The following is a 56,545-nucleotide window of genomic DNA, read 5'->3' on the forward strand; positions in this document are numbered from 1 at the left end:
AGACTGGTAAGCCGCGGGGAAGGTCGCCTCGAATCCGTGCCCCGGAAGGTCGACCGCGAGCGAGCGGTGCCCGAGTAGGGCGAGCTCGGCCTGCAGTGGCGCGAACGAGAACGAATTCGCGAAGGCACCATGAACGAAGACGAATGTGAACAGACTTTGCATGCTCAACCTCCTGGAGGACGGTCTGGGGACAAGATCGAGGGCTTAAAAGGGGTTGCGATACGTCTGTCCACGGTCTCGGCGGTGGTGCTCCCCGGCCGGACGCATCAGGCTCCCGGAAGAGGGTGCGGCGGTTTCGAGGTCGTCGACCGTCCCGGACATGAGGGTCCGGATGTGCGCGGTGATGTGATCGGCGGGCCAGTCCCACCAGGCCAGCGCGAGGAGGCGCGCCACGTCCTTCTCCTCGTAGCGGGTGCGCAGGAGCCGGGCCGGGTTGCCGCCGACGATCCCGTAGTCCGGCACGTTCTTGGTGACCACGGAGCCGCTGCCGATGATCGCGCCGTGGCCGATCCGGACGCCGGGCAGGACGGTCGTCCCGTGGCCGAACCAGACGTCGTTGCCGACGACCGTGTCGCCCCGGTTCGGCAGCCCCGCGAGCAGGTCGAAGTGGTCGGCCCAGGAGCCGCCCAGGGTCGGGAAGGGGAAGGTGGAGGGGCCGTCCATGCGGTGGTTGGCGCCGTTCATCAGGAAGCGCACCCCCGTGCCGAGCGCGCAGAACCTGCCGATGATCAGCTTCTCCGGGCCGTAGTGGTACAGCACGTTGCGGGTCTCGAAGGCGGTGGCGTCGTCCGGGTCGTCGTAGTAGGAGTACTCCCCCACCTCGATCAGCGCCGATGTCACCAGCGGCCTGAGCTGCACCACCCTCGGCTGGCCGGGCATCGGGTGGAGCACGGTCGGGTCTGCGGGTACGAGCATGGCAGGCATCCTCACCGTGCGGGAGTGGTTGATTGGGTCTCGGTCGACGGCTGGTCAAGTGGCAGCGGGTGGGAACGCGCGGATCCGAACCACGCGCGAAGAGCCCGGTGTAGGGCCGGGAGGAGGGTGTCGGAGGACTCGCCGACAGGTGCGGCCCAGGCGATGTGGGCGTCCGGACGGATCAGAAGGGCGTCGGCCGGCCGGTCGGCGGTCTCTGCCCGGTGGATGTCGATGCGGTGACCCCATGCGTCGGCGGTATCGCACAGGTCATCACGGCCCGCGAGATCGATGAACAGGGGGCGTGCCGGGCGCATGAGTTCCGCGATGCTGGTGCTGCCCCGGCCGGTGTGCAGCGCGAGGTCGGGTGCGAAGGCCCCGGTCAGGGCGTGCTCGGTGTCGTCGGGCTGTGGGGTGCGAATGTCGGACCCGGCGACCATGGCTCCGATGCGGCGCAGCGACGCCTCGTTGCTGAGCAATTCCTGGAACACCTGGCGAAGCGCCTCCGCGGCAGGGTCGTGTCCGCGGCGCAGGGCCGCCTGCGCGCGGGTGTGCAGCAGCGTCCGTGCCGCTGCGGCGCGCCGTTCGCCGTCATAGGTGTCCAACAGGCCGGGCGGCGCCCAGCCCTGGACTTCGGCGGCCAGTTTCCACGCGAGGTTGACCGCGTCGAGCATGCCGGCGTTGAGTGCGACACCGGTGGCGGGGAACTGGTGGGCTGCGTCGCCCGCCAGCAGGACGCGACCTTGGCGGTAGCTGTCGGCCTGCCGGTCCTGGAACTGGTAGCGCGACAGGCGAAGCGGCTCCCCCAGGGGCAGCTCCGCCCCGAGCACGCGGCGGATGCTGTCCTGGAGGTCGGCCAGGGTCATCGGCGTGTCGTCCGCGTAGGTGGTGTCTTCGTTCTCGGTGGTGGAGATCAGCATCACCTCGGGCGTGAGCCAGCCGAATCCGAACACGCCGTGGTCGGTACGCGTGAAACCTGTACGCAGCCTGCCGAAAGCGGGCACGTCGAGGTCGCCGTTCTCGTGTTGTGAGGCCCCCGTGGCCAAGGCGACCTGGCTCAGACGGTTGACCTCGGGGCAGATGTTTCCCGGGAACCGAATGCCCGCCATGTCCCGCACACGGCTGCGCGAGCCGTCACAGGCGACCAGGTACGGGGCTCGCACCCGGTACGTCCCGTCCGCGCAGCGCACTTCCGCGGAAACCTTCTCCCGGTCCTGGCTGATACCGACGACCTCGTGCCCGCGGCGCACACGGGAACCGAGCTCGGCGGCACGTGCTTCGAGCAGCCGCTCCAGCCGTGGCTGCGGAATCTGGACGGCGTGCATCGGCGCATCCGTGAGCCGAGTGAAGTCCAGATGCACGTTCCCGAACGGGAAGCGAGGGGCGGGGTGCGGGTCGGTACTGACCGCTTGCAGGTCGCCCAGTACGCCCCGGTAGCGCAGCAGGTCCAGGATCTGTCCACCCAGGCCGTTCGCCCGCGGTGTCTCGCGCAGTTGCTGTTGCCGCTCCAGGATCAGGGGCCGCACGCCGGCGGTCCGCAGCTCGTTGGCCAGCATCAGGCCCGTGGGACCTGCGCCCACGATGATCACGTCAGCGTCCACGCACTCTCCTCCAGTCAGAACGGCACGTGCCGTGCTGTTCGTTGAAAGCGTGCCCAGATCGTTGAGTCTTGTCAAGAACGGCACGTGCCGTGCCGCTAGCATGGGAACATGACTACTGCCCGACGCAACGGCCCCGCCCTGACCGAAGCCATCATGCGAACCACTCTGGAACTGGGACAGGAACTCGGCTACGCGAAGCTCAGCATCGAAGCCATCGCCGCCCGAGCCTGCGTCGGCAAGCACACCGTCTACCGCCGATGGCCTTCGAAGGGCGCCCTTCTGCTCGACTCGCTGCTGTCGCTCAGCGAGTCGGCCCTGGACTACCCCCACACGGACGATGTCGTGGCAGACCTGCGCCAGCAGATCTACGAGGCCATCGACCTCCTGGCCGGACCCACCTTCCGGCCGCTCTTCCAGGCCCTGGTCGGAGAAGCCCAGCACGACCCGGGTGTAGCCGCCGCGCTCAACGAACGATTCATCGGCCCACAGGCGAAGAAGACCGTGGCGCGCCTGGAGGCAGCACAGGATGAGGGCCAGCTTTCACCCGACTTCGACCTGGACCTGGCGATGTCCCTGCTCTCCGGCCCGCTGTATTTCCGCCTGCTGATTACACACGAACCACTGACTCGCTCATACGTTGACCGGATCCTCGACGCCCTTTTCGCAGGGATGGCAAAGCGACAATGAGCCGGGCGGACTGCGGGGCGCCTGGCCGCAGTCGCGGGCCGTCGTTGTTCCCGTACACGCCGACCAGGCCCCGAGACGTAGCTCCAGCAGAACGAGGGCGGCGACGCCCACCCTGTCCCCCCCTCTACCCATGGCCGCTGAAGCGGCAGCGCCCACTACGGGTACTCGACGTCGAAGGCCACCTGGCCCGTATCGCCCCGGGCGTCACATTCCAGGTACAACAGCCGTAAGCGCACCCTGCAGGAGAATGAGCGCCAGGACAGCGAAAGTGGTGGCGGTGACCAGACTCATCGTCGTCGCCGCGCGGCGCCCACTGGCCAGCCCTTGGCCCAGCCGGCCGGCGAACAAGCCGATCAGACAGTCCCAGACCAGTCCCATGACGAGGAAGATCAGCCCGAGAGTGAGCAGCTGAGCCCACAGAGGGCCGTTCCCGGTGCTCGTGAAGCGGGGCAGAAAGGCCGCGAAGAACAGCAGAGTCTTCGGGTTGAGCATATTGGTGAGGGCGGCTCGGCGCAGCACCTGGCCTTCGGAGGGTGTCCTCGTCGCGGCGGTCTGCGGCTTCCTTGCCGACCGTGCGGTGGTCACAGCCAGCCATCCGAGGTAGAGCCCGCCGGCCAGCTCCATCACATGCTGAGCGGCGGGGATCGAGCGGAGCAGAGCGGCCAGCCCGAGTGCGGCTGCTGTCACGTGCGCGATCATCCCCAGGGCCATTCCGGTGGCCGAGAGCAGGCCGGCTCGTGGGCCGCGTGCCAGTGCTGTGGCCACGATGAACGCGGAATCGGGCCCGGGAGCGACGGTGATGATCGCAACTGCCGCCAGATAGGCCGGGAGCAGTGTGAGGTCTGGCATGGCTACCTCCTCGCTCGAACGCCACCATCACATGTAACGCCTTAGCAGATGGAAGCACGTTACACCTTCTGCCTGGGTTGCCGCAACGCTCAACTGCCGCTCTACGCGTTACTCTTGTGATATGCCAGTCACCTTCACCGAGCTCCCGCTGGCGGCACTGACGGAACTCGTCAACGCGTGGGGCACGCTGCCGCGTGAAGCGGCCGGCCGCAGAAACGCCCCGTCCCGGCCTGAAAATCTCGCCACAGACCTCGGCCTGCCGACGGGCGTCGAAGCCGAGCTGACGCCCAAGGAACTCACCCGGGCTGCTGACCTCCTGCACCAGATCTTTTCCGCCCAGAACACGGAAGCGTGCGCGCAACGGCTGACCCACCTGCTCGTCGACGTTGGCGCCTGCCCCGCCGTTGAGGCCACCGCCCACGACTCGCTGAGTGCCGTATGGCGCGTCGATGGCCCCGAACAGGCCCTCCTCGCGGCATCGGCGCTCACCCTGCGCCAGTACGTCACCGCCCACGGGACCGAGCGCATCGGCATCTGCACCGGTGATCACTGCGCCGACGTCTACATCGATCGCTCACCAGGCGGCCGGCGCCGCTTCTGCTCGGTCACCTGCCAAAACCGCACACGCGTGGCCACGTTCCGCAGACGCAAAGCAGCCGGCACCGGCTGAGCCGAGCCCAGTCAGGCGAAGAGCACGTCGGGCGCGCAGGGTGTCGACATACGTACCTCCGCGATCCTGCCGTGGCAGATCGTGAGGTCGCCCGGCCGTACTGGTCGGAGACAGCGCCCGAGGCGCATCCGGCCGAAACTCCGGGTTGAGACCGTGTCCTACATGATCAGTTTGAGGAGTCGTTTGTAGCAGCAGAGAGTGCCGCGAGTCCGAGAAGCGCCTGCCGGTTCGGCGTGATGCGAGGTCATCGGGTGCCGATCTTGCGACGCCCAGGCCGCCGTCGGTCGTACGGTCACGAGGATGCACAGTGATGAAAACAGGTCGAGGCTGCCGTCGGCGACGCCCACCAGGATCTCGGCCGTCGGCAGCAGCCGGGCGCCCGTGCTGATACCGGGATGCGCCTCGGCCAGCGCGGCGAACAAGGTGAGCGCGGTCTCGTAGCCGGTGCTCGCGCTGTGGCCGAAGGACACGCTGCCGCTCTCCCCCGCGGCGAAGCCCCTCACGTCCCGCTACAGCCGGTCCGCCTCCTCGCGGAGCGTCGACCCGCGGTCCATCAGCAGCCGGCCGGCCTCGCTGGGCTCCACGGATTGAGTGGTGCGGTCGAGAAGACGTACACCCAACTCCTGTCCTGACCGCCGTATCTGGCGGCTGAGGGCCGGCTGGGCGATGAGTAGGCGTTCCGCGGCCCGGGTGCAATTCCGCTCCTTGGCAACGGTGAGGAAGTAGCGAAGACGACGAAGATCTGTCGTGACACGCACCTGAGCTGACCTGCACTTATATCGGTTCGTTCTGGGCCTGTTGCGAACAGGTCTTTCCCTGCTGCGGTGAAAGGTTCCTAGTGTTCGAGACGTCGGAAAGATGACATCTCGAACGCGAAGAAGGGCCTCACCATGAACCAGCAGGACGTCACCGCAGCCAGCAAGGCAGTCGTTCAGGCGTACATGGACACCCTGATGACGGGAGACATGGATGCACTGCGCGGCTTCTTCACGCCGGAGACCACCTGGACGCTGGCCGGTGATCTCCCGGTTTCGGGCACCTGGACCGGCCCCGAGGAGATCCTCGGTGAGTTCGTCCCGATGATGGTGGCCCGGCTGGTGCCGGAGTCGATGGAGCTCGAGTTCGAGGGACTGATCGGCGAGGGCGAGCGGGTCCTCGCCGAATGGAACACCCGGGCCCTGGCGCGGACGGGCGGCCGCTACGACCAGCACTGCGTGGCAGTCTTCACGATCCGGGAAGGCCGGATCACCTCGGTGCGCGAGTACTTCGACACCCTCCACGCCAAGACCGTTGTCTTCGCCTGACCGCCTCCCCAAAACACCCTGAATCCCCAGAACTCTCTTCCATAGGAGCTGTGAACCATGAAGGCCATGCTGCCCGGATCCGCCACCGACACAGACAAGCCAGTCGTCCTCGGCGAGGTCCCCGAACCCGAGCCCGCCGCAGACGAGGCCGTCGTCGCGGTGGAGGCGTACTCCGTCAACCGCGGCGAGACCTTCCAGCTCGACGGCGGCCTTGATCGCCGCTGGGCAGGATGGCGCCCCGGCAAGGACGTCGCCGGCACCGTCATGCAGGCGGCAGCCGACGGCACCGGCCCCACAGCGGGCACCCGAGTCGTGGCTCATCCCCCCGCCTACGGCTGGGCCGAGCGCGTCACCGTACCCACCGCAAGCCTGGCCGAACTGCCCGAAAACGTCGACGCCGTGACCGCAGCGGCCCTCCCCCTCGCCGGGATCACCGCCCTGCGCCTGCTGCGCGCCGCCGGCCCCCTGGCCGGCCGCCGCGTCCTGCTCACCGGTGCCAGCGGCGGGGTCGGCCACTACCTGACCGAGCTGGCCACCGCCTCCGGTGCCGATCTGACCGCCGTCACCGCGACCGCCGAGCGCGGCGCACGCCTGCTGCAACTCGGGGCCACCGAACTGGTCACCTCGGTGGAAGAGGCGGCGGGCCCATACCAGGTGGTCTTCGAGTCGGTCGGCGGCGCCAGTCTGCCCGCGGCGCTGGCCCAACTGGCTCCGGGCGGACAGCTGGTGTGGTTCGGACAAGCGAGCCGCGAGCCCGTCACCCTCGACTTCTTCGACTTCTTCAAGGGCTCGAACCAGGCTCACATCACGCACTTCGACTACACGACATCCGATGCGACCTACGGCCAGGACCTCGCCGCCCTGGTCCGACTGGTGGCCACCGGCCGTCTGCACCCCGAGATCGGCACTGTCCGCGACTGGGCACATACCGCAGACGTCATCGCGGACCTGCGCGGCCGCGCCATCCGCGGCAACGCCGTCCTGACCATCAGCTGACCCACACGCAAGGTTCGCCGACCTCATCGACCACACCGCACCCCACAGCCATCCCGAGGCGATCCTCATGACCAACACCATCCTGACCGCACTTAGAAGTCCTAACAAAGGCGTTTCACGTGCCGGTGTGTGATGAGACAGGTGGCGAGGCCGAGGAAAGCTTCGTGGATGTCGTCTCGTCGTTCCCATCTGATGCGGAGGCGTCGGAAACCGTGGGATGTCGAGAACGAGTTGTGGGCGGTGATCGAGCCTCTGCTGCCGAAGGTCGAGCCTCGATTCCGACATCCGGGGCGGAAGCGGCATCCGGACCGGCAGGTCTTCCAGGGCATCCTGTTCGTGCTGCACACCGGGTTCGTGGCAGCGGTCGTCATTGCGGGCTTGGCGTGGGTGGGTCGTCAGGGCGACGGGATACGGATGGCGAGCAGTGCGACGTCGTCGTCGTTGTCGGCCGGACGGGCGCGCCGCAGCAGCTCGTCGGCGAATGTGTCCAGGGGCCGGTGGGCGAGGGACGCAGCGTGCCGGCGCAGGTTTTCCATCCCGGTGTCCAGGGGGTGGGTGCGGGACTCGATCAGGCCGTCGGTGTAGAGGATGAGGGTGGCGTCGGGGGGCAGGATGATGTGCGCATCCGTTCGGGCCTGCTTCATGGTGGTACCCAGGAGCAGACCACGGGCCTCGTCCAGGTACCGGGTCAGGCCGTTGTGGTCGACGAGGAGAGGAGACGGGTGGCCGGCGCTGGTCCATCGCAGATGCCACTGCCCGTCGGCGTCCGGCTTGAGCCGCCCGAGGATCATGGTGGCCATGCGGACGTCGGTGATGTGGGGCAGGGCTTGGTCGAGCTCCTCGACGATGCGGTGCGGCGGCCGGTCCTCGGACCAGGCGAACGCGCGCAGCATGTTGCGTACTTGGGCCATGCCCGCCGCGGCCTCGAGGTCGTGTCCGACCACGTCGCCGATGACCAGGGCCGTGTCGCCGGACTGCAGCGGGAAGGCGTCGTACCAGTCTCCGCCGATATGCGACGCGTCGGGCGCAGCCAGGTAGCGAGCGGTCATCGCGACGCCCGGCAGGTGGGGCAGCTGAGGCAGGAGGTAGCGCTGCATGGTCTGGGCGACCTGGGCCTGGCGTTGGAAGTGCCGTCCGTTTTCCAGGGCGAGGCCGACGCGTCGGGCGATGTCTTCCAACAGGGTGAGGTCGTCCGCGGTGAAGTCCTGGTCGCTCGGGTCCGAGCGTCCCAGGGTGAGGGCGCCCACGACCTCCCGGGGACCGCGGATGGGGGCGATGGCGGCTGTTCTGATCCCCGTGGCCTGGAACAGCCTGCGCTGCTCCACGGCGATGCCGGTGTCCGGGGTTCCTTGGTAGGTTTCCGGCCCGGCCAGGTTGGAGGCGACACCGCGCAGGGCCCGGGACAGTGGCATGAGCGAATCCTCGGACACCCGCGGCATGGGGCCCTGGAGGTCCTCGCGTCTGACGAGCTTTCCCCCCTCGGCCTGGACCACCAGATGCCGTGCGACCTCGTCGGCCTCCATGACCAGGTCGATCACGGCCCAGTCCGCGAGACGCGGCAGCATCAGGGCGACCACTCGGTGGAGTGCTTCGTCGACATCGATATTGGAGATCAACTGAGCCGTGGTGTCGGCGAGCAGGGCCAGTCGCTCCAGCGGCGGCAAGGAAGCGGGTGCAGCGAAGCCCGCCTCGATCTGGTCCGTACGGTCGGACATGGCCGCCCCTTTGATGACGCTGACGGGGGCTGCTCGTTTCCGACAGCCGGAACGCTGACCGGCCACGAGAGCCGAAGAGGCATTTGTAGCACGAACGCTGCGGCCGCTGACCCGCCTCTTCCGCCCGACAACGAGCCGGGTATCGGCGCCGATGACGACCTGGTGGTTGGTGGGATACCGCTAGGTCTTGGACTGCTCGGCGATGGTGTGGTCACCGGCGGGCACCAAGGTGCCTCAACGATGAACGCGGTGCCTTTACGGAACCGCCTGCGGGCTGCAGCGCGAGCGACCAACCGAGATCGTCGGTGATGGGGTCGACTGTACCCTCTCGATCGTGGCGGTGACGTGCGCGTCGTCCGTGGCAGGCATTCCATGCAGCCTGGGTCAGCTGTCGCGAGGCGGGGCGGCCTGGAAGGCAATGGCGACCAGATCGTCGTTGAGGGATTCAGCCCAGCGGGCGACGTCTGCCTCGATGAAGGCGACAAGCCCCCAGGGCGACACCGCTCCGGCGGTGCTCGCGCAGTGGTCCTGGAGGCGTTCCCTCAGCGGGTAGAACGTTCCTGCGCGGTTGCGTTGCGGGCCTCGGTAATGCCGTCGGAGTAGGCGATGAGGATGTCGCCGTGGCGCAGAGGGTGCGTGACGGCGTGCGGAGGCCCAGCAAGCAGGTCGCCCATGCCCAGCGGCAGGCTGTGGTCGCTCTCCACAACGGATACGTCGCCGTCTCGGACGATGATCAGGGGCTGATGGCCCCGATCCAGGATACGGACGGCTCGAGCATCGTCGGAGAACTCGAGCAGGACGGCTGTGGCGAAAACCTCCTCCGCAGGTGCCGTGGCCTGGGCGGGCGAGGAAGCCGGCCCGGCGCCCTGTAGAGGGCCCATCGGCGGGTAGTCGCGATCGAGTTGGAGGGCGGCGTCGATGCGCTCGGCCACCTGGCTCAGTGACGGGTGCAGAGGCGCCGCTTCCTGGAAGGTGGAAATGACTGAGGCGACGGTCTGCGTGGCAGCAATGCCCTTGCCCTTGACGTCCCCGACAATCGCCCGCAGGCCGAAAGGGGTAGGCCGGACGCTGTAGAGGTCTCCGCCGATGAGTGCCTCCTCATCGGCCGCTCGGTAGAAGCCTGCCAGGCGCAGCGGCCCGATGCGTTCGGGCAGTGGGCGCAGCAGGGCGAGCTGAACGGATTCAGCGACAGTCTGGACGCGGCGGAAACGGTTCTCGGTCTGCTGGCGAACCATGCACAGCCATGTGGACAGCAGGGTGAGGATGGCTAGAACGATGAGGGAGATGATGGTCAGGGGACCGACATAGTCCTCGCCCATCTGGGTGAGCGTGAGCAACAGGCATCCGGCGGCGCCGGTCGCGAGGACACCGGCCGGGGGGTAGGTGAAAAGAGACAGCACCACGGAGGCCGAGAGCATGGGGCCCAGGGGGTAGCGCGGCGGTGTGAGCTGATCGATGACCAGTGTGGCCACGATGAGCGCAGGTGGTCCCCAGCGTAGCCACTGAGGCGGCCACGGATGCTGCTCGTCCCACTGCCTGTGCTCCAGAGCGGCCCGCCCAGCACCCACGCCGTCTCCCCGTATCTCTCGCTCTGCAGCCCGGCCCTCGCCCCTCAGCCATGGAAAGGCCGAGGGCGGCCGCATCAGGACCGGTCCCGGGCGTCGAGTGGACAAGTTCTCACGTCTTCGCCCCGCAGGGGTGATCCGGCAGCCGCGAGTCAGGAGCGTTCACCGGTGCTAAGGGCTGTCCGGCCGATCATGCCGTTGAGTATGGCGCTGCTCATGAGGGGGCAGTTGCAGACGACCCGCGAGACGGCGATCACGCTGGTACAGGAGGTCATGGATGTTGAGTACGACGAGGACAAGATGGGAGGAGTCCTGGATCAGCTCGGCAGTTTCCTTTCCTGCCCGACTGGCTATGTATCCGATCTGATCTTCTGGCCTAAGGAAAGGCAGGAGTCGACCGCCACGGAGGTGGTTGACCGGGCCCTGGCATACCAGCCGTTCGCACGGTGCCGCGGCTTCAGGTTGTAGCCCGAGGACGAGGGCAGCTGCGGTAACGGTGCCGAGGAAGACGTAGCCGCGCTTGACGAACTGCTCGACTCCTGCGTAATGGTGCTTCCGCACGCCAACGCCGACTTCATGCACCGGGCCGGCTCGGACGACCCCACCGCGGCCGACTTCGACTGACTCTACCGCGGTGACGGACAAGACCACGGCGACCGGGAACGACACGGCCAAACCCCTCGCGGTCCGAGGTCGGCACCCTAGGATGTGGGCCAGCGCGGCCCGGTGTGGCGCTTGGCCGCTCTGAATCGCCGGGCCCCGCCCTGGCCGAGACCCCGGTAACGGCGGCGGGGGCCTGCACCCAACCGTCGCGGTCGGACGCAGGCCCCCAGGTGACGATGACGCCTTGCAGGCCCTGAGCCTGAGCCCGGTGATCGGCTCCGCCGCCGACGACACGAGCGCATGGCACTGCCGTCAGTCCGTCTCGCCGCAAATGGAGTCCAGGGACGGAGGCCAGCGGCAAAGGACTCGTCCTCACCCGTCGGCGCCGGGCGGGTTGCGCCGCCAGTGACCGCATCCGCCAGAGCAGAAGCGTTCTGGGTCGTGCGGTTGCACCTGGGGCTGACTTTGGGGACGGGTCGCAGTCCCTGGGTGCGGTCGTTCTATCCTACGGAGCAGGCCGGTGGGTCTTCGAGCAGCGTGGATGTGCTCGAGGATTTCTGCCGGGTTCCGGGTCCGGGGCGTTTCCTCTTCTGCGACGCCATGGAACGGTCTTGGGCGGTGTTCGGTAGATAGGGGGCTCAAGCAAGTGGAGGGGTGTCTGCTGTGACGCGCTCGGAGGACGGTGAACTCGCCATCCCGTCGGTGGTTATGGACGAATTGTTTACCGCAGACAGGAAGATCGGCCAGGAACTGGCCCGAGTGGACTGGTCGGCGACGCCTCTGGGAGTACCGCAGGACTGGCCACAGAGTCTGCGGACGGCTGTGAGCATCCTGCTTTCGTCGAAGTTCGCCATGTGGATGGCCTGGGGGCCCGAGCTGACGTTCTTCTGCAACGAGGCATACCGCCGGGACACGCTGGGCCAGAAGTACCCCTGGGCACTGGGCCGCCCCTCCAGCGTGGTGTGGTCGGAGATCTGGGGCGACATCGGTCCGCGCATCGACACCGTCCTCACCAGTGGTGAGGCGACCTGGGACGAAGGGCTCCTGCTGTTCCTGGAGCGCTCCGGGTACCTCGAGGAGAGCTACCACACCTTTTCCTACAGTCCTCTGCGCGATGACGACGGCGCCGTGGTGGGCATGCTGTGTGTGGTCAGCGAGGACACGGAGCGGGTCATCGGCGAGCGCCGGATGGCGACTCTGCGCGACCTGGGTTCGGATCCCAGCGTGGTGCGTACCGAGCTGGAGATGCTCGACTTCGTCGCTGAGCAGCTCAGCCACAACGCGTACGACCTCCCTTTTACCCTGACCTATCTCTTCCAGGAGGACGGCAGCGCTCGTCTCGCCTCGGTCACAGGACCGGTGTCCGCTCATCCGGCGGCTGCGGAGAGCCTTCCCGCAAGCTCCACTTCGCCATGGCCGGCCGACGCCGCAGCCCGCGGCGAGTCGTCGCTGGTGTCCCTCGACGCCGAGCCGCTCACTGGGCTGCCCTCCGGCGCGTGGGAGGAGTCACCCGCCCATGCCCTTGTCGTTCCTCTGCTCCAGCAGGGCGGAGACCCGTACGGGTTCATGGTGGCGGGCCTGAATCGTTACCGCGCGCTGGACGGGGATTACCGGGGCTTCGTAGAGCTGGTCGCCGGTCATGTGGCCAACGGGATCGCCAGCGCCCGCAGCTACCAGGCGCAGCAGCGCCGCGCTGAGGAGCTCGCGGAACTGGACCGGGCCAAGACCACGTTCTTCTCCAACATCAGCCACGAGTTCCGCACCCCTTTGACCCTGATCATGGGTCCGGTCCAAGAGCTGCGGCAGCAGCTCTTGGACGCGGAGCCGCGCGTGCGCGAGGAACTGGAGGCCATTCACCGCAACGGGCTGCGGCTGGGCAAGCTGGTCAACATGCTCCTGGATTTCTCCCGCATCGAGGCGGGCCGGATGCAGGCGAGCTACGAACCGGTCGACCTGGCCACGGTGACCGGTGCGCTGGCGAGTGTCTTCCGCTCCGCCGTCGAGCACGCCGGCCTGGACTTCCGTGTCGAGTGCGAGCCCCTGCCCGAGGAGGTGTACGTCGACCGTGGCATGTGGGAGAAGGTGATCCTCAACCTGCTGAGCAACGCGCTGAAGTTCACCTTCGACGGCTCGATCCGCGTACGTGTGGGCGTCGAGGACGGCGAGGCCGTGGTGACGGTCGCGGACACCGGGATCGGAGTGGCGGCCGAGGAGATGCCGCGGCTGTTCGAACGGTTCCACCGCATCGAGAACGCCCGCTCCCGCTCCAACGAGGGCAGCGGGATCGGCCTGGCCCTGGTGAAGGAACTGGTCAGCCTGCACGGCGGTTCCATCACCGCCTCCTCCACCCAGGGGAAGGGCACCGACTTCACCATCCGGCTGCCGTTCGGCTCCGCCCATCTGCCCGTCGAGGCTGTGCGGACGAAGACGGGCGCCGACGCTTTCCCCGCCACCGCCGACCCGTTCGTACAAGAGGCCCTGCGCTGGCTGCCGGTCGAACACACCAGCGTAGCGGCCGGTGAACCGCAGAGCGTGTCCCCCGCCGACGACAAGATCCAGGCGAGCCGTCTGCCGGCCCCAGCGCGGATCATGATCGCCGACGACAACGCCGACATGCGCGAGTACCTGACCCGGCTCCTGCAGGGCGCCGGTTACCAGGTCCACGCGGTCAACGACGGACGGGAGGCCCTCGACACCATCCGGGCCGACGTTTTCGACCTCGTGGTCAGCGACGTCATGATGCCCCGGATGAACGGCCTGGACCTGGTCAGCGCGTTGCGCGCGGACCAGAGCACTGCCTCGGTGCCGGTGATTCTCCTGTCCGCCCGCGCCGGGCAGGAGGCCTCGTCAAGCCGTTCGCCGCGGCGGAGCTCCTCGCCCGGGTCGAGGCCAACGTGAAGATGGCCCGGTTGCGCAACCACCACGCCCGTTGGCGTACCGCACTGATCGACTCGCTTCAGGAAGCCTTCTTCGTCTGCGACGAGGACGGCGCGGTCATCGAGATCAACTCCTCTTTCACCACCATCCTCGGGTACGGTCCCGAAGACCTGCCCTACCAGCCGATCCACCCTTGGTGGCCGGAGGCAGCCACCGACCCCGAGGCCCACCGTCAAGTCGCCGAGGCCTTTGCCACACTGACCGGCCAGAAGCGCGGCAGCTACACCATCCCCGTCACTCATCGTGACGGACATCGTCTTTGGGTGACGGCCACGTTCAACCAGGTCCAGGATCCCGAGACCGACCGCACCGTGATCGTCGGAACCTTCCGCGACGTCAGCGCCGAGCACTTCGCCATCCAGCGCGAAACCGCGCTGGCCGCCTTGAGTACACGTCTGTCTCAGGCGCTCAGCCTGCCCGACGCCGTTGAAGGCTCTCTTGAGGAACTGAAGAAGCTGTGGCGTGCCCGGCAGGTGGCGGCCGTGCTCTTCGGTTCCGGTGACGAGCCCGCCCTCACCTGCACCGATACCTCCGTCACCTGGCGGAATCTGTGCGCCGAGCGCCGGCAGGTGCTGACCGGCCTGCGTGAACACCCGGCGCTCACCGCCTTTCCTGGCCAGGGCGAGGCTAACGTTGTCCTGGAACACCCCGAAGGCACTCTGGTGTTGTGGATCGACCTGGGCGAACAGCGCCCCTTCACCGGCGAGGACCAGCTCCTGCTGTCCCTCCTGGCCGGCCACATTGCCCAAGGCCTGGTCCGCGCGCACCAGATCGACCAGCAGCGCGAGACCGCCATCGCCCTGCAGCGCGCCATCCTTGGCCCCTCCCGTCTGCCCGACGGCTTCGCCGTACGTTACGAGCCAGCCACCCGGCCCCTGGAGGTCGGCGGCGACTGGTACGACACCATCGCCCTTCCCGACGGCCGCATCGGCATCGTCGTCGGCGACTGCGTCGGCCGCGGTCTGGAAGCCGCCAGCGTCATGGGCCAGTTGCGCAGCGCCTGCCGCGCTCTGCTGTTGCAGAACGCCGGCCCGTCCCAGGCGCTCACGGCCCTGGACCAGTTCGCCGCCGGTGTCCCCGGCGCGGTGTGCACCACTGTCTTCTGCGGGGTCCTCGATACCGAATCCGGTCAGCTCACCTACTCCAGCGCCGGGCATCCGCCCGGCATCCTCGTCCAGCCCGACGGCACCGTCGGCCTTCTGGAGGACGGGCGCTCGCTGCCGCTGGCCGTCCGTCCCGGTAGCCCGCGCCCCGAGGGAAGCTGCACCATCTCGGCTCGATCCACCCTGCTGCTGTACACCGACGGGCTCGTCGAACGTCGCCGCCGCCCGCTCAGCGTGGGCATCGACCAGGCGGGCGAGGCACTCCAGGCCGGCCGGGACACAGCAGTCGACGACCTTGCCGCCGATGTCATGTCGCACTTGGCGCCCGCAGGCGGCTACGACGACGACGTCGCCCTGCTCCTCTACCGGCACCCGGCCCCGCTGGAAATGTCATTCCCCGCGGAATCGGGACAACTCGCTCCCGTCCGCAAGGCGCTGCGCAGCTGGCTCGACCAGTGCGACCTGCCCCCGGGCACCGTGCAGAACGTCCTCGTGGCGGCGGGTGAGGCCTGTGCCAATGCCATCGAACACGGCCACCGCGACGCTCCCGGCGACACCGTGTACTTCCGTGCCGAGGCGTCCGTCGGCAACCTGAGCCTCACCATCGCCGACACCGGGCGGTGGAAGGTGCCGCAGCCCGAGCTCAACGCACACCGCGGCCGAGGCATGGGGCTGATGCGGGCCCTGATGCAGCAGGTCACTGTCACTCAAAGCCCGACCGGGACCATCGTCGACATGCACACGAGGATCGCCTGATGACTACGCCCCTGACCCTCACTCCCGGCCGGCGGCTGGATGGAACGGCCATGCTGACCGTGGTCGGCGAGATCGACATGAGCAACACCGAGAGTCTGGCTGCCGCGCTCGACAGCGCACCGGGCCCCCTGGTCCTGGACCTCACCGACTGCGAGTACCTCGACAGCGCCGGCCTGAGCATCTTGTTCCCCCACGCCGACCGCCTCGAACTCATCGCAGGTCCTCTCCTGGCTCCGGTCCTGACGATCTCCGGCCTGACCGACCTCACCACGCGCCACTGAGGACTTCCCTCAGTGCGCGGCCTGTTCGCCTCACGACACGACCATTCCGTCATGGGGCGGACGGGCTCCCCACGACACCGGAACAGGTCGAGTTGCATGGCGGCCAAAACGCCTCATGGCGTGAGTCGCAGCCCACAGTGAACCAAAGAGGGCCATTTGCCCGAATTTATCTTGCTCTGATGAGTGGTTGGGCTGATGAGATCACCCAAGCCGGATGGAAGCTGACCCAGTCCGCATACCGCTCCGCGAAGAACGCCTTTTATCCTGGGTGTCATCGAAAATCCTAGGCGGAGGAAACCGAGAATGTTCACGGTAGACGTCAGGCGGGACACGCGGTGAGTGATATTCACTCTGCACGGAGATCTCGACTTCCACAGCGTGGTGCAGCTATATGAGGCCGAGGACAAGGAACTGTCCGGGGAACAGGAAGCAGGGGCGGTTGTGGTCGACTGCTCCCGCCTCACGTACTGCGACTCCACTGGCATCAGCGCACTGCTGAAGCTGCACAGCCAACTGTCCGCGCGTGGCGGGGTTCTGTGCCTGTCGGCAGTGCCCGCCTTCCTCGACCGCCTGTTCGCGCTGACCGGGCTGAACCAGGTCTTCTGCCTGAAAACCGATACCGAAGACGCCCTGAACACGCCCAGGGCCGCTCCCGGTACTGTTACGGCCGGCGCCGACCCCACGGCATGGGCCGGCAAGGAGCACGACAGATGACGGGCGTGCCGGACCAGCAGGCATATCCGTCCGCCCAGGCATCTCCGGTAGGTACCGATGCCTCAGGCACGGACCGTGATCTGCGGGCCCTTTTCGGGCGGTCCATGGCCGTCTTCGCCTCCATGGCGGGCCCGGCACACATGCTGGAGACTGCGAACCCGGCCTTCTTCGCCGCGATCGGCGGGCTTGCACGCACCCGCACCGACGTGCCACTGGGTCAGCTGATGCCGGAGCTCGCCGAACAGGGTTTCATCACGCTGCTGGACCGGGTCTACCGCACAGCTGAAACCTATACCGGCCGGGACGCCCGCGTAGTCCTGGGCGAAGGCGCGAAGGCCCGTGAGGCATTCTTCGACTTCACCTACGAGCCCCGTCTGGACGTCGCCGGCAATGTCATCGGCGTACGCATGATCGGGGTGGAGACCACCCAGGTCAAACACGCGCAGCGGCTGACGGCCGAGCACCGTGCGCTACTGGAACAGATAGCCCGCCAGGCGCCCCTGTCGGAAGTACTCGAAGGCATGGCCCGCGCGATCGAGGACCTGATGCCTGAGGAAATGCTGGTGTCCGTCCTGCTCGCGGACGCCGACGGCCGTCATCTGCGCCACGGCGCCGCACCGAGTCTGCCCGACTTCTACAACCAGGCCATCGACGGCATCGCCACAGGCGAGGGCGTGGGCTCCTGCGGCACAGCCGCACACCGCCGCCGGCCCGTGCTCGTCACCGACATCGCCACCGACCCCTTGTGGGACGATTACCGCGGCCTTGCCGAGAGGGTCGGCCTGGCCGCCTGCTGGTCCACCCCTATCCTGGCGGGCGACGGGTCACTGCTGGGCACCTTCGCCATGTACCACCGCGTCCCCCGCTCGCCGCAGGAGGCCGACCTCGCGGTCGCCCAGCTATTCGCCGACACCGCCGCCCTGGCCATCGAACGCCACCAGGTCGAACAGGCATACTGGGCCGCCGAGGTCCGCGAGAAGGCCGCCCGCGACGACCTGGCCTTCCTCCTGAACGCCAGCACCACCTTGAGCGCCGAGCTCGATGCCGTCCACACGCTCCGACGCCTGGCCGACGCCTGCACCCCGCGCCTGGCACCCCTGTGCGCGATCGACGTCATCGAGGCCGGCCGGGTGCACCGCGTGGCAACCACCGCCCTCTCCCAGACCCAGCAGGACCTGCTCGCCGCCCACACCCCCGCCCACGACGCCGACGACCCCATCAGCCGTGTTCTCGCCTCCGGGATGACCGAGGTCGCCCGTCGCGCCCCCACTGGCTCCGCCCCCTGGCAGGACCTCGGTGTCACCGGCTACTTGTGCGTCCCGCTCCTCGACCGCGGCAACACCTTCGGCACGGTGACGCTGCTGTCCACCGACGGACACGTCTTCGACGGGCACACCATCGCTCTGGCCGAAGAGCTGGTCGCCCGTGCTGCCCTGGCTGCACGTAACGCCCGGCAGTACACCCACCGCGCCGCTCTCGCCCGCGACCTACAGGCCGGGCTCCTCCTGCCCGACCTGCCCCACGTTCCCGGGGCGGAAGTGGCCACCTACTACCACCCGGCCGGCGAAGGGCTCGACGTCGGCGGTGACTTCTATGACGTCTTTCCCCTGGAGGGAGACCAGTGGGCGTTCATGCTCGGCGACGTGTGCGGGCGCGGCGCCATCGCTGCCACCACCACCGCCCTGGTCCGCCACACCGCCCGCGCCGTCGCCCCCCTCGTCCCCGGCCCCGAGGCCGTCGTCCAAGCGGTCAACCAAGCCCTGATCAATCGGCCAGCCGGACACGGCACCGGCTTCGTCACCCTCATCTACGGGCAGCTCACCCCCACCCCCAACGGGCCTGGACATCGAACTCGTCCGCGCCGGCCACACTCTCCCCCTCCACCTGGACACCCACCACACCGCCCGCACCATCGACACGCCCGGAATCCTCCTGGGCATCGGTCCCCAGATCCACCTCGAACCTCGCAGCCTGCACCTGCACCCGAACGAGAGCCTGATGCTCTACACCGACGGCATCACCGAAGCACGCCGACACGACGACGAACTCTTCGGCGACGAACGCCTCGCCGAAGCTTTGACGAACACACCGGACAAACCCACCCCGCAGCAACTGATCAACGCCGTCACGCAAGCCGCATACGCTTTCACCGGCGGCCACGGCATCGACGACGACCAGGCCATACTCGTCCTCACCGCCAACGAACCCGGCTGAGCACTCCGGACGGCCTCACGGCTCGAACGCGGTTAGTGACCTGAGCCGGGGATTCGCTGGCAGTAGATGGCTATTCTGTCGAGGATGCGGCGCCGCCCCCAGGCGAGCTGATCGAACGCGGTCGACAGTTGCGGCCTCTACCCGCCGAAGACCGTGCTGTACGCCTGCTGACCTTGCTGGATGGTCGTGGTCAGGGCGGCCGGTGCGGCGCCGATCTGGGTGAGCCGGCCCATGACGGCGTCGTACGCGGTGCGGAGGCGTTCGGGCTCGGCGGTCTCGCTGCCGGCTTCCTCACCGGGGAGTTCGGCGTCACGGATGGGTTCGGCCTGCTGTGCGGGTTCGGGGCCGTAGGTCGGGGCGATCTGCTGGACCAGGGCCGCGAACTCGCGCAGGGCGGTGGGGTCGAAGGCGTTGTTGTGGTTGTGCTGCTCGACCCGGGCCTGGGAACCGGCGAGCAGGTTGGTGCCGGTGATGTTATGAGGTTGGAAAGGGGCTCAGCGATTACTGGCCCCTTGCGCGGTGCGGCTCGGGGTGGCCGGAGCCGCACCGGCAGCGGCGACCACTGACTCTTCGGCTTCGTGAGATCGCCGGTTGCGTCGATCGTCCGGATGAGGACGCGACGCACCTTCGACGACTCCGGGGTTCCAAGCCAGCATCAGAAGCGATAGCGGCGTCGCGGTCCCGGTCGGTGCCGGCCAAAAATGGGGTGGCTCTAGGTCTTTCTGACGGACGGCGTCGAGCCACTGCGGGATTCGTTCGCCCTGACGTTCTGTGAGCATGTGCCATCGACGGCGGGCTGATCAAGGCGATCGACTGACCTGGTAGCTCGATGAGGACGGGGGCGGGGAGGGCGTCCCTCGCCGCCTGGATGAGGGTGCGGGCGGCGTCGGCGTCGCCATAGACGGCCATTTCTGCGAGGCCCGCGGCTGGCTGCTGCAACTTCGTGTTACTTACCGAGTGGGTAGTGCCCGGCGAACGAGCCGGGGTTCGGTTCAGGGTCAGCGTGCTGGCGTAGGCCGGCGGCCTGGACCGAGGCCAGCCTCCGGGACCGGTTGCATCGTGTGGTCTCGGCGGAACACACCGGCGTACGACAGGGGTTCTTTACCGGACGTGGCGTTGGTGCGTGGTATTTCAAGCCCGCACGAGATGGGGCCCGCCGACCTGATCGGTCGTGCGGGCCCTTGTAGTACGCGGGCGAAGGCGGACACACGTGTTGACGTGGCCGCGTGGCTCGCCAGGGGATGCTGCGGCAGCTTTTTAGTAGCTGAGGTCCTTCTGGTCGGTGATCAGGCGGCCGGCGATGTGGAGGTTGCCGTCGGAGTCGAGGACCGCGATGATCTTCTTCGTCGAGCCGTGGTGGGTCGTGAAGTAGATCTTGTCGGCCTCCTGCGAGCTGGAGTAGTTCGTATTCACGGACAGCTCGATGCTCACCGGGGAGGTGATGAGCACGTCCTTCTTCGGCGATCGCGGATACACCTGGTTCTCGCGCAGTTTGATACGGCCGTGGGTGTCCCCCTCGTCCCAGTCCGACGCCACTCCGAGATCGATGTCAGCCATGTGACTTCCCCCTTCAGATCCGGTGGATGAGCCCTGCGTTCCGGGCCATTGATGGGACGCCCGGGCCACGACAGAACATATACGCAGAGTCCGCACAAGGTAACGGCGAGTTCTTCACATGACCGGATTTATTCCTGGAAAGTCTGGAATGAATGTTCAAGCCACTACAGAGGAGAAAAGCCCGGAAAAAGGCCTGACAGCGAAGGAAGGCTGCCCGCCTGCCGGGGGATCCGGACCGCGCCGGGGGCCACACGCCATGTGGTCAGGGTGGATGCGGAAGGTCTTGCTCGCGCTCGCGTCGGCGGCGATGGAGCCGAAGACACAGGTCACCGTGGTGGTCGCGGAGGTACATCCGGTGGCGAGGTTGGTGGCCGAGGCGCCGACGGGAAGTGTGGCGGTGAGGGTGGCTGAGGTGAGGGTGGCGGGGCCGGTGTTGCGGGCGGTGAGGGTGTAGTTGAGGTAGGGCGTCAGGACGCCCAGGTGCGGCTGGGCGGTGAGGTCGACGTCGATGTCCGAGGTGGGGGCGCAGGCTTGAAGGCAAGGCCGTAGGGGCCGGTCAACCCGGCGATCGTCGTGGTGACCGTGTTGGTGGCGGTGTCGATCACGTCGGGGTATTGGAACTGCCTGAATACGCCTGTCTCCAGTGTCTGTGGCGCTGACCGCGGTGGCGTCAGTCGTCAGCTGCGACGAGGAGAGTGAGTGTCGCTGCCGGGCGGTCGATGAGGACGAGTTCGTGGTACTCGATATGGATCGGTCCGTAGTCGTGGAACGCATCCTCGGGGAGCTGTCCCAGTAGGTATCTGCTGGTTGCCTTGCGGATTGGAGTGTAGATCTCCTGACGCAGACGTGATGCGAGCGATTCCTGGACGTCTCCATGCTGGTTGGCCCAGGAATGGACGACATCGACCGCCGTCTCGGCATCGACGGTTTTGTAGGCGTCAGGGGTGATTCGTTCAAGCCACCATTGGCCGTGCCGTGGCCAGTCTTGAACGCCAGCTCCGTCGTAGGTGTCCCGAAACTGAGGATGCGCGATCAAAGCAGCCAGCACCTCTCGGTCGTCCAGCGCCTCGGACGACAGCTGGAAACGCTTGGCGTCGATCCAGCGGTAGCCGTGAGAGCCCTCGTCGAAGTCGAAGTCTCGGAAGTTGATGAAAGGGCTGTCCCGGTGGACGAGGGTGGGCACGGGTTCCATGGTGGTCATCGTAGATCTTGACGCTACTCAACCCCGTCAGTGATATGCGGCCTGACCAGTGACTATTCCTCCTGGTGCCCCGGTCCGGGCCCGGCACTTCCGTCCGGATGCACTGCTTGTGAGGTCGAGCGTCGGCTGACTTCGGCTGCGTAGGCGGCCCAGTCTCCCGCGGCGGCTCGCTGCCATTTGACGGCGACGGTGATGTCGATGCCGAGGGTGCGGGCGAGGACTGCTGCGGGCAGTTCGGTGGCGAGCTGGAACAGGGCGGTCGACCGGGTCTCGGCGAGCCGGATGCCGAGTTCGCGCAGTCGTTCGCCCATGGACCAGGCACTGATCGGGCGGCCGGGCTGGCCGCCGGGGAAGAGCCAGGGTGAGTCTGTCCGGGCGAGGACGGCATGGCTGCGACGGACCGCGACTTGTGGAAGGCGAGATCAGCGACGGGTGCCGGGAGTTCGACCGAGACGGCGCCGAGGTGGATGCGGACGGCTCCGTCCGCCTCCTCGATGTGGTCGACGGTGAGCCGGGAGATCGCGGCGGTCCACTGCGCATAGAGGAGCAACAGCAGGCCGGCGAGGCGGTCTCAGGCTTGAGGGTGTCGTCGTGCAGCAGACGGCCCAGGCGATGGATGATGAGGCCCGCTGGGCCACCGCCCGCTCGTGACGATGGGGGTGATCCATCCCTCACGTCCGAGGGCTGACGAGCAGCGCTTCTGCGCGCGCCGCGACTGGCGTGCATGGTGGAAGGACGGGAGGAGTGCCCCCTTTTTCCCTCGCCCTTGGGCTGCACGCGGCCGGCGCGGGCTGAGACCTTCGCCATCGAGTGGTGCGTTCGCCGGCCTGTCGACCGAGGAGCAGGCGGTGCTCCTTGAACTGCGTGCCCCCAACCGTGCCGGTGCCGCCGGGCTCGGGCCCGCTGGGGCTGGTATTACCCGGTGGCCGGGCCGAAGAGGGGGGTGTCTGGGCTGTCGGCAAGGTCGATCAGTGCGCGAAGGCTTTTGCCCACGGTTTCCTGGTGGACTTCGAGGCTTTTACAGACCATGAGGACCAGTTCCAGTCCGTGCTGGCCAACCCGGGTGGGGTCGGCGGCCGAGGCCACCGGGAGAACCGATCCGGAGTCCCACATGACGATGCCCAGCGTGGTGCCATCCGCTTCGAGGTCCACCAGACACGGCCCTGGTGCGTACTTGCACACGTTCGTGGCCAGCTCACTGGCCACCAGTTGCGCCACATCCAACGCCCGCGCGGACACGGCCCAGCCGCGGAGGTTCTGCGCGCTGATGAGGAACTCCCGCACAAAGTCACGGACCCGGGCTATGTCACCCGAGACCATCTCGTACGAGGCCCTGCCCCGCATGATCGCGGTGTCACTCACACGTTCCTCTCCTCGGCCGACGAGACGTCGCCCGGCATCCCGTAACTCACCCGTCGTATGCGGACGTGATCGGCCCACATCGAAGCAACACGCACCCCCACGTACCCGGCATACATGATCTCAGGCCGTCCGGCGGCCAGGTGCACGCCGTTGCGTCCCGCGCTGCCCGGTCAGTCAGGATGCGGCCAGGGCGTCCTGGACGCCCGGGTGGATACGCAGGACCGCGTCGGCGCCCACCACGCTCAACAGCCGTCCCAGGGTCGCGGAAGGCGCGGCGATGCGAAGATCAGCTGCCTGGTGGGTGGCCAGCAGCAGCCCGAGGAAGGAGGAGTCGGCAAACGTGATGCCAGCAGCGTCCACCACCACCCCGCCGTGCGCGGCGACAGCGGCGTCGATCTGCGCCTTCAAGGGCGGCAGGGATTCCAGATCGAACTCACCGCAAGGGGTGATCACCGGCAGCGGCCCGGATCTGTCACCTCGGGACTCAGGGGTTGTCATGACACGATTATCGCAACCCCGACCGCCAGCCCATCACCCACCTGGCGGTCCAGGTCACCGCCGCCGGCTGCGCCCTCCACCCGACAGGTGCCTTGGCCAGGGTGCCGGGCCGGAAGGGCGGTGACCTCGGCGGCCAGATCGGTCAACGACGGTAGGCGACCCTCCTTGACCGTGTCAGCGCCTCGGCCACCCGTGCTCACTCGCCTTCACAAGCCTGCACCGCCAAGTTCTCGGCGACGTTGCCTTCCCGCGGGGGTGTCTCTGGCGGTGGGAGCGACCCGGAGATCGCCCATGCCGTCGAACCCGCCGCTTGCTGAGGACCGGGCGTTCGCCAAGCGGCTCACTGGACGCCTGCCGCTCCTGCCATCATGCGTCTGCCGACCACGTGCTCCAGAGGGCCGACGGCCGAGCCAGGGATGGGGCTGCTCACTGACAGCGGATTGGCGATATGGTTCGCTTGCCCCGCGACCACCATTTCGAGGGAGCACTGGCTGATGGCGGGTATGCGGTCCGCGGGTGCTGCACGGCGGGACGGTCTGCCGGCGGCACTGAGCCTGTTCCAACCTGGCGGCCGTTTGCTCGTTGGGCTGACAGCGCAAAGAAGCCCCTGGTAGACGGGTTTTCGACCAAGAGAACCGGATCCACCAGAGGCTTCACGTGCTTGTTTACCGCTGCGGCATCGACCTGTCCAGCTCCACTTTGCGCTTCCTGGCCGGCCATCTGCGCTCGCGGCATCGACGGCAGGGTACGCGGTGGAAGCGCCTGCCGCCGGGCCGCCAGGCCCTGCTGGTCCTGGCCCACATGCGTATGGGCGACACCCACGCGCCAACTCGCTGCCGGGTTCGGCATCGGCACCGCCACGGCCTACCGCTACATACGCGAAGCGATCGAGGTCCTGGCCGCCCTCGCTCCGACACTCCAGCAGGCTATGGACGAGGCCCGACGCAAGGCCTTCCTGATCCTGGACGGCACGCTCCTGCCGATCGACCGGATAACCGCCGACCGCCCGTACTACTCCGGGAAACACAAACGCCACGGAATGAACGTGCAGGTCATCGCCGATCCACACGGCAAACTGCTGTGGGCCTCGCCCGCGCTGCCCGGTGCCACGCACGACCTGACTGCTGCCCGGACCACCGGGATCATCGAGACGCTGAGCGCCACCGGGCTGACGACCTGGGCCGATCGCGCGTACCAGGCGGCAGGGACGACACATCCGGGTGCCCATGCGCGGCCGGAAGCTCAAGCGATGGCAGCGCCGCCACAACACCACCCACGCCAAGATCCGCTGCGTCGGCGAACAAGCCGTCGCCACGCTGAAGGGCTGGCGAATCCTCCGCAAGAGCCGATGCAGCACCAACCGGATCACCGACCTTGTCCGAGCCGTGCTCACCCTTCATCTGGCCAGGTCAATGCCAAGATGAAATGCGCTCACTGTCCCAGGGATAGACGAACAGACCGGGCCTGACGCCCCACGCGCTGAGCACGGTGATCAGCTCGGACTCGTCCGTGGTCAGTGGACTTGATGAGGGCTGCGCCGATGTCGTAGTCGAATCCATTAACGCGCTTGCGGTCGTACTCCCAGTGCTCAAGCCGTAAGCCGCGTTCGATGTCGCTGCGCGGCGATCCGGCCGTGATGCTGAGACCTCCGCAACCAGTCTCCTGCCGAGGCCCACGGCCCCGGTTGGCCCGCCCAAGGCAAGCGTCGACTGCGCACCTGGCAACGCGCGTCTTGAAGGACGGCCAAATCCGGCGCGGGAAGACCCCGTCGTTGCCCGGAGCGTATATATCGATGGCCTTGAGCACGACATCGCCGTCGTCATGCATGGAGGCGGAGGCGTTACGCCAAGGCGGGCAGTGGACCAGAGGGGTCTTTGAGCCATGCGCGGGCGCGCTTCCGCAGGATGTCGGGAAGTTTGTCCTTGAGGTCGGCGACAGTGACCCCTCGCAAGGAGTCGCGCCAGGCGCGGTCGGCGTCATACATGACCTGTGCCACGCCGCACGGCCTCTCGCATCGTTCGGCAGCCAGGGCGCAGGCGCCGCGCTGTCGGATTTCCGTACAGACGAACGCAGGAGTCGAGCCTTCGATCGCCTCCACGATGTCGAGCACGGTGATGCTGCCCGGGGTTCGTGCGAGCCGGAACCCCCCGCGTGGCCCCGAGGTGGCAGCCAGGACGCCGCTGCGCACAAGGGATTTGAGGTGCTTGGCCAGGTAGGCGTCCGGTAGGCCGTAGTACCCGGCCAGGGTAGTACGGGGCACGGCGGCTCCATCCTCTGTGTGTGCGAGCAGGAGGCAGCAGTGCGCCGCCCACTCGACACCTTGCGACAGCTTCATACCGGCCATTCTAGTTGATGGATATTAAGCGTCGATGATATCTATGACCTGTGACGAACGTGAACGCTCAGTTCGAGATGCATCGGCCCGCAGATCGTCCCGCTCCCCGTGACTGGCGCATGCTTGCGGCAGCACTGACCGCCACCTTCATGGCGAGCTTCGACCTCTTCATCGTCAATGTCGCCACCGAGACCCTGCGCGCGGACCTCGGGGCGAGCGATGCCGAGCTAGGGCTCGTCGTGTCCGGCTACGCGTTCACCTACGCGGCAGGACTGGTGACCGGCGGTCGGCTCGGTGACCGGTACGGCTATCGGCGGATCTTCGTGACCGGTATGGCGTCCTTCACGTTCGCCTCACTGCTGTGCGGACTCGCGCAGTCTCCGGCCCTGCTTGTCGTGGGCCGCCTCGCGCAGGGTCTCGCGGCGGCCGCGATGGTGCCCCAGGTGCTGTCACTGGTCACGGCGCGCTTCCCCGCAGCCCATCGAGGCCGGGCAACGGCCTGGCACGGCGCGGTCAGCGGCTTGGGCGCGATTGCCGGACAGCTGGCCGGCGGCCTCCTGCTGGAAGCGAACATCCTGGGGCTTGGCTGGCGCGTGGTGTTCTTGGTGAACGTTCCTGTGGGCGCCGCTGCCTGCATGCTCGCAGGCAGTCTGTTGCCGGGACTGGTGGGCGCACAGCACCGATTCGACCCGGTCGGCGCCATCGCGGTCACCCTGACGCTTGCTCTGATCCTCGCACCGCTGTCCCTGGGCCGGGACGAGGGATGGCCCGTGTGGACATGGGCCTGCCTGGCTGCGTCCGCACCTGCCCTCTGGCTGACCCTGTGCTGGCAGAGGACGCTTCGGGCGCAGGGCGGCGAACCAGTGCTGGACCCAGCCTTTTTCCGTAACCGCCCGTACATGGTGCTTGTCGCCGCCGTCGGCCTTTTCCAGCTGTATTTCGGCGCATACATGTTCACATTGGCGCTGCTTCTGCAGGCAGGCCTTGAGGCAAGTCCTCTCACGGCGGCACTCGTCTTCCTTCCGCAAGCTGTGCTCTACAGCATCGGCTCGCTGCTCAGTGGGCGGCTGACGGCCCGCCATGGCACAGTGGTTCCAGGAGCCGGAGGCATGCTGATCATTCTGGGACTGGGGCTTCTCGCCGCGCAGCTGGTCGTCACGGGGAACCGCATGGAAGCCGTGGACCTGATTCCATCTCTCATCCTCGTCGGCCTCGGCAACGGGCTTCTGCTGCCCGCGCTGATGGGCACGGCCCTGTCGCACGTGGGCCCGCGGGAAGCAGGCGCAGCGTCGGGTGCCCTCAACACCATCCAACAATCAGCAAGTTCCGTCGGGGTGGCCTTGTTCGGCACGCTCTTCTTCTCCATAGCGGGACCCGGACTGGGTGACGCGCACACTGCCATGGCAACCGTCACGCTCCCCTACATCGCTCTGACCGCGGCGTCCGTGGCCCTCCAGCGGACAAGCTGGGCGAAGACCCCGGCACTCCCGAGGACGGAGGAACCAATGTCCTCCGGAGACGAAGGGTCTGTCCGGAATCAGAACGACATGCCTTCCTGCCAGCCGAAGGACACGACAGGCACGGGGCAGTGAGTGACTGCACTCCCAGATGGGGCGAGAAGACAGCACAGGTACGGCAACCAGGAATCGTTTCACAGCAATGAGCATCGAACGGGGTCGACTTGGGGGAAGTGTCCTACGAGGTGGCACAGAAGAATTCCGTTCGCCGGCTCATCGAGCGGAACAGGACCGTGCTGGGAAGAGACTGTTCCTCCGAGCCGCCCTCCTGTGATCACTTGCACCGCGCGGCCCCCGACTGGCTCCCGTCGTCGACATCGCCGATCAGCCTCGCCGAGGTCGACCCAGGCGGCCATGCCGCCCACCATGGACCGGGCCAACTCATCGGTACCTCGCACTGAACATACGTGCGCTTGGACCGAGCGGCCTGATGCGATGCATCGAGCGCGCCCTGATCCACGCGGCGGCATCACTTGGATTCGCGGCAATACGCCGCGCCCGCGCAGGCCCAACGGCGCAGGCACCGTACCGACCAAGCGGCTGGCCCGCCGGTGGTGTTTACCCTGCGCGAGGTCGTTAGGGAGCCAGACTCGCTCGGACGGCACGGAACGCGGTCGCTGGGTCCGCCGCTCGCGTGACCGCGCGGCCGACGACCACATGCGACGCTCCAGCGGCGATCGCCGCATGCGGTGTCCCGGGGCGGGCATGCTCGGCCGGCGATTCCCAGGACAGCGTGACGCCCGGAGTGATGATCAATGCATCGGGGCCAAGGGCGCTACGCAGGGCCGCGACGTCCTGCGGCGAGGCGATCACGCCGTGACAGCCGACCCTCTGCGCCAACCGCGCCAGACGTAGAACCTGCTCGTCCACCCCATCACCGACGCCGATGTCGGCAAGATCCGCATCAGTTATGCTGGTGACCACAGTCAAAGCAAGGACGCGCAATCCGGGGAAGTCGCGGGCAGCCTCGACTGCCGCGGAAACGATGCCGCTGCCCCCCATGCCATGCACGGTGACCATCGACACGCCCAGTGTCCCCGCGGCGCGAACCGCCCCAGCAACCGAATGCGGGATCTCGAAGAGCTTGAGGTCCAGGAAGACCTCCTTGCCCTGGGCCACAAGAGCCTTGACGGCATCGGGCCCCGCCGCGGTAAGCAACTCCAAGCCGACCTTGTAGGCGCCGCACGCCTCACCCAGTTGCTCCACAAGGACATCTGCGGCTGCACGGCTGTCGCAATCCAGGGCCACGATGATCTGGCTGGTCGGATCCACAACGACATCATGCCGCCGCCCATGCCACGGCCGGCGGCCGGGGCGGCCGATCTGACCCGCTGACCTTTCGGTCACGGCGCTACCGGAGGCCGTTGGCTGCCCGACGCGCAGCACGGGCAGGGCACGTTCGAGCGCGGCGGGGTCTGAGTGAGGCCCGATCCTTTCGGCGCGCGATGCGGGCCCTGCAACTTCGTGCCCGTCGCGCCGTAGGCGAGAGAGAGGAAGTCGGGCCTTTGCAGGTGTCGTGGTCCCGGGATCGGCAGACAATTCCGTCGGGCGACCCGCTTCACTGGACCCCTACAAGCCCTACCTGGAGCGACGCTTCGCCGAGGGATGCACCAGCGTCACCCGCCTTCACAGTGAACTCGTCGCCGACAACGCGCCCGTCACTTACCAGATGGTCCGCAGCCACATCGGCCGGCGAGCGATTGTCAATTCCTGTGGATCACCGCGGGCAGCTTCAAGTGGCCCGCAGCCATTGATCGAGGACTGCGAAGTCTTCGTCGGTAAGGCCGCGGGACGACGCGATGCGGTGGAGAAGGCTCGGGGTGGGGTGGTGGGTGGACACCCAGTCCCGATCGGCGTCGGTGATCTCGTCGTCGACCCAGACGAACGGGCGTCCGTCCGCCCGTGCCGCCAGGGTTCGGGTCTTCCAGTGGAGCCCGTACCACTGGTCCTCGCGTTCCTGCGCGTCGGAGGGTTCCGGCCAGTGCACGACCGGCAGGGGCGGCAGGCCGAGCCGCGGTGCTATGTCGGTGTTCGCAGCCTCTTCCCAGGTGGTGGCCCAGACCAGCTCGCACGGCAGTGCCGCGAGGCGAGGCCCGACGCGCGGGTCGAGCCGCGTGAGGTGCGAATCCGTGGCGGTGCTTGACGGCTCGCGTTGCAGGCTGTCACCGAACGGCAGAAGAGGTCCGTCGACGTCCAGGAACAGCAGCGGACGTTCCTCGCGCTCACTCATGCTGCAGCCTCCTGCTCACGCTCGACCAGGACGCCGCGTTCGAAGCGGGCGCCGTTGCGGACGAGGGCGACGAGGTGGGGTGCGGTGATCGCGCGCCAGCGGGCCTGGGCGGACTCGGCGAGCTTGAACACCATCGCCAGGGCCGCGGCCGGGCTGCCGGCGCCGCGGGGGACCTTGGTCCGCAGCTTCACCGTGCTGAAGGTCGACTCGATCGGATTCGTCGTGCGCAGGTGGACCCAGTGCTCGGCCGGGAAGTCGTAGAACGCCAGGAGTTCATCGACGTCGGCGGCGATCTGCTTGACGGCCTTGGGCCACCTCGCGCCGTAGGCGCGTTCGAAGTCCTTCACCGCCTTCTCGGCGTGATCGCGGTCCTCGACGTTGCAGATCTCCTGCAGCGCCTTCTTCGCGCCCGGCTGAGCCGATCTCGGCAGGGCGTTGACCACGTTCCGGGTTTTGTGAACCCAGCACCTTTGACGTCTGGCCTGCGGAAACACCTCGGCCAGGGCCCGCCACAGGCCCATGGCTCCGTCGCCGACGACGAGCTCGGGATCGCGCATGCCGCGCCGGCGGCAGTCCCGCAGAAGGTCGGCCCAGGACTCGGTCGACTCGCGCAAGCCCTCGGCGAGCGCGATCAGCTCCTTACTGCCGTCGGTGCGCACGCCCATGAGGACCAGGACGCAGGAACGGACCTGGCCCAGGCGGACCTTGGGGTGGACGCCGTCGGCCCACACGTACCCGTAGTCGGACCCGGACAGGTCCCGTTCCTGGAAGGCGGCGTGGTCCTCGCTCCACTGCTTGGTCATCCGGGTCACCGTGGCCGGCGAGAGCCCGGCGGCCGAGCCGAGGAACTGCTCCATCGGGGGCACGAAGTCACCGGAGGACAGACCGTGCAGGTGGAGCAGGGGCAGGACCTCGCTGATCTTCGGGGACTTCCGGCACCAGGGGGCGAGGATCTTCGACGAGAACCGCTTGCGCTCGCCCGTCTCGCCATCGGCCCGCTTGTCGTTCACCCGTGGCGCCTTCACCGCGATCGGCCCGGCGGCGGTGGTTACCGTCCGCTCCCGGTAATGGCCGTTGCAAACCACCAGACGGCGACCGGCCTCGTCCCACTCGCCCACCAACTCGGCTATGTACTCGTTGACTTCGGCTTCCAGGGCCGCGGCGAGCATCCGACGGGCACCCTCACGGACGATGTCATCCATCAGGGAGCCGCTTTGGGTGGTGCCATCCTCGTTGACTACGCTCAGCACGGGCGCGCCTTCCCGACCCGCGCTGCAACGCGGGCCTACTCAATGACCAGAAATCGATCACTCGGGAAGGTACGCCCTCCGCGTTCCGCGAGGCACCCCTCCCGAGTCCGATCCACAGGTCTTGAGCATTGCTCATCGCCGACCTCCGTAAAGTTCCGCCTGGCGCGCCGCCGCGGCCCCCATCAGTGCGCCAGGTGACTGGCTGGCTCACCCGGTACCCCACGATCCTGACCAAGGAAGACCGGGCCGGCCTGAAGGAGGTCCTGGCCCGCTGCCCCGAACTAGACACGGCCGCCGGACACGTCCGCGACTTCGGCGAGATACTCACCGACCGCCTCGGCCCCTCACTCCCCGCCCGGATCGACGCTGTCGACGTCAGCCGGATACCTGGCCTCACCAGCTTCGCACTCCACCTCCTGCGAGACCTCGACGCCGCGACCCCTGGGCTCACTCTCGACTGGAGCTCCAGCAGCATCGAGAGCGCTGTGAACCACATCAAGAAGATCACGAGGCAGCTCTACGGCCGAGCCGGATTCGAACTCCTCCGCAAGATGATCTTGCTCCAGGAGCACTCCGAGCCCGCCGAAGACCTGCGCCAGAACCGAGACTGACAGCAGCCAAAGAGGTCGGCTGGAGCATGTCGGTGCCGACGGAAATAATTCGAGCTGTGGACCTGAGACCGGAGTTGCCGCAGCCCGTGAGCCAGCAACGGCTGGGCGAGCTGTGCACCGAGGTAGAGCGGATCGCTGAGCTGCTGGTCGCCTGCCCGGAGGCGGTAGACAATGCGATCACGGCCTTCAACGTGATGACCGGTCACGACTACCTGGCCCTCGACTTCGCCGAGTACGACGCAAGCAGGAGCCTTGAGGAGTTCGCGAGGGAGGCGGCCCGGCCGGCTCGCCCCGTGGTTGCGGACATCACCCGGGACGAACTCGTTGAGATCGTTCACAGACTCCTGACTGCCTCTGCAGAGAGCGACTACTATCTGCGGCTCCTGGAGGCGAACGTGTCACACCCCCAGGTGAGTGACCTGGTCTTCTACCCCTCGGACGGCCTTCAGGACGCGTCTGCGGAGCAGATTGTCGATCAGGCCCTGCAGTACCGGCCGATCGCGCTCTGAGCTGCCGGGGAAGCCAGCTGGCCGTGGCTGGTTGTTCGGCACGGGTGCTGGCGAGGTGGCGGGAGCCGGTGCGCGTTTACTGATCGTTTCAGCATGAGTTGAGCTCCGGACTTTGCGCTCGACGATCCTGGTCGGCAGAGCGGAGCGGCTCTCCTGTCAGGTGACAATCAGCCGCTGCCTACCGTCGATGAGTTCGCGCACGGCGTCCAGGTGGCCGGCGTGGGTGGCGGTCTCTGTGATCACGTGCAGGATGACCTTGCGGAGGTTGTCGTACCGCCAGCTGCCGAAGAAGTCTGGCCACCAGCCCGGGGCGGCGTCCAGGTCGGCGCCGGCCAGGAAGGCGTCCGCGAGCTCGCCTTCCTGGCGGTAGAGGGCGAAGACCTCCTCGGCTGTCATCTCCGGGGTGGGCTGCCACGCGTCCTCGCCGGATCCGAGGATCTCCTCGATCGCCGCTCGTTCTCCCGCCGCAACCGCGCGGAACCAGAACTTCTCGTCGTCCAGGGCAAGGTGGTGCACCAGCCCCAGGCACGTCCAGCCGGACGGTAGCACCGGGCGCCGCAGCGCTTCCTCGTCCAGGCCCTCCAGGATGTCCAGGACGTGCTTGCGCTTGCTGTTCAGGACGTCGAGCAACGTGGTCAGTTCAGTGTCAGTCATGGGCCGAACCGTATCGGGGCCCACTGACACCCGACTCGCTGGTCGTTTCAGGATGCCGTTCTGAGTCGTCGCAGGCAGATGATGACGCAGGCCAGTTCGAGGAGGCCCTGGTGGAGGTCGGCGCGCCGTTCGTAGCGGGTGCGGAGCCGCTTGAACTGGTGCAGCCAGGCGAAGGCGCGCTCGACTACCCAGCGCACCCTGCCCAGCCCGGAGCCGTGTGCGACGCCGCGTCGGGCGATCATCGGCTTGATGCCCCGCTTCCACAGCAGGCGGCGGTACTTGTCGAAGTCGTAGCCCCGGTCGGCGTACAGACGTCGAGGCCCGCGGCGGGGCCGTCCGCACAGTCCCCGGATCGGCGGGACTGCGTCCAGCAGTGGCAGAAGCTGGGTGACGTCATGTCGGTTCCCGCCGGTGAGCGTCACAGCGAGCGTAGTCCCGTGGCGATCGACGATCAGGTGGTGCTTGGAACCGGGGCGGGCGCGATCGACGGGACAACCATCGACTTTACGGCGTTCTGCTTGTTCTTCCCGGAGATGAACTTCTCCCGGTCCTTGCGCCCGACGGCCGGACGACGCACCCGGACCTCGGTGCCGTCGATGATCCCGGTCTGTCCGCTCACGCCGAGGGGGTCGACCACCTCGGCGAGTGTGCGCAGGCAGATGTCAGGCGCGACGGTGCAGCCCCGCTGGGCGAGCAGTGGCCGCACTTCACCGATCGCACGCGTAATGGTGGAGCGGTCCACACCGAACCAGCAGGCCAGCACGTCGTGTGTCGTTGAATGGCGAAGGTGCACGAGCGTGGCCAACAGGCGGTCGACGAAGATCAGCTTGTGCTTGGCCCCGGCCCCAACGGCCCGGCGGCGAGGGCGAGACGTCAGCACCGCCTGGTGCCGCTCGTGCCACAACGGGCCGACCTCGGCGACGAGTTCTGCGATCACGTCGGGCGTCAGCCCGGTGATCCGCTGGCTACCGATGATTGCCGCACGCGTCCGATTCCCCACCACTCGGATCATGATCAACGATCAAGGTCTCGGCGCACTACCACCAACCATGCACGAGCTCGTAAAGGGTGTTGCAGAAGGCTCAGTTCCGGGCATTCCCCTGTATGGGTGGGGTGTTGCGGGCTGAGCCGGTGTGGGTCGAGCCGTTCACAGGCTTGCGGATCGACCGGTTCGCGAAGCTCGTGAAAGTGGTGAAGGAGCGGGGCGGGAACGGTCCCGGTGGTGGCCGGCCGTGGTGCCTGCCTCTGGCAGACCGGGTCCTGCTGGTGGCCGTCTACTACCGCACCAACCTCACCATGCGGCAGCTCGCCCCGCTCTTCGGGATCTCCGCTGCCACCGTCTGCCGGGTCATCCACCGCCTGCGGCCGCTGCTGGCCCTGGAGGCGGCCCCGCGGCCGGTTGCTGACGTGGACCGGCTGTGGATCGTGGACGGAACCTTGATCCCGGTCCGCGACCGCAAGGTGGGCGCCTCGTCCCGCAACTACCGGTTCTCGGCGAACGTGCAGGTCATCATCGATGCGGACACCCGCCTGGTCATCGCCTCGGCCCGGCCCGCACCGGGCAACAAGGCCGACGCCCACGTCTGGCGGGAGTCGGGCCTGCCGGCCACCGCGGCCGGGACGACGGTGATCGCGGACGGCGCCTACCTCGGCACCGGCCTGATCGTCCCGCACCGCAAGAGAGCCGGCCGCCCCCCTCCTGCGCGGCCAGGAGGAAGACAACGCCGAACACCGGCGCGTCCGAGCCCGCGCCGAACACACCTTCACCCGGATGAAGAACTGGAAGATCCTCCGCGACTGCCGCCAGAAAGGAGACGGCCTCCACCACGCGGTCCAAGCCGTCGCCACCATGCACAACCTCGCCATAACACGGTGAAACAGCAGGTCAGCAACCACTCCAGCCTGCCCAAGCCCGACCTTCTGCAACACCCTCTAGGTGGGCCTGGACCTCACCGGTCGTCAGCCCCTTCGCGGAGAGTGAGATGACCATCTCGTCCACGCCGGTCAGGCGCTTCTGCCGCTTCTTGACGATCTTCGGCTCGAACGATCCGTCACGGTCCCAGGACACGGATATCTCACCGGGCCGACATCCGTCAGCCCTGAGTCGTGTTCCGTTGCGGCTGTTCCCGCCGTTCTTCCCGGCCGGATTGTGCTTGTCATAGCCGAGGTGGTCGGCGCCGCGGCGGTCGAGTTCCATGTAGCCGAGTTCGTCGATGTACAAAAGATCAACGCGGCCGTAGCGGGCAATCGTCTTGTTGAGCTGCTTCTCGTCGGCAGCCTCGACCAGCTCGTTCACCAGCTTCGTGGCGAGCGTGTAGCGGACGCGGTAACCCTTCATCGCCGCCCCCGCCCGCAAGGAGATGAGCATGTGGGACTTGCCGGTGCCGGAATCGCCGATCAGGCAGAGCGGCTGACCCTTCTTGATCCACTCACAGCTGGCCGTGTGGGTGGTCGCCGCGTCGATGTTGGGGTTGGCGTCGAAGTCGAAGGCCCGTAGGGACGCGGGCGTCGTCACCGCCTCGGTGGCGTCCAGGCGCGCGCTGGGGGGGTGCCCCTATGTCTTTGGTCAAGGGAAACGGGGGTGCGTCGGGTCGGTGAGCCGGGGCAGCATGGCGGGGTGGCTGATCTGCTGTGGGATGACGTGAAGTGCTTCTTCGACCCGGACATCATGGGGTCGCTGCCGGACGTGCGTGTCCCGAACACTTCGGCGGAGGACTGGCAGGCGGTCCTCGATCTGGTCGCGGAGAAGGGCTGGAATTACCAGTACTCCGAAGGAGAGACGGTGCTTCCGGTGCCCCGGGCGGAGGCCGTGCTGTCCCGCCCGGCGGATGACGAGTGCCCTGACCTGCGAGTCTGGCTGACTGCCGATGTGCTGGCGATCTTCCGGTTTCATGCCGACGATGAAGTCGACTTCGACATCGACCTGCGGGAGTTGCAGGGCCAGGAACGATTTGATGTGTTCTGCGACTTCCTCCGGGAGATCGGGCGGCGGCTGGGCAAGCCAGTGCTGATGGACACGGAGGGCGACTACGGCCATCCGGTGCTCGGCTTCGACGTCGAGGCCGATCGAGTCGTCCTCCTCGCGGACCCGCAGGTCAGGTGACTGCGGCCGCCGGCTGCGGTTCGTAGAAGGTGCCGTCGCGGAGCATCGCGAACAGCACGTCGGCTCGGCGTCTGGCGAGGCAGAGCAGGGCCTGGGTGTGGTGCTTTCCCTGGGCGATCTTCTTGTCGTAGTAGGTCCGGGAGGCCGGGTCGGCCAGGGCGGCGAAGATGTCCTCGACCAGCCTCTCGGCCATCCTCGGGGCCTTAGGCCGGAGCAGAGTGACCGGTCGCCGTCGGCCGGCCTTGCGTATCTGGGCCGGGGACCCGAACCGTTCCAGCAGCGTGAGGATGGCCGGGTGCTGCAGCCGCGGCCCCAGCACCCGTTCCAGCGATGGGTGGGTCTGGGTCAGCAGGCCGTGCAGCCGGTTCGCGACCCTGGTCACTTCCCCTGCGAGGTCGTCGTCGAACCCGACGATCATCTCCAGCTCGGCGATCGTCTCGTCCTCGCCGTCGATCGCCCGCAGCGTGTGCGGCATCGCGCGGGCCGCGTCCGCGATGATGAACGCGTCCCTCGCGTCCGTCTTCGCCTCGCCCGGGTAGAGGTCGGCGATCCGCCGCATCGTCAGCCCCGGCAGGTAGGCGACCGGGCAGCCCATGTCCCGTGCGACCGCCAGCGGCAGGGCGCCGATCGAGGCCGGCTGGTCGACCACGACCAGCACCGTCCCGTGCTTGGCCTTCAGTTTCGCGAACAGCTCGCGGAGCTTGGGCTCGGTGTTGGGCAGGCGGTTGTCGAAGGCCTTCTTCCCGGCCGGGGTGACGGTGGTGGCGTGGTGTTCGCCCTTGCCGACGTCCAGGCCGAGGAAGACGTCGATGTCGCCGGTGTCGATCACGTGCAGGCCCCTCCGCTCACGCTTTCGTCCGGCCTTGCCAGGGCACCTAGCTGCCACATCCACGTTACGGAGAGCTCTTCCGGCCTGGGTGAAGCCGGTGCTCAAGCCCCTCATCAGCGGTCCGTCGATGCCTCCGGGCCGGTGACACCACCCCCCGGATCATGAACAACAAGGGGGGGAAGTCATGCCGGACCCGAAGGCCGGAGGCCCCATTGCGGAGCCACAAAGAAGGTGACGGGGGGACGCTCCTCTGAGTAGTAGTGGCCCGCCATCCTCACCACCGGCTCCAGACCCCCCACCCCATCATCGATAACTGTGAGCTTATCCGATCTTTCGAAAGCACTCATTGTTCGAGTTGTATTTCCAGGGCAGCATTAGATCGTTCCTGGCACCACGAGGCTGTTCTGGAAAGAGCGCACCCTGGGAACGCTTCAAAGAAGACAGAAATTCGCCAAGGGCGAGGGAAGGCATAAAATGGAAATGACGGGACGTCGAAGTAGAGTTCTGTCCTCAGCAGTACTCAGTGTGCTGGTGAGTGGGATCGCGGCATTGAGTTCGACACCGGCATTGGCCTCGGACGCAAGTATCATGTCCCGCCCTACGTCGTGTAGCTATCAGATTCCCGGGAGTTGGGGAGCGGTAGCGATATGTGACCACTCCAACGGCGGACACTATCGGGCGCTCGTCATCTGCAAGGACTCAAAGGGAAATCTTTACAACTACGTCGGCGGATGGCGCACCGACGGATACTCCTACGCATACTGCCAGGGAGAATCCAAAGCATCCTCCGCCGGCATCGAGACCAAAGTGTCCTGATTCAGCATCAGAAAGAGGTATAGCGAATGCAGTTCAGAAAGACGGGATCGGCCCTCATAGCCGCCGCAGCACTTTCCGTACTTGGCCTACAGGGTTCGGCGAACGCGAGCGAGGCGGGCGCCACCGCTTGGCCCACCGGATGTTCCTATGGGCGGTACACCGGTGACAGTGACGCGTCATACGCGGAATGCAAGAACGCCAACGGCGGAAGTTTCAGGGCGGTTGTGGTCTGCCGTGATATGGAGACGGCAGCACTGATCACTCGCACTTCCACTGCATGGAAGAAGAGCGGCATATCCTACGCCTTCTGCCCGCCCCACACACTGTACCAATCCGCCGGAATCGAAACGAAGGCTTCATAGACGCCTCGATCGGGAGCCAAAACCTTAGGGCCGCAACCCGGTGCGGCCCTTCCCGCTATGCAGAAGTAAAAAGCCGTCTTCCGACTGAGTGATCTCCAAGCCACACTAGCTACGCTGAGATCAGCCGCACGGTCCGTGTTGAGGATTAGGGGTTAACACCCGCCGCTTGCCACGACCGGGCGGCGGAAGTCAGCGGCAGGAAGGCGATTGTCGTAGTCATGGGCGGATTCTGTTGGCAACGCCAGCTCGCGGGCAAATTATTTTTCGGTTGCGGACCGGGGCCGGCTCACTGCGAATGATGACCTGAGGGGCGATTGGCTCCGCGGGTGATGCGGCGGGTCATGAGGGTGATGGCGGCCCAAGTGATCAGAGTTTCGGAGTGCTGGACGAGCCGTCCGTAGTCGCGTACGTGCCGGCGGGCGTGCATCATCCAGGCCACGGTTCGCTCCACGACCCAGCGGCGGGGCAGCGCGGTGAGCCCGGAGGCGTCGCTGACGGTCTTGATCGTGAGGCTGAGGTACTTCTTTGCCCAGGTCACGAACTTTCCGGCATAGGCGGAGTCGGCCCAGACGATGGTGATCTCGGGATGCATCAGGCGGAGGCGGAAGGGTAGTTCCTTGGCGGCGTCGCGGTCGGTGAGCGAGGCCGGGGTGACCATGACCAGCAGGGGCAGCCCGCGGGTGTCGACTACCAGGTGCCGTTTGCGGCCGTTGATCTTTTTGCCCGCGTCGTAGCCGCGTGAGTCCTTGCCGACGGTTTCGGCGGCCCTGACCGGTCGCCTTCACCACCGCCGGTCTCAACCGGCTGGAAGCCATGCACCACCCCGACAACCCCGCCTCCGGCCGCGTCCTGATCAAGGCCGGATTCACCCACATCGGGTCGTCCGGCCGGCAGACCGACGCCGGAACCACCATGCCGTACCAGGTATACGCCCTTCAGCACTGATGCTGTCGTGTGCGTCCACGCCCACGGACGAGGTACCTACGTGCACCGTAATTCGAACAGGTGCTCTAATTGGCGGATGGACTCCCTCCGCTTCCCCGATGGCCTCCTCCGCGCGCAGCAGGCATGGAACGACACCTACGACGCCCTCGCCGTACCGAATCCTCGCCACTCCACCGTGCTGCGTCAGCGGTTGCTGCGGCTGTCGGTTCTCCTACACACGCACCCGTTCTGGTCGACCGCCCCTGGCGGCGTTCCGGGGGCCCAGATGGAGCTGCGCCGCCGGGCCCAGGCGGCTGTGCAACAACGCGGGGAGCGATCGGCGTGAGTGGCCCTGTAGGGTTGTCGCCCCGGCAGGAGGCCGGCCGTCCTGCGGGCAGTGCGGGAGTGGATCGCCGAGCACGGTGAAGGCCCGTCGGTTCGGCAGTTCGGTGCCCGGGCCGGTCTGTCGAGCACGAGCTCGGTCGCCTACCAGCTCGGGCGCCTGGAAGCGCTCGGGCTCATCAGCCGGACCGGCCGACGCTGGCAGACCAGCCGCCTACACCCTGGACGCCCTCCGTAAGCACGGCCCGCACGGCCAGGTCTTTCGCCGCTTCGGCCCCCGCAGACCCTGTTCGACGCGATCGGTAACCCCCGCCGCTGGCCGCCCTGGAACGTCACTGGGCTCAGCAGCGGGCCCGCGAGGGCGGGACCCAGGAAGGTGAGCGCCATCAGGCCGAACAGCGCGCTGCGGAGCGCGAAGCGCAACGCCCGGCGTGTGCGCGCTGCGCGACGAAGTTCACCGACGAACGCTGGAAGAGGATTCAGACCACCGATTGGGGCACCCCGCCGGACAGCCACCCCACACTCTGCGAGCGGTGCAAGGGGCGGGCCTTGCGGCCGAGTTGCTCGCGCAGTCGGTTCGGACCAGCGTCGAGCGTCACCACCAGGACGACCAGGACCAGGCAGAGCCGGAGCAGAAGTCCGGCTGGTATTTCTCACGTTGGCGCACCTGAAAGCACCCGGAACGGGAGACGGCGAGGCTGCGCGGTGACCTACGGCTGCTTTCAGTGGTTGAAGGGTGGTGACGATCTTGCAGCTGCCCTCCGGGTCTCCTGATGACGTTCCGTACGAGCTGTGGGAGGGCGGGGAGGAGGCCCTGGCCGCCGCTGCCGCGCCGCTGCGGGCCGCCGGGCAGCGGCCTGGATCCGCTCTCTGCCCAGCGCGCCGACTCCCTGTCCGGTCGGCGCCTGGCTCGCCGGGGAGTTGCCGGAGGCGATCGAGACGGCGACGGCCTCCCTGACTCCGGAGGAGTGCGACCGCATGGACTCCTTTGGCGTGATGAGCTAGGGAACGGGCGGCCTTGACGAAGTGACTCGTAGTGAGCTGGCCGCCATGCCGGGCGTGGTCCAGGACGCGCCGTGGCTCACCCGGGATCAGCAGATCCGGCTCGTGGCGGTGGCCTCCTTGGTTACAGGAGCGGCACGGCCGCTCGCGCAGGACCGGGTACGGCGATCGAGCACGGGGAGCTGGATCGTATGTGGGCCTTGCTGGACCACGCCATCACCTGACGTGCCGACGATGCTGGCGGCCGCGGCCGCCCTCAGGGCAGGTGATCAGCTTGTGCTGCCGTACCGCATGGACTGTCGCTCATGATCCGGCGCGGGATTACCGAGCTGACCGCGGCGACGCGGTCAGCCAGGTCGCAGGCAGGGATGTCGATGAGCTCGAAACCGAACGCGCGGTAGCTCTGTTCGTGGATCTTCTCGAAGACCAGCGACTCCTGGAAGCTGATCCGACGGGCACTGGTGGACTCACAGAACCCCAGATTGCGGTCGAAGAGTACCTGCCGCTCATAGATCTCCTCGGCAGTGATCCGCTTGAGCTCCGCCGTCAGAGCACGGGATACCGGCCACCCCAGGTAGGTTGCGAGCGCGTGTGTGCAGACCGGCGACCGGTCGAACACCTGGACACAATCTGTGGCTGAGGCTCCCAACGGCCGTTGCTTCTGCAGATCGACGACCTGATCGATGAAGGACGCCCGTGTCCACGGCTCGCCCTTGCCCTGAGCCTGCGCTCGCGCGATGATCGCGGTTGCGGCTTCCTCGACAACCTCGTAGCCGCGCTGTGCCAGGCACCGCAGGATCGATGTCTTGCCCGCGCCGGGCGTGCCAGTGAGAGCGTAACGTCGCATGCGCAGATGCCTTTCGTGCGTAGTGAGACAGGCTCACTGGTGTAGGAATCTTTGTGCGCACCAACCGTGCCCGCTTCGGATGGTGCGCGGGCCCGGCCGCCCGGCCGGGGCCGACGTCCAGGTCTGGCCGTCGTTATCCTTTTGATGGCATTCCGCAATAAGTGAGATGCAGGGCGACAAGACATGTGGCTCTACCCCCGCACACGATTTCTATGCCGGGGTCTGTCAATCGAACGGTGTAACTAGGGTGGTCGGGGTTACTGGCGGGCTGCGGAGAGCCGGCCGTCGAAGGTGTCGAAGGCGTTCAGCGCTGTCTTCCAGCGCATGGTCCAGCGGGCCTGGCCCTTGACCGTGGGGTCCAGGGACATGATCGCCATGTAGACGCACTTCAGAGCGGCGGTCTCGTTCGGGAAGTGCCCGCGGGCCTTGACCGCCCGCCGGATCCTGGCGTTCACGGACTCGATCGCGTTGGTGGTGCAGACGATGCGGCGGATCTCGGTTTCGAAGCGGAGGAACGGGGTGAACTCCTCCCAGGCGTTCTCCCAGAGCCTGACGATCGCTGGATACTTGCGGCCCCAGGCGTCGGCGAACTCGGCGAATCGCTCCAGGGCGGCCCCTCGGTCGGCGCCGTGCAGATGGGCTTGAGGAGTCTGGCGATCTTGTCCCAGTCCTGGCGGGCGGCATAGCGGAAGGAGTTCCGCAGCAGGTGGACCACGCAGGTCTGCACGATCGTCTGCGGCCAGACGGTCTCGACCGCGTCGGGCAGGCCCTTGAGCCCGTCGCAGACGAGCATGAGGACGTCGTTGACGCCGCGGTTCTTGATCTCGGTGAGGATGTGCATCCAGTGCTTGGCGCCCTCGACGGTGACGGCCAGGGCCACGTAGTTGGGCCGGTTGGCGACGGCTCCGTCGCGGATCTTCACGTGGATCGCATCGATGAAAACCACCGGATAGACCGCATCGAGCGGCCGGTTCTGCCATTCGGCCATGCCCTCGAGGACCTTGTCGGTGATCGTGGAGATCGTCTGGCGGGAGACCTCGGCGCCATAGACCTCAGCCAGGTGGGCCTGGACCTCCCCCGTGGTCAGCCCCTTCGCGGACAGGGAGATGACCATCTCGTCCACGCCGGTCAGCCGCTTCTTGACGATCTTCGGCTCGAACGAGCCGTCGCGGTCCCGGGGCACGGATATCTCCACCGGTCCGACATCCGTCAGGACGGACTTCGCGCGGGTGCCGTTGCGGGAGTTGCCGCCGATCTTCCCGGCCGGATCGTGCTTGTCATAGCCGAGACGGTCGCTGATCTCACCCTCCAGGGCGGACTCCAGCAGCCGCTTCGTCAGCTGCTGCAGCAGCCCCCCCTCGCCCGTCAGCTGCAGACCCTCGGCCTGGGCCCGGGACACCAGCTCGTCGATCAGCCGGTCATCCACTGCCCTCGCCGACTGAGGCTCGTCCGCTTCGCTGATCTCGGCCTCGGTCACGTTCTCACTGGTCATCGGTGCATCCTCCATGATCGGGAGTTACACCGAACGATTTACAGTCCCGCGGCGCGAGCGCCCCGGCTCCCTTGACCTTGCGGTTGCGTAGCCCGGTCTCCAGTCGACGGACGCCCGTGCGGCGGATCGCGGCCGGGGTCTGGTAGGCGGTCAGCAGGAGCACCGGGCCTTTGTTCGTCAGGTCCCGGGTTCGTTCCAGTTCGGGGAAGAACTCCAGGAGCTGGGCGCGCGAGCGGTTGATCTGTCGGGTGCGGTCGTGCACGACGTCCCGGCGCCGGCGGTGAGGAGACTAGGTCGAGGGCGATGTCGTCGCCAGGGCGGAGCATGCTGACGTCGAGGTGGACGCGGGCCTCGTCGGCGATGATGAAGGCGTCGCGTGCCTCGGTCTTGCCTTCGCCGCGGTAGGTGGTGGAGGCACGGTGGATGGTCCGGCCGCTGAGGTAGGCGAGGGGCTGCCCGTAGTTGAGCAGGAGGTCGGTGGCCAGGGCGGCGATGCCAGTGTTGATGTCCACGGCCCACAGGGCGTCACCGGACACGTCGGGCGGTTCTGCCAGCGGATGGACTGCTGGGCGATGCCTCCCAGCGCGCGGTGGATGATCGATTCGGTGCACCACTGCTCGCCGGCCTTGCAGTTGTCGTCGCCCGGGTAGTCCTGGGTCGCCGTCGTGCGGCGTATGAAGCCAGGTCACAAATCCTGTTGTCTTTCGGGTCAGCAAGCTATCGGAGACGACTGGCCTCCTCATTCGGTCGCCTGGGGTGCGGGGCGGTGCTTCGACGCAAGGCGAGCGAAATCGAGTACCGCCGGCGTTGCGCGGGCGGTGGGCCATATCAGCGCCCAACTCACTGTCGGGGCGTCCACGGGGCGCAGGTAGCGCAGGCCCGGCCACGGGTAGTAGCGGGCAGCGACTTCGTGGACGAGGCAGATGGCCGCTCCTGAAGAGACCACGGCCGCAACCTCCTGGAATGTCGAGACCTTCGGTCCACGTCGGATGGGCTGGCCGCTCGGGGTATGGGAGGGCACCAGCGTCTTTTGCCAATACTCGGGGATGTTGGAGGCGCACTGCGGCAGAGTCCAGTCAGCGAGGTCTTCCATGTTCAAGGCTTCGTGCTGAGTGAGGGGGTGATCGGAGCGGACCATGAGGAGCGCCGGGCCGGAGATAAGGACTGGTCCGACGGTCAGGTCGGGTTCGCGGACGGGGAGCCAGGCTGTCGCGACGTCGACAAAGCCGTCACGCAGCGGGCCGAAAGGATCTGAAAAGGTCATTTCTTTGATAACGAGTTCGGTGTGCGGGTGTTGGGCGCGGAACCTTTCGAGGAGGTGTGCCTGATCCTGTGGCTGCGGACCGTGCAGTCCCAGTTTCAGCGTTCTCTTGTCCCACCCTGCTGCGGCCTCGGCAGCACGGGCGACGCCTTCCTGGATCTGCTGATAGCCGGATCTCAGGTCGTCGCGCAACTGCGCTCCGATGGGCGTCAACTCGACTTTGCGGCTGCTACGTAAGAACAGTCGTGTCCCGAGCCGTCGCTCCTGTTTGGCGATCGACTGACTCACACGCGCTTGTGACACGTGCAGGAGGGCTGCAGTCCTTCCGAAGTGCAGCTCCTCAGCCAGCGTCAGAAAGATCTCGATGTCTCGCAGCTCCACCGCATCCCGCTCTCGTCGATAGTTGCAGACTTTGCATTTGACCACGCGAAGCCGCTCGTCGTCCGGGACTTGACGGCGGACGTCAACTGACGCCTGAGGCTTGTCGTTGAGTGCGTGTGGACGACGAGCACTACGGCGCGACGCTCGCCAGTGTCAGCGGCGCGACCGGCATCTCGCCCAGCACGCTGTCTCGGATCGAGACCGGCCGGCGCAAGCTCACACTGGAAGGTGCCGCAGCACCTGTCGAAGGAGTAAAATGTGTGCCTAACTGATCGTTTCAGAATGAGTTGAGCCGTGGGTCTTGCGGTCGACGATCTTGGTCGGCAGGGTGTCCGGCGTGCGTGCTGATCTTGTTCCGGATGACCTGTGGGAGCGGGTGGCCCCGCTGCTGCCGCCCGCCCCCGAACGGCGCCATCGCCACCCGGGGCGGCTGCGTGTTCCCGATCGAGTGGCGCTCGCCGGCGTCCTGTATGTGCTGCGGACCGGTGTCGCGTGGCGTGACGTCCCCGCGGAGGCAGTGGGCTGTTCCGGGGTGACGGCCTGGCGCCGACTGCGGGACTGGACCGAGGCTGGTGTCTGGCCGCGCCTGCACGCCGCCCTGTTAATGCGGTCGGCGCTGGCCGAGGTCGGCCTCGCGGTGGCCGGCCGCGCCGGCGCCCGGCTGGCCGACGTCTTCGGGGCGAAAGCCAGCCGGACCACGGTCCTGCGACTGGTCGACGCACTCCCGGAGCCTCCCCCCGCGGACCCCGCGGGTGGTCGGCGTCGATGAGTACGCGATGCGCAAGGGATGCGTCTACGGGACAGTCCTGGTCGACGTCGAGACCCGCCGACCAGTTGACCTGCTGCCGGATCGCGAGGCGGGGACGGTCGCGGCCTGGCTGGCCGAACGCCCGGGGATCGAGGTCGTCTGCCGTGACCGTGCTCCGTTCTTTGCAGAAGGCGCCAGCATCGGGGCACCCACTGCCGTCCAGGTTGCCGACCGTTTCCACCTCTGGCGCAACCTTGGCGAAGCCGCCGAGCGGTGCATCTCCCGCCATCGCTCATGCCTGCGCGCGACCACCGCCGAGACGGCCCCGGAGAAGGTAGAGGTTCAGGTACCGGTGGACGGCGGCTCGCCATGGCCCACCGGGCACCGCTTCGCCGACCGCACCCGCGCCAAGCACGCCACCGTCCACGCGCTGCTGGCCGCCGGCCACAGTCGACGTTCCATCCAGCGCCAGCTCGGCATGACCTACCGCACCGTCCAACGGCTGGCGGACGCCGCGGCCCCGGAAGACCTGTTCCAGGGACAGTGGCAGAACCGCAGGACCAAGCTCGACGACTTCAAGCCGTACTTGAACGAACGGTGGGCTGAGGGCTGCACGGACGCCTGGACCCTCTGGGAAGAGATCAAGGCGCGCGGCTACCGCGGCGGCTATGGAGCCGTCCGTGCCTACATACAGCCGTTTCGCACCACCGCGACCGCACCGGCAGCCCGACCACCATCGCCGCGGACCGTCGCCGGGTGGATCCTGACCCACCCCGACGCCCTGCCGGAGAACGATCGACTCAAGCTGAAGTCAGTGCTCGCCCACTGCCCTGAACTGGAAGCGCTCACCCGCCACGTTCGCGCGTTCGGAAGGATGATCACCGAACTCCAAGGCGACCGGCTCCCGCAGTGGATCGAAGCGGTCCGCGCCGACCGACCTGCCGAGTCTCCACACCTTCGCCAACGGCCTGGAACGAGACCTTATCGCGGTCACCGCCGGGCTGACCTCCCCTGGAGTTCGGGCGTCGTCGAGGGTCACGTCAACCGGATCAAGATGCTGAAGCGACAGATGTATGGACGCGCCGGCTTTACGCTCCTGAGGAAGCGAGTTCTCCTCGCGTCGTGAACCTGAGCCGGTTGGCAGCTACTCCACGAGACCGAAGCCGTCCGGGAACCCTTCCAGGAATTCACGGCGGCCGGGATCGGTTTCGGCCTCCGTCATTGCCTCGATCACCTGCTGGAACTCTCCACGCTGGGAGTCCGACAGGCGATCCACCACCGCGGCGACACCCTCCAGTGCCTTCACCGCATCGTCCTGATCCATGTGATCATCGTCCGCGCTCTCGACGAACCACGCGAGGTCCACAAGCGCCTCCGCCAGGGCGCGGGTCAGCGACGGGTACTGCGACATGGACGATCCCCCCGAAGGTGATGGCTGCAGAACTCTCCGCGCAGCCAATCACATGCGACTGACAACACTCACTGTCACCGCACCACAGAAGTTGGACCAGATTCGGTTCTCGTGACCAAAGCCACCGGCCCGAACACCGTGTCCGCAGCGAGGCCTTCGACCGCCTCGGCCTGGCCCGCACCCACATCGCAGCCGAGGAACTCGACGGCGCCCTGCTGGAGACCCAGCACGCGCTCGCCCTGTCTGGCGTCATCGAGTCCCGCCGCGTCGCCGACCGGCTCGTCGAACTCCACGACGAAGCCGAACGCTACGCAAGCGGCCGAAGCGGCGGGAACCTGCGGGAGCTCATCGCCTCAGCCGTACGAGGGTAGCCAGCTCTTTTGCAACGCCTCGGATAGATCCAGTCGAGCACGGGAGCAACTCTCCTCGCGCCCGTTCCGTTCCGCCTCCCGCCGTCATCTGGGGCTCCGGTATCGGCCCCCGCCGCTGCCGTTCCATGGGTCGCCCTGCTTAGAAGCCACCTCATTTGGCGCCTGCGCGTAGGGCTCCTGCCTGTGCCGTGGCACGTATCTGACCTGGTTGCGCCATACTCTGGCTTCGTTCACTTCGAGCGACAGCGTTTGTCGATCTGTTTGAGCAGCAGTGAGTGCCCAGCCTGGCCATGTCTGTTCACGAGAATTGACGGCATCTCTGTCCGTCGGCGATCGCCAACGTGTCGCAGCACTCTGTCAGCAGGTGGTGACAGCCAAGCTCACGACGTAGTGCTCCTCTACCATCCGGTTCGGGAAGACCTCAGTCAGGATGTCGCGCTCCCTGGCAATAAAGGTGTTCGTTGCTTGCTTGCCGAGGACGAGGAAGTCGGAGTAGCTGGCGAGGTTGGCGAGATGCATGTCAAGTGGAACGCTCCTGGTCCACGGCACGTGCCGATGGACGAAGTCGAGCTCGGACGGCAGTCCGCGGAACCGGGCCATCGGGTCGTGAGGGCTGTCGTCGGCATCGAAAAGCCGGCTCAAGCGCGCGTCCTGGTTGGCAATCCACGGAATGGTGCTGTCTGAGTCGTTCCACCAGAGGGCCAGTGCACCACCGGTGCGTAGGACTCGGAGAGCTTCCGGAACGGATTTACGCTGATCGGTCCAGTGCCAGGCTTGGGCATATGTGAGGACGTCGACGGAACCGGAGGCCAACGGCAGGTTGTTGCCGTCCCCGATCACAAGGGGGACGTCGGGCAGGCTGAGACGGAACTGGGAGGCCATCCCGGGGCCGGGCTCGACAGCGATGACACTCGCGCCGCGGGCCCGGAGAAGCATCGTTGCCAGTCCGGTGCCGGCCCCGACGTCGGCGACGCAAGCGCCCTCTAAGGGGCGGCCGGTGAGTTCCTCGACCGCGTCGAACAAGTCGGACGGGTATGAAGGACGGTTCGCAGCGTAGCTGGCGGCAGTCGTGTCGAACGAACGGGCCTGCGAGGTGATGGTCATACGAACATTGTTGATGACTGCAGGTACTTGGCGTCGGACTTTGACCCTTTCCGGCGACAACAGGTAGTCGCTCAGGACGTCGGCGAATGTGCCAGCGTGACGGACAGCTCGCCGCCCAGGGCGGGCGGCGAACGTTGAGACAGAGTCGTCGGACGTCAACTGGCGTTGGGTTGCTCTGCAGTTCGTGCTCGGGTGGTGGCGAGGCGGTAGGAGTCGGTGCCGGTCTCGATGATCGTGCCGTTGAAGGTGAGGCGGTCGACGATGGCCGCGCAGAGGCGGGGGTCGGTGAATGTCTTGGTCCACCCGCCGAAGGACTCGTTGGAGGCGATGGCGACGCTGTTCTTCTCCTCCCGCTCGGTCAGCACTTGGAAGAGGAGTTCGGCGCCGTGCCGGTCGAGTTCCATGTAGCCGAGCTCGTCGATGCAGAGGAGATCCACTCGCCCGTAACGGGCGATCGTCTTGTTCAGCTGCTTCTCGTCGGCGGCCTCGACGAGCTCGTTGACCAGTTTCGTGGCGAGCGTGTAGCGGACCCGGTAGCCCTTCATCGCGGCCTCGGTGCCCAGGGCGATGAGCATGTGGGACTTGCCCGTGCCGGAGTCGCCGATCAGGCAGAGCGGCTGGCTCTTCTTGATCCATTAACAGCTGGCGAGGGTGTGGACGGTGGCGGCATCGATGTTCGGGTTGGCGTCGAAGTCGAAGGCCCGCAGGGACTTCTCCCGGGGGAAGCCAGCGGCCTTGATCCGTCGTTCCGAACGGCGCCTGGCGCGGTCGTCGCACTCGGTCATCAGCAGCTCGGCGAGGAAGCCGCGGTAGGTCATCTGGTCCTTGATCGCCCGGTCGGCGATCTCGGTGAATTCGTTGCGGATCGAGGGCAGCCGCAGCAGGCGGCAGGCGGCAGGCGGTGTCGATCGCCGCGTCGGCGGCCTGCTCGGTCAAGCCTCGCTGGCGGGGCAGGGTCACTGGGCTTCTCCCTCTTGGTGGTCGCTGCCGCTGGTGCGGCGGCGTCGTAGCAGTTGGTCGTAGGGGGTCACCGACGGCAGCGGCCGGGTGTCCGGGGGAAGGTGCGCGAGGCGCCACTCGTGCGGCGACGTGACGGTCGCCGGCGTCTCGCTCGGCAACGAAGCGGATGTCCCGACGACCGGCTCGTCCTCCGCCTGGGCGGCCTTGCGAGCCTCCAGCGCGACCGCGTCGGCGGTCAGAGCGCCGGCCCGCAAGGCGGTGGCCAGGCCCGCGACGACGTGCTCGTGGGCGAGGTGGCGGTTCAGCAGCAGGACCTCGATCAGAGCCCTGGTGCCGTCCCGCTCGCCGTGGACCTTGCGGGCCTGGACCCACCAGGCGTCGTGGACTGGGGTGAACTTGCCTGCGGACCGGGCCTGTTCCAGGGCCGTGGCGCCAGGGAAAGCACCCGGCTTGCGAATCAGAGCTTCGAGGTAGTGGTCCAGGTCCAGCCGCAACCCGCCCTTGGCAATCAGCCTCTCGTGCCGGGCAACCTCGACGTTCCTGTCGTAGACCACCAGGTGAGAGGCGTGCAGGACGACGCGGACCCGTTTTCCGATGAACCGGGTCGGGACCGAGTAGCGGTTGGTTCGGACGTTGATCTGGCTGTAGCGGTCGACCCGCGGCGTGAACAGCCGGCCCGTCTCGAAAGGCTCCTCGGGCAGCGGCATCAGCAGCGGCTTCTCGACGGCGAAGTACTCATCCACAGTCCGCGTCCGCGAGCCGATCCGGCTGTGCCCGTCGTGCAGGTCCCACTGGTCGACCATCTCGTTCAGTTCGGCGAGGGAGTCGACTTCCGGGACCGGGGTGAAGTGGTTGCGGCGGAAGTAGCCGATCATGCCCTCGACGCCGCCCTTCTCGTGGGCGCCTTCGATGCCGGGACGGCAGTAGAAGCTCTCGATGTTGAAGTGCGAGCGGAAAGCGATCCACCGGTCGGTCTCCACTCTCGCCCGGCTCAGCCCCAGCACCTGGGCGACAGCCGACTTCAGGTTGTCGTAGCGGATCTTGGTCCGGGGAACACCGCCCAGCGTCCGAAGTGCATGCACATGCCCTTCGAAGAACGCTTCCTGACCGCACGAAGCGAGCACCCGGTGAACAGCCTTGCCCGAGTAGGACAGACGCAGCGAGAACAAGTAGCAGGTCACCAGCTCGCCAGCCAGACGCACCGTCACGTCGCCGAAGTCGACCTCCGCCTCGTGACCGGGCAGATGGGACTGAGGAACGAACGCTTCCACCGGGCCTTGCCCGAGGCCGCGAGGATCTCCGGCTTCCGGTCGGAGACGTAGCGCCGGACCATCTGATAGGAGACGTCCGCGCCATGCTCCTCGACCAGCCGGTGAAAGTTCCGGGTGATCTTGTGCCGCTGCTTTCGCGGCGCATCCAGGTCCGTCCGAAGCATCTCGTCGATCACCGGCTTGTACGGATCAAGCGCGGTCGGCCGCGGCGGAAGCTTCTTGCGCGGCTGCGGCCAGACCGAGTCCACGGCCTTCTTGACCGTCCGCCACGACACGTTGTACTTGCGCTCAAGCTCGCGCATCTTCATACCGGCACGGTGATCACGCCGGATCGCCGCGTACAGCTCGACCTTGGACATCTGCGGCATGACCAGGAACTTTCACCAGGAGCATCCCGATGCTGCCCTGGCAAGTACCCCAGTGCTGTCGAAACTCGTGAACATCACCCGCCCGTGGGTCTGGGTGCCTCCCAAACTCGTGAACAATTGACGGCACTACTGGTGAATAAGGCCAATACTCCATGGGTGACCACACCGATAGGGCCCGTGATCCTCTTCGATGACGACCATTACATGTACGTCCTGCAGGACCGAGCGTCCGCCGAAGCATGGTGGGAGATGCCCGACGAGTACGCCTGTGGGTTCGACGCTCTGGCCCGACCGTTGCGCATGACGGGTGAGCCGCACCAGGTAGCCCTGGAGCTCACCGGTGATGAACCGGCCGAGGCAGACCTACGTCGTCTCGTCGCAGACCACTACCAGCGGTTTCTTCATGGGCAGGCGCCGCCGGAAGCCTCCGCTGTCTCAGAGTTCGTGGCTGGGCTGCCCCTCGATGGTTCGTAAGGCGAGGGCCTTCGTTCGGTAGCACGCCAGCGAATCAGGACGTGAGTCTGCGGTAGCAGATGAGGGTGCAGGCGATGCTGGTGAAGGCCAGGAAGTGGTCGGCCTTGCGTTCGTAGCGTCGGTGAAGGCGGCGGCAGCCGGCGAGCCATGACATGGTTCGTTCCACGGTCCAGCGGTGGCGGCCCAGCCGTTGCGAAGACTCGACTCCCTTGCGGGCGATGCGGTGAGTGATGCCGCGTTCGCGTAACCATCGCCGCAGGTGAGCATAGTCGTATCCCTTGACGGCGTGGAATTTGTCGGGTTTGCTCCGTCGCGGGCCGCGGCGCGAGCGGATGGGCGGGATGCCCTCCACGAGCGGGATCAGGGCCTGGCTGTCATGCAGGTTGGCCCCGGAGATGCCGATGGATATGGGCAGACCCGATCGTTCCGTGATCAGGTGGATTTTCGAGCCGTACTTGCCCCGGTCGACACGATTCGGACCTGTCAGGTCCCCTTTTTTAGGGCTCGCATGTTCACCGAGTCGATCGCGCATCGCGACCAGTCCAGCTCGCCGCGGGCGCCGAGCTCGTCGAGGACAAGGCGGTGGAGCTTGGCCCACACTCTGGCCTTCGACCACTCCGAGAACCGCCGGTGGGCGGTCGCTCCGGACGGGCCGAACGATGCCGAAGGCAGCTGCTGCCAGGTACAACCCGACGTGGCCACGAAGACGATCGCGGCCAGCACTTCCCGGTCGCCGTGCCGACGCCGACCACCGCCCTGAGGACGCGACGGCGCCTCCGGCACCACCCGCGGGAACAACTCCCACAACTCGTCAGGCACCAGACGCTCAACGATCCCCACCATGACGCACAGAATAGCGAAGCACCCAAATGAGATGGCTCCTTACGAGACTCCCTTCCAGGTGTCCATGCCGAACGTTCCCTTGATGCCCTCTTCTACCTGTCGACCGAGGCCAGCTACTCCAGGCAGTTCAACCCTCGGCATCGACATCACCGTCGCCGTCAAATGGCAGCGAGCCGCCGCCGGGGACTGGGGCGCCTACGCGGCCGAGGTCAGTCGCCGCCATCATGACGTCTGAATCCAAAGGCAAGGGAGCAACACAGATGCTGCTACGTGATGTTGAGTACGGCGACGTCGGCGCCTACGTCCGGATGCGATGCGACCCGGTCATGATGGCCGAGCTGGGCGGGCCGCTGCCTTGCGAGGGCATGGAGGCGAAGGTCCATCGTGATGTTCAACGGGTGGCAGCGGACACCGACTGGACAAAGATGATCGTGCCCGATGAGGCCGAGCTGGACGTGGTCGCGGGAACCGTGACGTTGTGGCCCCACGACGCAGACGGCGAGCGCATCTCCGAGATCGGCTGGATGGTGCTGCCGGAGTACCAGGGACGGGGACTCGCGAAGCAGGGCGTCCGCAGGCTGCTTGAGCTGGCCCGCGACGACGGCCGGTGGGGGTTGATACACGCATTTCCGGCAACAACCAACGCCCCGTCCAACGGCATCTGCCGAGCCCTCGGCTTCCGACTTCTGGGCAAGCAAGACGTGCCCTTCGCCGATCGAATCCTGCAAACCAACCACTGGGCTATCGACCCTCGTAACGACCTGACCTGACTACAGATCCGCAGAACGCCGGGGACCCACGCGGAGCCCCGAGGGCGGGAGGCATTCAGAGAGTTCCAATACCCGACTCCACCATTAGCGATCTACCCGGCCGAGACCATCGAGGCCCATCGCGCCTTCATCGCCCGCCGCAGGGCCACCCGCCCCAGCGATGGGTATCGGACCCCCACCGAGGAGGAATGGGACGCATTCCTTGCGCACTTCGAGAAGCGCAAGGTCTCCATCGGCACCTGCGCTCGTGCCTTTTCAAGCCCTTGTGTTCATGAACACGCTTGTGTTCGTTGCTCGCTCCTCCGGCCGGACCCGGCCCAGCGCGGCCGGTTGGAGGAGATCCGCGACAACCTCGTCGCCGCATCGCCGAGGCCGAGCGCGAGGGTTGGCTCGGCGAGGTCGAAGGACTCCAGGTCAGCCTCGCCGACGCCGAGGATAAGCTCGCCCAGATCGACAGGCAGTCCCAGAAGGCCACCATCAGCCTCGGCATGCCTACGACCAGGAGTGGGGACCTTGAGTAGCGATGCACATCGAGACGAACCGGCCCGCGATATGAGCACGTGGACGCTCGACCAGCTGCAGATGTTCATCCATGACGCCCACGGCCAGCAACTCGAGACGGCACGCGTCGCCGCGCAGGGACATGCCTACAACTCCAGCCGTCCCCTGGAGGCCCGTCGCCATTGGGCGAAGCTGTCGCTGCTCGCGAACCGGCGCATGCTCGATAGCGCCGAAAGGCGCTCTGCGCGGGTGGCTCAGCAGGACTTCATGCTCCGGACTTGGGTGATCGACCGATTGGGTCCCGACGACACGGACCCCGACTGGAGTCCCGAGGCGCTGGCGTCCGACACGCTCGACACACTGACCTTCACGCCCACACAGGCCGCCGGTCTCGCCGAGGGCTGGCGCGACCTTCCCATCGAGCAGATCCGCGAGCTGAGGCGGCAGAAGAACCTGACAGCCCATCTGGAAAGCCTTGTCAGCCACCTGACTCCCGGCCCGGTCCGTGAGCGACTTGTCGCCTGGGCCGCGACCCGACCGCTCCTGCCTTGACCAGCCCCAGCAATCAGGTCGCCTGAACTGACTGCCTTCCAAGCGAAGTTCAGAGAAGCTTGTGTCAGATGTTCGCTCCTCCGGCCTGATCCGGCCCAACGGTCACGGCTGATCGACATCCGCGACAACCTGATCGCCCGGATCGCCGAGGCGGAGCGGGAAGGATGGCTGGGCGAAGTCGAGGGCCTCCAGGTCAGCCTCGCCGGCGCGCAGGGCAAGCTGGACCAGCTCGATGCCGAAGCGGCCCGCCGACCCTCCACAGTCGATCTCGGCATGCCGACCTTCACCGACGTCGCCATCCGCGCCACCGCTACGTCGACGGACCAAAGCTGCCCCTGAAATCCGTGGTCGCCACGAAGCTGAACTGCCTACGCTCCAACCCATGCGAACTGTCTTCGTGTTTCCCTCAGGTGAGCGAGCTGAGACCGTATAGCAATCACGTCAGACCCAAGGAGCAGCCAGACGCGAAACGTGACACAGGACGGCAAAGAAGAGCGGGCCGAACCAACGACGGCGGGCTACGGGGTGATGGTGAGCTGGGCGGCGCCCGGTGCGGGCGCGTAACGGCGGGCGGGAGGCTGATCCGTGTCTGGCTCAGCCGGAGACCGCGGCCAGGTTGGCCTGGCGCTCCCCCGTCAGGCGCATCAGCGCCGTGCTCGTGAGCCGTAGCGTCTGCTCTGCGCTGGGCATATGCGTACGCCTTCGCGCCGGACGCGTCGTGCTGGGCTCCGCTGTCGTCGAACCTGAGGCCCTTCGCCTCGGGATGAGCAGAACGCGACGAGGCTGCAGATGACGAGAAGCGTGGGCTATCCGAGCCAGGTGATGGCGAGGACGGAAAGGCGGCGCAGGGGCTGGTTCACCCAGTAGGTGAGGGAGAGCTGGCCGACGGAGCGTGCCGGACGTCTTCGCCCTCGGGGTCGTCGGTGTTCCATTGCTGGAATCCCCACGGATCATCGGTGGGGGCGTCCAAGATGTCCCACACCGTGTCTTGGACGTGTTCGGGCAGGGTGTCGAGGACTTTCGCGGCCGGGGTGGAGATGCGGACTGCGTACGGCTGTTCGGTCACCGGCGCCGCCGGCGAAGGTCCGCCATGTCGATGAAGTCGCTGTCGTCGCAGCCTCCATCGATGAACGCGTCGACGGCCGGGGCGGAGGCGAGGCGGCCCTGCCAGTCCTGGATGACCTCGTACAGCCCGGCGAGGGAGAACGTGCGCCGCGATTCCTCCAGAGCGGAGGCCCACTCCCGCTCGAAGGCGGGCACCCACTGCGCGGCGCGCCTGTCGGCGCGCAGCTGTGCGAGGAGTTCGGCCGGCGCCCCGGGCGCGGGGGCGTACGGCGGGAGGGGTGCGTGGTCGGGTTGGGCGCTCATCGTGGCCTCCTGATAGGGCATCGTGTTTCACGGTACGCGGGCCGGATCACCGTAGGTGCGCTCATGAACAGATCTTTCCTGCAACGTGAAGGGTGCTCGGGCGGCCGGATCACAGCATCGGTGACTGATTCCCAATGACCGTTGTCAAGCATCGGAGGTGCCTACTGGGTCCTGCCGATCGCACGCCGGAACCTTGCCCATAGAGAGGTCGGCAAGGTGACGTCAGTGGCTTCATCCAGAGAGCCGGCATCGTGCGCCGTGGCGGTCCGCTCTGCTGGGTCCTCGTGAGCGTCTCCGCGGAATGCGACGGCATCCTCCCCGATCCCGACCACCTCAAGGAGGGTGTCCAGGGCCTTGTCGGCTTGCTCATGCGACTCGGTCAGCCAGACATACGAAACGCCCACCGGATTGCCGTCGTGCTTGCTGATTGCGAAGCTAAATCCCTTCAGCCGGAACAGTACGACGTCGAGCTCGTCAAGCCCGTCCCACGACCGTTCCACGTGCAGACGTAGCCGCTGGGCCACGGGCTGAACCGGCAGCGCCAGCACTCCGATCATCTGGAATAGCGGGGCGTGGTGTTCCCAGACGCTGTACTGGTAGGCGGGGTTCTTGCCGGTGTAGTAGGGCGGTTGTGTAGCCGGTTGCCAGTCGGGCTCAGGCCCCGGGACCTCGATCTCTGTCACAGCAGCTCCTCCCCACGGCCCTCCAGCCAACTGATGATCAACCTACCTTCACCGGGTCGGACAGCGATGTGCGACGCCGGTCAGGGCCGGTTGCGGTGGCTGGGCTGTCCAGTGGCGTTGGTCGCGGATGAGGGCCCACAGAACGTCGAGGCGGCGGCGAGCTAGGGCGAGAATCGCCTGCTTGTGACTCTTGCCTTCGCCTCTCTTCCGGTCGTAGAAGGTCTTCGAAGTGGGGGCAGAACCGGGCGGCGATCTGAGCAGAGAGATAGAAGACGCGCAGGAGTCGGCGGTGGTAGCGGTGTGGCCGGCGCATATTGCCACTGATACGACCGGAGTCCCGTGGGTCTGGAGCGAGTCCAGCAACACCAGCGAGCGTGCTTTCGAGCCGGGGCGAACACTCAGCAGTCAACTCGACGCCCGTTACAGCGGCGTTCACTCGGCCAACTGAACTGCTCAGTGGCCAACTGAAGCGCTCAGTCACTGTGACTGAGTGCCTCAGTTGGCGAGTTGAGCGAGTCGGGTCCTCACTACGGTGCGAGTCGCCACTTGGAGTGCTCGGCCTGGGCTACTGCATGATCGTGCGTGGCAGGTGCGAGGGCGTGCTGACGCAGCTGTAGACCTGCAAGGTGTAGCCCCGCCCGATGGTCATCATGGTGGGATTGCACAGGCTCCGGTAGGGAGCGCCAACGAGCTTCGAGGCCGTCTCGGCCGGCCGCCAGCTGCCGCTGTTGCCGTCCCACTCAGTGCTGTCGATTATGAGCAGCGCCTCCAGGGGCCCGCCGCACTCGCCGCATTGCCGTTCCTCGTCCTCGTCGGAGTCGGCTGGGTCGCGGAAGGTGAAAGGAGCTGGCCACCCGCCAGCCTTCCAGCCGGGAGCGACGGACAGATCGCTCTGATAGCTCACCGACTCCTGTTCGCACCAGTCGTACACGCGCTCTTCCAGGGCCTGGTCCAGCAGATGGCCAGGCGGGAATTCCTGCACTGATTCAGGCTGGAGCAGGCATGGCTCCGGTACGTGGTCGTCGCACTCGACATATGCGGGCTCGGGAGGAGTGCGTAGGACCTCCTGAACGTCCAAGGCCCGACGCCATCGCAGTTGCACGTTGGCCGAGCACCCTTCGATGCCAAACC

At 67.0% G+C, this 56,545-nt stretch carries 51 protein-coding genes and 16 pseudogenes (1 of these 67 cut by a window edge); 26 read left to right on the forward strand and 41 right to left on the reverse strand.

Features of this window, described 5'->3' with window-relative positions; translation table 11 throughout:
• The 3 genes from BLW14_RS00005 to BLW14_RS00015 all read right to left on the reverse strand — a co-directional run.
• A partial coding sequence (locus BLW14_RS00005; protein ID WP_143051983.1) for an alpha/beta fold hydrolase occupies positions 1–162 on the reverse strand: 162 nt, incomplete at its 3' end.
• A 42-nt stretch (positions 163–204) separates the two neighbouring features.
• On the reverse strand, positions 205–915 hold the full coding sequence (locus BLW14_RS00010) for a CatB-related O-acetyltransferase (RefSeq protein WP_256332598.1): 711 nt from the start codon (positions 913–915) through the stop codon (positions 205–207).
• Positions 916–926: 11 nt separating this feature from the next.
• Positions 927–2,513 carry an FAD-dependent monooxygenase gene (locus BLW14_RS00015; RefSeq protein ID WP_218137673.1) on the reverse strand — a complete coding sequence of 529 codons (1,587 nt, stop codon included), beginning with the start codon at positions 2,511–2,513 and terminating at the stop codon, positions 927–929.
• Positions 2,514–2,621: 108 nt separating this feature from the next.
• Here BLW14_RS00015 and BLW14_RS00020 point away from each other — a divergent pair, with 108 nt between their 5' ends.
• The gene (locus BLW14_RS00020; protein ID WP_093703114.1) at positions 2,622–3,200 is read left to right on the forward strand and encodes a TetR/AcrR family transcriptional regulator; all 579 of its coding nucleotides are present in this window, start codon (positions 2,622–2,624) and stop codon (positions 3,198–3,200) included.
• A 204-nt stretch (positions 3,201–3,404) separates the two neighbouring features.
• On the opposite strand, the gene BLW14_RS00025 is transcribed toward BLW14_RS00020, so the two are convergent.
• Entirely contained in the window at positions 3,405–4,049 is a 645-nt protein-coding gene (locus tag BLW14_RS00025; protein ID WP_093703116.1) for a LysE family translocator, read from the reverse strand.
• Positions 4,050–4,170: 121 nt separating this feature from the next.
• Here BLW14_RS00025 and BLW14_RS00030 point away from each other — a divergent pair, with 121 nt between their 5' ends.
• Positions 4,171–4,719, forward strand: coding sequence for a CGNR zinc finger domain-containing protein (locus BLW14_RS00030; protein WP_093703118.1), 549 nt, complete (start codon positions 4,171–4,173; stop codon positions 4,717–4,719).
• Between the two features lie 158 nt (positions 4,720–4,877).
• Here the strand turns inward: BLW14_RS00030 and BLW14_RS34765 are convergent, their stop codons facing one another.
• A complete protein-coding gene (locus BLW14_RS34765) occupies positions 4,878–5,189 on the reverse strand; it encodes a hypothetical protein (protein WP_218137674.1) in 312 nt (103 codons plus the stop codon).
• Between the two features lie 39 nt (positions 5,190–5,228).
• Positions 5,229–5,477 (reverse strand): LysR family transcriptional regulator, encoded by a 249-nt coding sequence (locus tag BLW14_RS34770; RefSeq protein WP_218137675.1) that lies wholly within the window; start codon positions 5,475–5,477, stop codon positions 5,229–5,231.
• A 132-nt stretch (positions 5,478–5,609) separates the two neighbouring features.
• Here BLW14_RS34770 and BLW14_RS00040 point away from each other — a divergent pair, with 132 nt between their 5' ends.
• The 3 genes and pseudogenes from BLW14_RS00040 to BLW14_RS00050 all read left to right on the forward strand — a co-directional run.
• On the forward strand, positions 5,610–6,023 hold the full coding sequence (locus BLW14_RS00040) for a nuclear transport factor 2 family protein (protein ID WP_093703120.1): 414 nt from the start codon (positions 5,610–5,612) through the stop codon (positions 6,021–6,023).
• Positions 6,024–6,080: 57 nt separating this feature from the next.
• Positions 6,081–7,019, forward strand: a complete 939-nt coding sequence (locus tag BLW14_RS00045) for a zinc-binding dehydrogenase (RefSeq protein WP_093703122.1) — start codon at positions 6,081–6,083, stop codon at positions 7,017–7,019.
• A 192-nt stretch (positions 7,020–7,211) separates the two neighbouring features.
• Positions 7,212–7,370: pseudogene (locus BLW14_RS00050) on the forward strand (transposase); the annotation flags it as partial.
• Positions 7,371–7,414: 44 nt separating this feature from the next.
• On the opposite strand, the gene BLW14_RS00055 reads toward BLW14_RS00050, so the two are convergent.
• Both BLW14_RS00055 and BLW14_RS00060 read right to left on the reverse strand, forming a co-directional pair.
• Complete coding sequence (locus BLW14_RS00055; RefSeq protein WP_093703123.1) at positions 7,415–8,734, reverse strand: PP2C family protein-serine/threonine phosphatase; 1,320 nt, start codon at positions 8,732–8,734, stop codon at positions 7,415–7,417.
• Between the two features lie 542 nt (positions 8,735–9,276).
• Positions 9,277–10,206, reverse strand: coding sequence for a PP2C family protein-serine/threonine phosphatase (locus tag BLW14_RS00060; protein ID WP_256332599.1), 930 nt, complete (start codon positions 10,204–10,206; stop codon positions 9,277–9,279).
• 297 nt (positions 10,207–10,503) lie between these two features.
• Here BLW14_RS00060 and BLW14_RS00065 point away from each other — a divergent pair, with 297 nt between their 5' ends.
• From BLW14_RS00065 to BLW14_RS34835, 6 genes and pseudogenes are all read left to right on the forward strand, one after another.
• A complete protein-coding gene (locus tag BLW14_RS00065; protein WP_256332600.1) occupies positions 10,504–10,767 on the forward strand; it encodes an e9imm peptide in 264 nt (87 codons plus the stop codon).
• 843 nt (positions 10,768–11,610) lie between these two features.
• A pseudogene (locus BLW14_RS00070) lies at positions 11,611–15,698 on the forward strand (SpoIIE family protein phosphatase).
• Positions 15,698–15,979: an STAS domain-containing protein gene (locus BLW14_RS00075; RefSeq protein ID WP_093703125.1), complete on the forward strand. Its 282-nt coding sequence runs from the start codon at positions 15,698–15,700 to the stop codon at positions 15,977–15,979. The pseudogene BLW14_RS00070 and the gene BLW14_RS00075 overlap by 1 nt, the downstream one beginning before the upstream one ends.
• Positions 15,980–16,318: 339 nt before the next feature.
• The gene (locus BLW14_RS00080) at positions 16,319–16,693 is read left to right on the forward strand and encodes an STAS domain-containing protein (RefSeq protein WP_093703127.1); all 375 of its coding nucleotides are present in this window, start codon (positions 16,319–16,321) and stop codon (positions 16,691–16,693) included.
• 545 nt (positions 16,694–17,238) lie between these two features.
• Positions 17,239–18,459, forward strand: a pseudogene (locus BLW14_RS00085) (GAF domain-containing protein); the annotation flags it as partial.
• Positions 18,460–18,577: 118 nt separating this feature from the next.
• Positions 18,578–18,907, forward strand: coding sequence for a PP2C family protein-serine/threonine phosphatase (locus BLW14_RS34835; protein WP_256332968.1), 330 nt, complete (start codon positions 18,578–18,580; stop codon positions 18,905–18,907).
• Positions 18,908–20,164: 1,257 nt separating this feature from the next.
• On the opposite strand, the gene BLW14_RS00095 is transcribed toward BLW14_RS34835, so the two are convergent.
• From BLW14_RS00095 to BLW14_RS00120, 7 genes are all read right to left on the reverse strand, one after another.
• Positions 20,165–20,464 (reverse strand): DUF6342 family protein, encoded by a 300-nt coding sequence (locus tag BLW14_RS00095; RefSeq protein WP_093703129.1) that lies wholly within the window; start codon positions 20,462–20,464, stop codon positions 20,165–20,167.
• Positions 20,465–20,620: 156 nt separating this feature from the next.
• Positions 20,621–20,974 (reverse strand): hypothetical protein, encoded by a 354-nt coding sequence (locus tag BLW14_RS34840; protein WP_256332969.1) that lies wholly within the window; start codon positions 20,972–20,974, stop codon positions 20,621–20,623.
• Positions 20,932–21,069, reverse strand: a complete 138-nt coding sequence (locus tag BLW14_RS34845) for a hypothetical protein (RefSeq protein WP_256332601.1) — start codon at positions 21,067–21,069, stop codon at positions 20,932–20,934. The genes BLW14_RS34840 and BLW14_RS34845 overlap by 43 nt, the downstream gene beginning before the upstream one ends.
• 65 nt (positions 21,070–21,134) lie before the next feature.
• Positions 21,135–21,656: a hypothetical protein gene (locus tag BLW14_RS00105; RefSeq protein ID WP_177153851.1), complete on the reverse strand. Its 522-nt coding sequence runs from the start codon at positions 21,654–21,656 to the stop codon at positions 21,135–21,137.
• Between the two features lie 62 nt (positions 21,657–21,718).
• Entirely contained in the window at positions 21,719–21,976 is a 258-nt protein-coding gene (locus BLW14_RS00110) for a hypothetical protein (RefSeq protein ID WP_177153852.1), read from the reverse strand.
• Positions 21,977–22,580: 604 nt separating this feature from the next.
• Positions 22,581–23,009 carry an ATP-binding protein gene (locus BLW14_RS00115; protein WP_093710590.1) on the reverse strand — a complete coding sequence of 143 codons (429 nt, stop codon included), beginning with the start codon at positions 23,007–23,009 and terminating at the stop codon, positions 22,581–22,583.
• A gap of 192 nt (positions 23,010–23,201) precedes the next feature.
• Positions 23,202–23,525: an STAS domain-containing protein gene (locus tag BLW14_RS00120; protein ID WP_093703135.1), complete on the reverse strand. Its 324-nt coding sequence runs from the start codon at positions 23,523–23,525 to the stop codon at positions 23,202–23,204.
• Positions 23,526–24,182: 657 nt separating this feature from the next.
• On the opposite strand from BLW14_RS00120, the pseudogene BLW14_RS00125 reads away from it, so the two are divergent.
• A pseudogene (locus BLW14_RS00125) lies at positions 24,183–24,949 on the forward strand (transposase family protein).
• A 416-nt stretch (positions 24,950–25,365) separates the two neighbouring features.
• Here the strand turns inward: BLW14_RS00125 and BLW14_RS00135 are convergent.
• A complete protein-coding gene (locus BLW14_RS00135) occupies positions 25,366–25,860 on the reverse strand; it encodes an RrF2 family transcriptional regulator (protein WP_093710591.1) in 495 nt (164 codons plus the stop codon).
• Positions 25,861–25,910: 50 nt separating this feature from the next.
• Between BLW14_RS00135 and BLW14_RS00140 the strand changes: the two genes are divergently transcribed.
• Positions 25,911–27,452, forward strand: a complete 1,542-nt coding sequence (locus tag BLW14_RS00140) for an MFS transporter (protein ID WP_093703137.1) — start codon at positions 25,911–25,913, stop codon at positions 27,450–27,452.
• Between the two features lie 501 nt (positions 27,453–27,953).
• Here BLW14_RS00140 and pyrF read toward each other — a convergent pair.
• From pyrF to BLW14_RS00155, 3 genes are all read right to left on the reverse strand, one after another.
• Positions 27,954–28,649 carry an orotidine-5'-phosphate decarboxylase gene (gene pyrF / locus BLW14_RS00145; RefSeq protein WP_093703139.1) on the reverse strand — a complete coding sequence of 232 codons (696 nt, stop codon included), beginning with the start codon at positions 28,647–28,649 and terminating at the stop codon, positions 27,954–27,956.
• 460 nt (positions 28,650–29,109) lie between these two features.
• Entirely contained in the window at positions 29,110–29,607 is a 498-nt protein-coding gene (locus BLW14_RS00150; protein ID WP_093703141.1) for an HAD domain-containing protein, read from the reverse strand.
• Complete coding sequence (locus BLW14_RS00155) at positions 29,604–30,857, reverse strand: IS256 family transposase (RefSeq protein ID WP_093703143.1); 1,254 nt, start codon at positions 30,855–30,857, stop codon at positions 29,604–29,606. Before BLW14_RS00155 ends, BLW14_RS00150 begins: the two co-directional genes overlap by 4 nt.
• A 194-nt stretch (positions 30,858–31,051) precedes the next feature.
• Here BLW14_RS00155 and BLW14_RS00160 point away from each other — a divergent pair, with 194 nt between their 5' ends.
• Both BLW14_RS00160 and BLW14_RS00165 read left to right on the forward strand, forming a co-directional pair.
• Entirely contained in the window at positions 31,052–31,468 is a 417-nt protein-coding gene (locus BLW14_RS00160) for a hypothetical protein (protein ID WP_256332603.1), read from the forward strand.
• 56 nt (positions 31,469–31,524) lie between these two features.
• Complete coding sequence (locus tag BLW14_RS00165) at positions 31,525–31,977, forward strand: bacteriocin immunity protein (protein ID WP_093703145.1); 453 nt, start codon at positions 31,525–31,527, stop codon at positions 31,975–31,977.
• Between the two features lie 156 nt (positions 31,978–32,133).
• On the opposite strand, the gene BLW14_RS00170 is transcribed toward BLW14_RS00165, so the two are convergent.
• The 3 genes and pseudogenes from BLW14_RS00170 to BLW14_RS00180 form a co-directional block, all read right to left on the reverse strand.
• Positions 32,134–32,631, reverse strand: coding sequence for a DinB family protein (locus tag BLW14_RS00170; protein ID WP_093703147.1), 498 nt, complete (start codon positions 32,629–32,631; stop codon positions 32,134–32,136).
• 47 nt (positions 32,632–32,678) lie between these two features.
• Positions 32,679–33,137, reverse strand: a pseudogene (locus BLW14_RS00175) (IS5 family transposase); the annotation flags it as partial.
• A complete protein-coding gene (locus BLW14_RS00180) occupies positions 33,083–33,643 on the reverse strand; it encodes a helix-turn-helix domain-containing protein (RefSeq protein WP_256332604.1) in 561 nt (186 codons plus the stop codon). The pseudogene BLW14_RS00175 and the gene BLW14_RS00180, both read right to left, overlap by 55 nt.
• 92 nt (positions 33,644–33,735) lie before the next feature.
• On the opposite strand from BLW14_RS00180, the pseudogene BLW14_RS00185 reads away from it, so the two are divergent.
• Positions 33,736–34,507, forward strand: a pseudogene (locus BLW14_RS00185) (transposase).
• Between the two features lie 60 nt (positions 34,508–34,567).
• Here the strand turns inward: BLW14_RS00185 and BLW14_RS35595 are convergent.
• Positions 34,568–35,146 (reverse strand): annotated as a pseudogene (locus BLW14_RS35595) (ATP-binding protein); the annotation flags it as partial.
• A 102-nt stretch (positions 35,147–35,248) separates the two neighbouring features.
• Here BLW14_RS35595 and BLW14_RS00195 point away from each other — a divergent pair.
• A complete protein-coding gene (locus tag BLW14_RS00195; protein WP_177153855.1) occupies positions 35,249–35,734 on the forward strand; it encodes a hypothetical protein in 486 nt (161 codons plus the stop codon).
• Here BLW14_RS00195 and BLW14_RS00200 read toward each other — a convergent pair.
• Positions 35,727–36,563, reverse strand: a complete 837-nt coding sequence (locus tag BLW14_RS00200) for an IS110 family transposase (protein ID WP_107468427.1) — start codon at positions 36,561–36,563, stop codon at positions 35,727–35,729. The genes BLW14_RS00195 and BLW14_RS00200 overlap by 8 nt on opposite strands.
• Positions 36,564–38,063: 1,500 nt before the next feature.
• A pseudogene (locus BLW14_RS00205) lies at positions 38,064–38,513 on the reverse strand (transposase); the annotation flags it as partial.
• A gap of 14 nt (positions 38,514–38,527) precedes the next feature.
• Between BLW14_RS00205 and BLW14_RS00210 the strand changes: the two are divergent.
• From BLW14_RS00210 to BLW14_RS00220, 3 genes and pseudogenes are all read left to right on the forward strand, one after another.
• Positions 38,528–38,686 (forward strand): annotated as a pseudogene (locus BLW14_RS00210) (GNAT family N-acetyltransferase); the annotation flags it as partial.
• A gap of 76 nt (positions 38,687–38,762) precedes the next feature.
• Positions 38,763–39,011 carry a hypothetical protein gene (locus tag BLW14_RS34785; protein WP_093703155.1) on the forward strand — a complete coding sequence of 83 codons (249 nt, stop codon included), beginning with the start codon at positions 38,763–38,765 and terminating at the stop codon, positions 39,009–39,011.
• Positions 39,012–39,053: 42 nt separating this feature from the next.
• Positions 39,054–39,245, forward strand: a complete 192-nt coding sequence (locus BLW14_RS00220) for a LexA family protein (protein WP_093703157.1) — start codon at positions 39,054–39,056, stop codon at positions 39,243–39,245.
• A gap of 1,020 nt (positions 39,246–40,265) precedes the next feature.
• Here BLW14_RS00220 and BLW14_RS00230 read toward each other — a convergent pair.
• From BLW14_RS00230 to BLW14_RS00245, 5 genes and pseudogenes are all read right to left on the reverse strand, one after another.
• Entirely contained in the window at positions 40,266–40,856 is a 591-nt protein-coding gene (locus BLW14_RS00230) for an AAA family ATPase (protein ID WP_093703159.1), read from the reverse strand.
• A gap of 257 nt (positions 40,857–41,113) precedes the next feature.
• Positions 41,114–42,348 (reverse strand): annotated as a pseudogene (locus tag BLW14_RS00235) (IS256 family transposase).
• Positions 42,338–42,610, reverse strand: coding sequence for a hypothetical protein (locus tag BLW14_RS34850; RefSeq protein ID WP_256333038.1), 273 nt, complete (start codon positions 42,608–42,610; stop codon positions 42,338–42,340). Before BLW14_RS34850 ends, BLW14_RS00235 begins: the two are co-directional and overlap by 11 nt.
• An 88-nt stretch (positions 42,611–42,698) precedes the next feature.
• A pseudogene (locus tag BLW14_RS35650) lies at positions 42,699–42,884 on the reverse strand (transposase); the annotation flags it as partial.
• Positions 42,885–43,087: 203 nt separating this feature from the next.
• Positions 43,088–43,990: a LysR family transcriptional regulator gene (locus BLW14_RS00245; protein WP_093703163.1), complete on the reverse strand. Its 903-nt coding sequence runs from the start codon at positions 43,988–43,990 to the stop codon at positions 43,088–43,090.
• 110 nt (positions 43,991–44,100) lie between these two features.
• Here BLW14_RS00245 and BLW14_RS00250 point away from each other — a divergent pair.
• The 3 genes and pseudogenes from BLW14_RS00250 to BLW14_RS00255 all read left to right on the forward strand — a co-directional run.
• Positions 44,101–44,217: pseudogene (locus BLW14_RS00250) on the forward strand (helix-turn-helix domain-containing protein); the annotation flags it as partial.
• A gap of 110 nt (positions 44,218–44,327) precedes the next feature.
• Positions 44,328–44,594 (forward strand): annotated as a pseudogene (locus tag BLW14_RS33870) (transposase); the annotation flags it as partial.
• Between the two features lie 148 nt (positions 44,595–44,742).
• Positions 44,743–45,864 (forward strand): ISL3 family transposase, encoded by a 1,122-nt coding sequence (locus BLW14_RS00255; protein WP_218137676.1) that lies wholly within the window; start codon positions 44,743–44,745, stop codon positions 45,862–45,864.
• A gap of 18 nt (positions 45,865–45,882) precedes the next feature.
• Here BLW14_RS00255 and BLW14_RS00260 read toward each other — a convergent pair whose 3' ends face one another.
• From BLW14_RS00260 to istA, 5 genes and pseudogenes are all read right to left on the reverse strand, one after another.
• A complete protein-coding gene (locus BLW14_RS00260) occupies positions 45,883–46,149 on the reverse strand; it encodes a hypothetical protein (protein ID WP_093703165.1) in 267 nt (88 codons plus the stop codon).
• A gap of 74 nt (positions 46,150–46,223) precedes the next feature.
• Positions 46,224–46,442 carry a hypothetical protein gene (locus BLW14_RS00265; protein ID WP_093703167.1) on the reverse strand — a complete coding sequence of 73 codons (219 nt, stop codon included), beginning with the start codon at positions 46,440–46,442 and terminating at the stop codon, positions 46,224–46,226.
• 435 nt (positions 46,443–46,877) lie between these two features.
• Positions 46,878–47,624 carry a class I SAM-dependent methyltransferase gene (locus BLW14_RS00270; RefSeq protein WP_093703169.1) on the reverse strand — a complete coding sequence of 249 codons (747 nt, stop codon included), beginning with the start codon at positions 47,622–47,624 and terminating at the stop codon, positions 46,878–46,880.
• Positions 47,625–47,779: 155 nt separating this feature from the next.
• A pseudogene (istB, locus tag BLW14_RS00275) lies at positions 47,780–48,584 on the reverse strand (IS21-like element helper ATPase IstB).
• A pseudogene (istA, locus tag BLW14_RS00280) lies at positions 48,581–50,214 on the reverse strand (IS21 family transposase). Before istA ends, istB begins: the two co-directional pseudogenes overlap by 4 nt.
• A 165-nt stretch (positions 50,215–50,379) precedes the next feature.
• Here istA and BLW14_RS00285 point away from each other — a divergent pair.
• Positions 50,380–50,697 carry a hypothetical protein gene (locus BLW14_RS00285; protein ID WP_093703171.1) on the forward strand — a complete coding sequence of 106 codons (318 nt, stop codon included), beginning with the start codon at positions 50,380–50,382 and terminating at the stop codon, positions 50,695–50,697.
• Between the two features lie 34 nt (positions 50,698–50,731).
• Here the strand turns inward: BLW14_RS00285 and BLW14_RS00290 are convergent.
• Positions 50,732–51,540, reverse strand: a protein-coding gene (locus tag BLW14_RS00290) for an IS5 family transposase (protein WP_371128033.1) whose coding sequence is annotated in 2 segments (ribosomal slippage) — positions 50,732–51,198 and positions 51,198–51,540 — 810 coding nt in all. Because the reading frame shifts where the segments join, the coding sequence is not laid out codon by codon here.
• A gap of 260 nt (positions 51,541–51,800) precedes the next feature.
• Here BLW14_RS00290 and BLW14_RS00295 point away from each other — a divergent pair.
• A complete protein-coding gene (locus BLW14_RS00295; protein ID WP_093703173.1) occupies positions 51,801–52,310 on the forward strand; it encodes a GNAT family N-acetyltransferase in 510 nt (169 codons plus the stop codon).
• Between the two features lie 513 nt (positions 52,311–52,823).
• Positions 52,824–53,363: a hypothetical protein gene (locus BLW14_RS00305; RefSeq protein ID WP_256332607.1), complete on the forward strand. Its 540-nt coding sequence runs from the start codon at positions 52,824–52,826 to the stop codon at positions 53,361–53,363.
• A 102-nt stretch (positions 53,364–53,465) separates the two neighbouring features.
• Here BLW14_RS00305 and BLW14_RS34335 read toward each other — a convergent pair whose 3' ends face one another.
• From BLW14_RS34335 to BLW14_RS00335, 5 genes and pseudogenes are all read right to left on the reverse strand, one after another.
• Positions 53,466–53,690 carry a hypothetical protein gene (locus tag BLW14_RS34335; protein ID WP_177153858.1) on the reverse strand — a complete coding sequence of 75 codons (225 nt, stop codon included), beginning with the start codon at positions 53,688–53,690 and terminating at the stop codon, positions 53,466–53,468.
• Positions 53,691–54,425: 735 nt separating this feature from the next.
• On the reverse strand, positions 54,426–54,731 hold the full coding sequence (locus BLW14_RS00320; RefSeq protein WP_093703177.1) for a DUF6247 family protein: 306 nt from the start codon (positions 54,729–54,731) through the stop codon (positions 54,426–54,428).
• A 161-nt stretch (positions 54,732–54,892) separates the two neighbouring features.
• Complete coding sequence (locus tag BLW14_RS00325) at positions 54,893–55,414, reverse strand: hypothetical protein (protein ID WP_093703179.1); 522 nt, start codon at positions 55,412–55,414, stop codon at positions 54,893–54,895.
• Between the two features lie 48 nt (positions 55,415–55,462).
• Positions 55,463–55,841 (reverse strand): annotated as a pseudogene (locus tag BLW14_RS00330) (transposase); the annotation flags it as partial.
• 138 nt (positions 55,842–55,979) lie between these two features.
• Positions 55,980–56,545 carry the 3' portion of a hypothetical protein gene (locus tag BLW14_RS00335; protein ID WP_093703181.1) on the reverse strand. 457 nt of this gene lie beyond the right edge of the window, so 566 of the gene's 1,023 nt are visible here — the last part of the coding sequence; its start codon lies off the right edge, out of view; the stop codon is at positions 55,980–55,982.

Origin of the sequence: Streptomyces sp. 2131.1 (assembly GCF_900105515.1) — a bacterium.
GTDB lineage: Bacteria > Actinomycetota > Actinomycetes > Streptomycetales > Streptomycetaceae > Streptomyces > Streptomyces drozdowiczii.

Coding starts and splice junctions, on each gene's coding strand:
- BLW14_RS00010 (WP_256332598.1), bottom strand. CDS start 915: ATGCTCGTACCCGCAGACCCGACCGTGCTCCACCCGATGCCCGGCCAG.
- BLW14_RS00020 (WP_093703114.1), top strand. CDS start 2,622: ATGACTACTGCCCGACGCAACGGCCCCGCCCTGACCGAAGCCATCATG.
- BLW14_RS00025 (WP_093703116.1), bottom strand. CDS start 4,049: ATGCCAGACCTCACACTGCTCCCGGCCTATCTGGCGGCAGTTGCGATC.
- BLW14_RS00030 (WP_093703118.1), top strand. CDS start 4,171: ATGCCAGTCACCTTCACCGAGCTCCCGCTGGCGGCACTGACGGAACTC.
- BLW14_RS00040 (WP_093703120.1), top strand. CDS start 5,610: ATGAACCAGCAGGACGTCACCGCAGCCAGCAAGGCAGTCGTTCAGGCG.
- BLW14_RS00045 (WP_093703122.1), top strand. CDS start 6,081: ATGAAGGCCATGCTGCCCGGATCCGCCACCGACACAGACAAGCCAGTC.
- BLW14_RS00055 (WP_093703123.1), bottom strand. CDS start 8,734: ATGTCCGACCGTACGGACCAGATCGAGGCGGGCTTCGCTGCACCCGCT.
- BLW14_RS00065 (WP_256332600.1), top strand. CDS start 10,504: ATGGCGCTGCTCATGAGGGGGCAGTTGCAGACGACCCGCGAGACGGCG.
- BLW14_RS00075 (WP_093703125.1), top strand. CDS start 15,698: ATGACTACGCCCCTGACCCTCACTCCCGGCCGGCGGCTGGATGGAACG.
- BLW14_RS00095 (WP_093703129.1), bottom strand. CDS start 20,464: ATGGCTGACATCGATCTCGGAGTGGCGTCGGACTGGGACGAGGGGGAC.
- BLW14_RS00105 (WP_177153851.1), bottom strand. CDS start 21,656: ATGGAACCCGTGCCCACCCTCGTCCACCGGGACAGCCCTTTCATCAAC.
- BLW14_RS00110 (WP_177153852.1), bottom strand. CDS start 21,976: ATGGGCGAACGACTGCGCGAACTCGGCATCCGGCTCGCCGAGACCCGG.
- BLW14_RS00115 (WP_093710590.1), bottom strand. CDS start 23,009: ATGCGGGGCAGGGCCTCGTACGAGATGGTCTCGGGTGACATAGCCCGG.
- BLW14_RS00120 (WP_093703135.1), bottom strand. CDS start 23,525: ATGACAACCCCTGAGTCCCGAGGTGACAGATCCGGGCCGCTGCCGGTG.
- BLW14_RS00135 (WP_093710591.1), bottom strand. CDS start 25,860: ATGAAGCTGTCGCAAGGTGTCGAGTGGGCGGCGCACTGCTGCCTCCTG.
- BLW14_RS00150 (WP_093703141.1), bottom strand. CDS start 29,607: ATGAGTGAGCGCGAGGAACGTCCGCTGCTGTTCCTGGACGTCGACGGA.
- BLW14_RS00170 (WP_093703147.1), bottom strand. CDS start 32,631: ATGACTGACACTGAACTGACCACGTTGCTCGACGTCCTGAACAGCAAG.
- BLW14_RS00180 (WP_256332604.1), bottom strand. CDS start 33,643: ATGATCCGAGTGGTGGGGAATCGGACGCGTGCGGCAATCATCGGTAGC.
- BLW14_RS34785 (WP_093703155.1), top strand. CDS start 38,763: ATGGACTCCCTCCGCTTCCCCGATGGCCTCCTCCGCGCGCAGCAGGCA.
- BLW14_RS00230 (WP_093703159.1), bottom strand. CDS start 40,856: ATGCGACGTTACGCTCTCACTGGCACGCCCGGCGCGGGCAAGACATCG.
- BLW14_RS00260 (WP_093703165.1), bottom strand. CDS start 46,149: ATGTCGCAGTACCCGTCGCTGACCCGCGCCCTGGCGGAGGCGCTTGTG.
- BLW14_RS00270 (WP_093703169.1), bottom strand. CDS start 47,624: ATGACCATCACCTCGCAGGCCCGTTCGTTCGACACGACTGCCGCCAGC.
- BLW14_RS00295 (WP_093703173.1), top strand. CDS start 51,801: ATGCTGCTACGTGATGTTGAGTACGGCGACGTCGGCGCCTACGTCCGG.
- BLW14_RS00320 (WP_093703177.1), bottom strand. CDS start 54,731: ATGAGCGCCCAACCCGACCACGCACCCCTCCCGCCGTACGCCCCCGCG.